Source organism: Promicromonospora kroppenstedtii (assembly GCF_044389675.1).
Lineage (GTDB): Bacteria > Actinomycetota > Actinomycetes > Actinomycetales > Cellulomonadaceae > Promicromonospora > Promicromonospora kroppenstedtii.
In genome coordinates this window covers 1-57,402 of record NZ_JBIRYI010000017.1, presented here as the reverse complement: position 1 = coordinate 57,402, position 57,402 = coordinate 1, and the positions used below count along the sequence as shown (strand labels likewise).

Annotated in this window: 47 protein-coding genes and 1 pseudogene (1 of these 48 only partly in view); 22 read left to right on the top strand and 26 right to left on the bottom strand. The window is 73.3% G+C overall.

Annotated elements, in window-relative coordinates; genetic code table 11:
- Together ACH47X_RS23030 and ACH47X_RS23025 are read right to left on the bottom strand one after the other, a co-directional pair.
- Positions 1-900: the 5' portion of a cation:proton antiporter domain-containing protein gene (locus tag ACH47X_RS23030; protein WP_397407279.1), read on the bottom strand. The gene continues 774 nt to the left of window position 1, outside the view; only the first 900 of its 1,674 coding nucleotides appear in the window; the start codon lies at positions 898-900; the stop codon falls past the left edge of the window.
- Positions 901-925: 25 nt separating this feature from the next.
- Positions 926-2,188 (bottom strand): winged helix-turn-helix domain-containing protein, encoded by a 1,263-nt coding sequence (locus ACH47X_RS23025; protein ID WP_397407277.1) that lies wholly within the window; start codon positions 2,186-2,188, stop codon positions 926-928.
- 86 nt (positions 2,189-2,274) lie between these two features.
- Here ACH47X_RS23025 and ACH47X_RS23020 point away from each other — a divergent pair, with 86 nt between their 5' ends.
- Together ACH47X_RS23020 and hpf are read left to right on the top strand one after the other, a co-directional pair.
- Entirely contained in the window at positions 2,275-3,012 is a 738-nt protein-coding gene (locus ACH47X_RS23020) for a ComF family protein (protein WP_397407274.1), read from the top strand.
- A 262-nt stretch (positions 3,013-3,274) separates the two neighbouring features.
- Complete coding sequence (hpf, locus tag ACH47X_RS23015; protein WP_036965982.1) at positions 3,275-3,943, top strand: ribosome hibernation-promoting factor, HPF/YfiA family; 669 nt, start codon at positions 3,275-3,277, stop codon at positions 3,941-3,943.
- Positions 3,944-4,053: 110 nt separating this feature from the next.
- Here the strand turns inward: hpf and ACH47X_RS23010 are convergent, their stop codons facing one another.
- The 3 genes from ACH47X_RS23010 to mtrA are packed head-to-tail and all read right to left on the bottom strand — an operon-like array spanning position 4,054 to position 8,287.
- The gene (locus ACH47X_RS23010; RefSeq protein ID WP_397407271.1) at positions 4,054-5,784 is read right to left on the bottom strand and encodes an LpqB family beta-propeller domain-containing protein; all 1,731 of its coding nucleotides are present in this window, start codon (positions 5,782-5,784) and stop codon (positions 4,054-4,056) included.
- Positions 5,784-7,607 carry an MtrAB system histidine kinase MtrB gene (gene mtrB, locus ACH47X_RS23005; RefSeq protein ID WP_397407269.1) on the bottom strand — a complete coding sequence of 608 codons (1,824 nt, stop codon included), beginning with the start codon at positions 7,605-7,607 and terminating at the stop codon, positions 5,784-5,786. Before mtrB ends, ACH47X_RS23010 begins: the two co-directional genes overlap by 1 nt.
- Positions 7,607-8,287 carry an MtrAB system response regulator MtrA gene (mtrA, locus tag ACH47X_RS23000; RefSeq protein WP_026366090.1) on the bottom strand — a complete coding sequence of 227 codons (681 nt, stop codon included), beginning with the start codon at positions 8,285-8,287 and terminating at the stop codon, positions 7,607-7,609. Before mtrA ends, mtrB begins: the two co-directional genes overlap by 1 nt.
- Before the next feature lie 195 nt (positions 8,288-8,482).
- Here mtrA and ACH47X_RS22995 point away from each other — a divergent pair, with 195 nt between their 5' ends.
- Together ACH47X_RS22995 and ACH47X_RS22990 are read left to right on the top strand one after the other, a co-directional pair.
- Positions 8,483-9,883: a sensor histidine kinase gene (locus ACH47X_RS22995; protein ID WP_397407267.1), complete on the top strand. Its 1,401-nt coding sequence runs from the start codon at positions 8,483-8,485 to the stop codon at positions 9,881-9,883.
- Positions 9,880-10,563, top strand: coding sequence for a response regulator (locus ACH47X_RS22990; RefSeq protein WP_397407266.1), 684 nt, complete (start codon positions 9,880-9,882; stop codon positions 10,561-10,563). Before ACH47X_RS22995 ends, ACH47X_RS22990 begins: the two co-directional genes overlap by 4 nt.
- Before the next feature lie 57 nt (positions 10,564-10,620).
- Here ACH47X_RS22990 and ACH47X_RS22985 read toward each other — a convergent pair whose 3' ends face one another.
- The 6 genes from ACH47X_RS22985 to ACH47X_RS22960 form a co-directional block, all read right to left on the bottom strand.
- Complete coding sequence (locus ACH47X_RS22985; protein WP_121387711.1) at positions 10,621-11,973, bottom strand: DUF58 domain-containing protein; 1,353 nt, start codon at positions 11,971-11,973, stop codon at positions 10,621-10,623.
- 7 nt (positions 11,974-11,980) lie between these two features.
- A complete protein-coding gene (locus ACH47X_RS22980) occupies positions 11,981-13,075 on the bottom strand; it encodes an AAA family ATPase (protein WP_449582199.1) in 1,095 nt (364 codons plus the stop codon).
- The gene (locus tag ACH47X_RS22975; RefSeq protein ID WP_397407263.1) at positions 13,072-14,352 is read right to left on the bottom strand and encodes a DUF4350 domain-containing protein; all 1,281 of its coding nucleotides are present in this window, start codon (positions 14,350-14,352) and stop codon (positions 13,072-13,074) included. Before ACH47X_RS22975 ends, ACH47X_RS22980 begins: the two co-directional genes overlap by 4 nt.
- Positions 14,349-15,062 (bottom strand): DUF4129 domain-containing protein, encoded by a 714-nt coding sequence (locus tag ACH47X_RS22970; RefSeq protein WP_397407261.1) that lies wholly within the window; start codon positions 15,060-15,062, stop codon positions 14,349-14,351. Before ACH47X_RS22970 ends, ACH47X_RS22975 begins: the two co-directional genes overlap by 4 nt.
- A gap of 1 nt (position 15,063) precedes the next feature.
- Entirely contained in the window at positions 15,064-16,269 is a 1,206-nt protein-coding gene (locus ACH47X_RS22965; RefSeq protein ID WP_397407259.1) for a DUF7544 domain-containing protein, read from the bottom strand.
- 112 nt (positions 16,270-16,381) lie between these two features.
- Positions 16,382-17,371, bottom strand: coding sequence for a stage II sporulation protein M (locus ACH47X_RS22960; RefSeq protein ID WP_397407257.1), 990 nt, complete (start codon positions 17,369-17,371; stop codon positions 16,382-16,384).
- An 89-nt stretch (positions 17,372-17,460) separates the two neighbouring features.
- Between ACH47X_RS22960 and ACH47X_RS22955 the strand changes: the two genes are divergently transcribed.
- Positions 17,461-18,288: an RDD family protein gene (locus ACH47X_RS22955; RefSeq protein ID WP_397407255.1), complete on the top strand. Its 828-nt coding sequence runs from the start codon at positions 17,461-17,463 to the stop codon at positions 18,286-18,288.
- 25 nt (positions 18,289-18,313) lie between these two features.
- On the opposite strand, the gene ACH47X_RS22950 is transcribed toward ACH47X_RS22955, so the two are convergent.
- Genes ACH47X_RS22950 through ACH47X_RS22940 form a run of 3 tightly spaced genes read right to left on the bottom strand, consistent with a single transcriptional unit; the run spans position 18,314 to position 21,624 of the window.
- The gene (locus ACH47X_RS22950) at positions 18,314-19,504 is read right to left on the bottom strand and encodes an acyltransferase family protein (protein ID WP_397407253.1); all 1,191 of its coding nucleotides are present in this window, start codon (positions 19,502-19,504) and stop codon (positions 18,314-18,316) included.
- Between the two features lie 39 nt (positions 19,505-19,543).
- Positions 19,544-20,602, bottom strand: coding sequence for a glycosyltransferase family 4 protein (locus ACH47X_RS22945; protein WP_397407251.1), 1,059 nt, complete (start codon positions 20,600-20,602; stop codon positions 19,544-19,546).
- Positions 20,599-21,624, bottom strand: a complete 1,026-nt coding sequence (locus tag ACH47X_RS22940; protein WP_397407249.1) for an alpha/beta fold hydrolase — start codon at positions 21,622-21,624, stop codon at positions 20,599-20,601. Before ACH47X_RS22940 ends, ACH47X_RS22945 begins: the two co-directional genes overlap by 4 nt.
- A 127-nt stretch (positions 21,625-21,751) precedes the next feature.
- On the opposite strand from ACH47X_RS22940, the gene ACH47X_RS22935 reads away from it, so the two are divergent.
- Together ACH47X_RS22935 and ACH47X_RS22930 are read left to right on the top strand one after the other, a co-directional pair.
- Entirely contained in the window at positions 21,752-22,684 is a 933-nt protein-coding gene (locus tag ACH47X_RS22935) for a hypothetical protein (RefSeq protein ID WP_397407247.1), read from the top strand.
- On the top strand, positions 22,681-23,865 hold the full coding sequence (locus ACH47X_RS22930; protein WP_397407245.1) for a glycosyltransferase: 1,185 nt from the start codon (positions 22,681-22,683) through the stop codon (positions 23,863-23,865). The genes ACH47X_RS22935 and ACH47X_RS22930 overlap by 4 nt, the downstream gene beginning before the upstream one ends.
- A gap of 75 nt (positions 23,866-23,940) precedes the next feature.
- Here the strand turns inward: ACH47X_RS22930 and ACH47X_RS22925 are convergent, their stop codons facing one another.
- Positions 23,941-25,287, bottom strand: coding sequence for an Nramp family divalent metal transporter (locus ACH47X_RS22925; RefSeq protein ID WP_397407243.1), 1,347 nt, complete (start codon positions 25,285-25,287; stop codon positions 23,941-23,943).
- Between the two features lie 163 nt (positions 25,288-25,450).
- Between ACH47X_RS22925 and ACH47X_RS22920 the strand changes: the two genes are divergently transcribed.
- From ACH47X_RS22920 to ACH47X_RS22880, 9 genes are read left to right on the top strand one after another with little or no spacing between them, the layout of a single operon-like run.
- Complete coding sequence (locus tag ACH47X_RS22920) at positions 25,451-27,103, top strand: ABC transporter substrate-binding protein (protein WP_397407241.1); 1,653 nt, start codon at positions 25,451-25,453, stop codon at positions 27,101-27,103.
- A gap of 11 nt (positions 27,104-27,114) precedes the next feature.
- Complete coding sequence (locus ACH47X_RS22915) at positions 27,115-28,068, top strand: ABC transporter permease (RefSeq protein WP_397407239.1); 954 nt, start codon at positions 27,115-27,117, stop codon at positions 28,066-28,068.
- Positions 28,065-28,952 carry an ABC transporter permease gene (locus tag ACH47X_RS22910; RefSeq protein ID WP_397407236.1) on the top strand — a complete coding sequence of 296 codons (888 nt, stop codon included), beginning with the start codon at positions 28,065-28,067 and terminating at the stop codon, positions 28,950-28,952. Before ACH47X_RS22915 ends, ACH47X_RS22910 begins: the two co-directional genes overlap by 4 nt.
- Before the next feature lie 5 nt (positions 28,953-28,957).
- Positions 28,958-30,868: a gamma-glutamyltransferase family protein gene (locus ACH47X_RS22905; protein WP_397407234.1), complete on the top strand. Its 1,911-nt coding sequence runs from the start codon at positions 28,958-28,960 to the stop codon at positions 30,866-30,868.
- The gene (locus ACH47X_RS22900) at positions 30,852-32,549 is read left to right on the top strand and encodes a dipeptide ABC transporter ATP-binding protein (RefSeq protein ID WP_397407232.1); all 1,698 of its coding nucleotides are present in this window, start codon (positions 30,852-30,854) and stop codon (positions 32,547-32,549) included. The genes ACH47X_RS22905 and ACH47X_RS22900 overlap by 17 nt, the downstream gene beginning before the upstream one ends.
- The gene (locus tag ACH47X_RS22895; RefSeq protein WP_397407231.1) at positions 32,530-33,324 is read left to right on the top strand and encodes a GntR family transcriptional regulator; all 795 of its coding nucleotides are present in this window, start codon (positions 32,530-32,532) and stop codon (positions 33,322-33,324) included. Before ACH47X_RS22900 ends, ACH47X_RS22895 begins: the two co-directional genes overlap by 20 nt.
- A complete protein-coding gene (locus tag ACH47X_RS22890) occupies positions 33,321-34,334 on the top strand; it encodes a formylglycine-generating enzyme family protein (RefSeq protein WP_397407229.1) in 1,014 nt (337 codons plus the stop codon). Before ACH47X_RS22895 ends, ACH47X_RS22890 begins: the two co-directional genes overlap by 4 nt.
- Positions 34,331-34,690, top strand: coding sequence for a YidH family protein (locus ACH47X_RS22885; RefSeq protein ID WP_397407227.1), 360 nt, complete (start codon positions 34,331-34,333; stop codon positions 34,688-34,690). The genes ACH47X_RS22890 and ACH47X_RS22885 overlap by 4 nt, the downstream gene beginning before the upstream one ends.
- Positions 34,687-35,031: a DUF202 domain-containing protein gene (locus ACH47X_RS22880; RefSeq protein WP_397407225.1), complete on the top strand. Its 345-nt coding sequence runs from the start codon at positions 34,687-34,689 to the stop codon at positions 35,029-35,031. Before ACH47X_RS22885 ends, ACH47X_RS22880 begins: the two co-directional genes overlap by 4 nt.
- 208 nt (positions 35,032-35,239) lie before the next feature.
- Here the strand turns inward: ACH47X_RS22880 and ACH47X_RS22875 are convergent, their stop codons facing one another.
- Positions 35,240-36,850 (bottom strand): amidohydrolase, encoded by a 1,611-nt coding sequence (locus tag ACH47X_RS22875; RefSeq protein WP_397407223.1) that lies wholly within the window; start codon positions 36,848-36,850, stop codon positions 35,240-35,242.
- Positions 36,847-37,491 carry an FMN-binding negative transcriptional regulator gene (locus tag ACH47X_RS22870; RefSeq protein ID WP_051432629.1) on the bottom strand — a complete coding sequence of 215 codons (645 nt, stop codon included), beginning with the start codon at positions 37,489-37,491 and terminating at the stop codon, positions 36,847-36,849. The genes ACH47X_RS22875 and ACH47X_RS22870 overlap by 4 nt, the downstream gene beginning before the upstream one ends.
- Positions 37,492-37,697: 206 nt before the next feature.
- Between ACH47X_RS22870 and ACH47X_RS22865 the strand changes: the two genes are divergently transcribed.
- The gene (locus ACH47X_RS22865; RefSeq protein WP_397407221.1) at positions 37,698-39,989 is read left to right on the top strand and encodes an acyltransferase family protein; all 2,292 of its coding nucleotides are present in this window, start codon (positions 37,698-37,700) and stop codon (positions 39,987-39,989) included.
- A 3-nt stretch (positions 39,990-39,992) separates the two neighbouring features.
- On the opposite strand, the gene ACH47X_RS22860 is transcribed toward ACH47X_RS22865, so the two are convergent.
- Positions 39,993-42,095, bottom strand: coding sequence for an acyltransferase family protein (locus ACH47X_RS22860; protein ID WP_397407219.1), 2,103 nt, complete (start codon positions 42,093-42,095; stop codon positions 39,993-39,995).
- 188 nt (positions 42,096-42,283) lie between these two features.
- Between ACH47X_RS22860 and ACH47X_RS22855 the strand changes: the two genes are divergently transcribed.
- Positions 42,284-43,789, top strand: coding sequence for a S8 family peptidase (locus tag ACH47X_RS22855; RefSeq protein WP_397407217.1), 1,506 nt, complete (start codon positions 42,284-42,286; stop codon positions 43,787-43,789).
- A 102-nt stretch (positions 43,790-43,891) separates the two neighbouring features.
- On the opposite strand, the gene cysN is transcribed toward ACH47X_RS22855, so the two are convergent.
- Genes cysN through ACH47X_RS22840 form a run of 3 tightly spaced genes read right to left on the bottom strand, consistent with a single transcriptional unit; the run spans position 43,892 to position 46,988 of the window.
- A complete protein-coding gene (gene cysN / locus ACH47X_RS22850) occupies positions 43,892-45,208 on the bottom strand; it encodes a sulfate adenylyltransferase subunit CysN (protein WP_397407215.1) in 1,317 nt (438 codons plus the stop codon).
- Entirely contained in the window at positions 45,208-46,110 is a 903-nt protein-coding gene (gene cysD / locus ACH47X_RS22845) for a sulfate adenylyltransferase subunit CysD (protein WP_397407213.1), read from the bottom strand. The genes cysN and cysD overlap by 1 nt, the downstream gene beginning before the upstream one ends.
- A complete protein-coding gene (locus tag ACH47X_RS22840) occupies positions 46,107-46,988 on the bottom strand; it encodes a 3'(2'),5'-bisphosphate nucleotidase CysQ (protein WP_397407211.1) in 882 nt (293 codons plus the stop codon). The genes cysD and ACH47X_RS22840 overlap by 4 nt, the downstream gene beginning before the upstream one ends.
- Positions 46,989-47,226: 238 nt before the next feature.
- On the opposite strand from ACH47X_RS22840, the gene cysC reads away from it, so the two are divergent.
- Positions 47,227-48,552, top strand: a complete 1,326-nt coding sequence (cysC, locus tag ACH47X_RS22835; RefSeq protein WP_397407210.1) for an adenylyl-sulfate kinase — start codon at positions 47,227-47,229, stop codon at positions 48,550-48,552.
- A gap of 130 nt (positions 48,553-48,682) precedes the next feature.
- Here cysC and ACH47X_RS22830 read toward each other — a convergent pair whose 3' ends face one another.
- Together ACH47X_RS22830 and ACH47X_RS22825 are read right to left on the bottom strand one after the other, a co-directional pair.
- Positions 48,683-49,687 carry an ABC transporter ATP-binding protein gene (locus tag ACH47X_RS22830; RefSeq protein ID WP_397407209.1) on the bottom strand — a complete coding sequence of 335 codons (1,005 nt, stop codon included), beginning with the start codon at positions 49,685-49,687 and terminating at the stop codon, positions 48,683-48,685.
- Positions 49,680-50,675 (bottom strand): ABC transporter permease, encoded by a 996-nt coding sequence (locus tag ACH47X_RS22825; protein WP_397407208.1) that lies wholly within the window; start codon positions 50,673-50,675, stop codon positions 49,680-49,682. The genes ACH47X_RS22830 and ACH47X_RS22825 overlap by 8 nt, the downstream gene beginning before the upstream one ends.
- Positions 50,676-50,838: 163 nt before the next feature.
- On the opposite strand from ACH47X_RS22825, the gene ACH47X_RS22820 reads away from it, so the two are divergent.
- Both ACH47X_RS22820 and ACH47X_RS22815 read left to right on the top strand, forming a co-directional pair.
- Positions 50,839-51,912 carry a hypothetical protein gene (locus ACH47X_RS22820; RefSeq protein ID WP_397407207.1) on the top strand — a complete coding sequence of 358 codons (1,074 nt, stop codon included), beginning with the start codon at positions 50,839-50,841 and terminating at the stop codon, positions 51,910-51,912.
- A complete protein-coding gene (locus ACH47X_RS22815) occupies positions 51,909-53,132 on the top strand; it encodes a DUF6716 putative glycosyltransferase (protein ID WP_397407205.1) in 1,224 nt (407 codons plus the stop codon). The genes ACH47X_RS22820 and ACH47X_RS22815 overlap by 4 nt, the downstream gene beginning before the upstream one ends.
- A 100-nt stretch (positions 53,133-53,232) precedes the next feature.
- On the opposite strand, the gene ACH47X_RS22810 is transcribed toward ACH47X_RS22815, so the two are convergent.
- The 3 genes from ACH47X_RS22810 to ACH47X_RS22800 all read right to left on the bottom strand — a co-directional run bounded on the left by ACH47X_RS22810 (position 53,233) and on the right by ACH47X_RS22800 (position 56,595).
- Positions 53,233-54,276, bottom strand: a complete 1,044-nt coding sequence (locus ACH47X_RS22810) for a glycosyltransferase family 2 protein (RefSeq protein ID WP_397407203.1) — start codon at positions 54,274-54,276, stop codon at positions 53,233-53,235.
- A 125-nt stretch (positions 54,277-54,401) separates the two neighbouring features.
- Complete coding sequence (locus ACH47X_RS22805; RefSeq protein WP_397407201.1) at positions 54,402-55,295, bottom strand: N-acetylneuraminate synthase family protein; 894 nt, start codon at positions 55,293-55,295, stop codon at positions 54,402-54,404.
- A gap of 58 nt (positions 55,296-55,353) precedes the next feature.
- Positions 55,354-56,595: a cytidylyltransferase domain-containing protein gene (locus ACH47X_RS22800; protein ID WP_397407199.1), complete on the bottom strand. Its 1,242-nt coding sequence runs from the start codon at positions 56,593-56,595 to the stop codon at positions 55,354-55,356.
- 190 nt (positions 56,596-56,785) lie between these two features.
- Here ACH47X_RS22800 and ACH47X_RS22795 point away from each other — a divergent pair.
- Positions 56,786-57,402: pseudogene (locus ACH47X_RS22795) on the top strand (UDP-glucose 6-dehydrogenase); the annotation flags it as partial.

Genomic DNA, 57,402 nt, shown 5'->3' with positions numbered 1-57,402 from the left:
GCGCAGCCGCATCAGGCGCAGCAGCACGGCCGTGACGATGGCCTGCAGCGGCAGCATCAGCAGCAGGAGCAGCCCGACGATCGCGGCCTGCCAGCTCAGCTCGCCGGAGAAGCCGATCGAGACGAAGAAGCCGACCAGCAGCAGCTCCTTGACGGTGAACAGGTTGCGGGACAGCTCGGTGGCGGCGGGGTGGCCGGCCAGCAGCATGCCCATCACGAGCGCGCCGAGGTCGCCCTTGAGCCCGACCGCGTCGAACAGCGCGTAGCCCGGGCCGAGCGCGACGGCCACGCCGAACAGGGCCTGGAGCTCGCCGTGGCCCACCCTCGACCAGACCTTGCGCAGCAGCCAGGCGCCGGGGACCAGCAGGACGAGGGCGAACGCCCAGGGGCTCGGCGGGTGGTCCGAGGAGACCGACAGGAAGACGACGGCGATCAGGTCCTGCATGACGAGCACGCCGATGGCGATCCGGCCGTAGAGGGCGGACTGGTCGGAGCGGCCGTCGAGCACCTTGACCACGAACACCGTGGACGAGAACGACAGGGCGAGCCCGAGCAGCGCGAGCACGCCCAGGCCCTCGCCCGCGAGCATCGAGAACCCGACCACGCCGAGCAGGCCGAGGAACCCGACGGCGATGGCGACGCTGACCAGCAGGTGCGCGACGGTCGTGAACCACACGTCCCTGCGCAGCAGGGTCTTGACGTCCAGCTTGAGGCCGATGCCGAACAGCAGCAGCGTCACGCCGAGGTCGGCGATGGTGCTCAGGTAGGGCGGCTCGGCGATGCCGGCCGCGTGGAGCGCGAACCCGGCCACCAGGAAGCCGACCAGGGGCGGCAGCCGGAGCAGCACCGCCCCGAGCCCGGCCGCGACCGTAGCCACCAGAAAGATCGCTGCCGTCGCCATGGACAGAGTTTAGTTGTCGCGTGTTTCAGGAAACCGCAGCCGCAGCCCGCAGTGCGGGTGAAAGGGTGCCCTTGTCCTCGACCGCCACGCCGTCCAGCCCGAGCCACCGGGCCATGGTGCGCAGCTCGTGCGCCAGGCGGGCGGGCGTGCTGTCCGTGAGGGTCGGTTCCGCGTGCGCAGACTGCACGCGCAGCACACCCGCGGCACGGTCGGCCTTGAGGTCCACCCGGGCCGTGAGCTGGGAGTCCTCCAGGAACGGCAGCACGTAGTAGCCGTCGGTGCGCTGGGCCGCCGGGGTGTAGATGCCGATCCGGTAGCGCATCCCGAACAGCCGCTCCAGGCGCGTGCGCTCCCACACCAGCGGGTCGAACGGAGCCAGCAGCGCCTGCCCCGCCGCGCGCCGCGGGCGGGCTGCGTCTCGGTGCAGGTACCACTTCTCGGTGCCCCCGGCCACGCGCGCGGGCAGCAGCACGCCCTCCTCGACCAGCTCGGCCAGGGCCCGGTCCGCGACCGGTCCCTTGAGTCGGTAGTAGTCCTTGATGCTGCGTGCGTCGCCGATGCCCTGCGCCCGCGCGCCGAGCTCCAGCAGGCTCCGCTTCGCCTCCGCCTCCGGCACCTCCACGAGGGCCGACGGCGGGAGCACCCGCTCCGGCAGGTCGTAGAGCCGCTCGAACTGCGAGTTGCGCCCGGCCGAGACCACCTCACCGGTGAAGAACAGATGCTCCACGACGCGCTTCTCGGTGCTCCAGTCCCACCAGGTGCCTCGCTTGCGCCGCACCGAGCGGCCCTCGGACACGAACCGGTCGTGGATCTGGGAGGCCGACAGCGGGCCCTCGGCCGCCACCAGGTCGTGCACCTCGCGGACCTGCGGTGCGTCGGGCAGCCGCACGCCGTCCAGCTCCTTCCAGTCGTACTCCTGGGCGAACCACCGCCGGCGGAATGCCAGCAGCGGCCAGGCGTGCGGCGGCACGTAGGCCGCGACGTGCGCCCAGCTCTCGACCAGGCGCCGGTCGGCGGCCGCGGCCCGGCCCGACCGCCGGGCGTGCCGGCCTGACGCCGTGGCCCGGTCCAGCAGGTCGGTGTCGTACGGGCCCAGCCGCGCGAACAACGGCAGCTGGTGCGCCCGGGCGAGCACGTTCACCGAGTCGATCTGGAACAGGCCGAGACGGTCGATCACACCTTGGACGTGCCGCATGGTGCGCGGCCCGTCGGTACGCGGGCGGTGCAGGCCCTGGGCTGCGACGGCCACACGGCGTGCCTGGTCGAGGGACAGCGAGATCGGTTGCACGGACCCATCCTGCCCCGCACCACTGACACTCCACCCGAGGCTGTGGACAAGCGGCGCGCGACCGCGCGCTGCGCCAGGGTCGTGGGATGCGCCCCGTCCGCGAGCTCGCCCGTCTGCTGCTGCCCGTCGCCTGCCCGTGCGGCGAGCTGGACGTGCCGTGGTGCGCCCGCTGCGCGGACCTGCTGGCGGGCTCGTTCGTGCGGGTCGAGCACGGCGCACCGCGCCTGGACCGGCTCGACGGCGTCCCGCCCGTGCCGGTGTGGGCGCTGACGCCGTACGCCGGCCCGGTGCGCGACGTCGTCGTGCACTGGAAGGACCGCGGACGCACCGACCTCGACCGGCTGCTCGCGCCGGCGCTGCGCCGGGCCGTCGCCCGCCTCGCCCCGGCGCTCCCCCGTGCCCGTCCCGTCGCCGTCGTGCCCGTGCCCTCCACGGGTGCCGCCCGCCGGGCGCGGGGGCGCGAGCCCGTGGCGGTCCTGGCCCGCGCCGTGGCGGCCGGCCTGCGCGACGGCGGCGCACCCGCCCGGGTGGTGCCGGCCCTCGTCCGCACCGGCCACGGACGGGACCAGGTGGGTCTCGGCGCCCGCGCCCGCGGACGCAACCTGACCGGTTCCGTCCGCATGACGAGACGTGGGGCGCGGGCCCTGGGACAAAGATCCATGTGCATCCTTGTGGACGACGTCCTGACGACCGGCGCCACGCTCGCCGCCGTCGAACGGGCCCTCGAGCGCCGCGGTCACGACGTCCTGGGGGCAACCGTGCTGGCAGCGACGCCGGCCCCGGGACACACGGCGCGGATTGCCCGGCACGTGCCCACCGGGTGAAAGCGACGTATCGATCCGAACCTCAAAGTGTGACAGATCTGTGTCGTCTTGTTCACCGTTAGTTGGGACTGTCGTTACTCAGGTGACGGAGTTAGCCTGAACGTCCCACGCAGGATCCGAGGGCCGACGGAGTCGTCGGCCGCACGCGACGGGAGGTGGTTCGTGCCCGGCACCAGCAGGGGGTGCCAGACCCAGTAGAGACGGGCGCGCGCCGCCGGCAAGGGACGGCGTGGCCCAGTGTTCCCGGAGCGGAGATACGCACATGGAAATTGTCGTTGTCGGCAGGCACACGGACGTGGCAGACCGTTTTCGCCAGCACGTGGAGGACAAGCTCGCCAAGGTAGAGCTCCTGTCCCCGTACGTACGCCGGGTGGATGTGGAAGTCACGCACGAGAACAACCCGCGGCTCTCCGAGAACCGCGAGCGCGTCGAGCTCACGCTGCGTGCGAAGGGACCGGTGATCCGCGCCGAGGCAGCGGCTGACGACCGATTCGGCGCCCTGGACCTCGCCATCGACAAGCTGAACGAGCGACTGCGCCGAGCCCGGGACCGCCGCAAGGACCACCGGAACAACAAGGTGCTCGCACCCGTGGACGTCCGGACCCTCGACGAGATCCTGACCGACGCCGAATCCGAGGACGGACCCGAGCCCCAGATCTCGACCCCGGCAGCGCTGGCCGCGCCGGGTGACTCCGTGGAGACCACGATCGGCGACTCGCCGGTGGTGATCCGGCAGAAGCTGCACCACGCCGACCCGATGACCCTCGACGACGCCGTGTACGAGATGGAGATGGTGGGCCACGACTTCTACCTCTTCATCGACAAGGAGACGTCGCGCCCGTCCGTGCTCTACAAGCGCAAGGGCTGGTCGTTCGGTGTGATCCAGCTCGACAACCCGTGCGGTGGCGCCCCGGTCACCGACCTGGCGTAGCCGAGGCCGGGCCGCGCCGAGGGCCCGGGGAACGCAAGGGGCGAGGCGGAACCGCACAGCGGTTCCGCCTCGCCCTTGCCGTACGCCCGGCCTACCGGCGCACCGGTGGGTCAGCCCGGGTAGGACGCGAGGTCCACGTCCTCGGCGATCGGCTGCCAGACGCCGGTCTCCTCGTGCTCCAGGTCGCCGTCCTTCGTGACCACGAGGATCCCGTGGTCGTTCACGCCCGCCGCGATCTGCTCGACGTCGGTGAGCCCCGGCAGCTGGCGCGACTGGCCGCCGGTGCTGGCCTGGCCACCCACACCCGAGGTCCAGACCGTGGACGTGTCCTCGCTGTCCCGGGTCAGGAGCGCGAGCGTGGTGAGCCCGCCCCAGCGGGCCTCGACGGTGTCGGCCACCGGTGCCGCCACCGTGAGCGCGGGCGCGAGGCTGACCGGGGTGTGCTGGGCGTCGCGCACCACGCCCGCCACCTGCACCTGCCGGCCGGACGGCGTCTCGCTGACGACCGCGATGCGCGCGCCCTCCGGCGACACGGACACGCTGACCACGCGGCGGCCGCTGAGCCACTCGGGCTCGATCTTGACCACGTCGAGCGTGTCCGTCGAGACCTGCAGCTCGCCCTGCCCACCGCTGGTCCAGGTGTTGCCGAACTTGTCCACCGACGGCGCCGCCAGGTCCGTGCCCTCCAGGATCGGCACGGGACCCTCGCCCTCGTCGAGGGACAGGTTCACGATCTGGTCGGTGCCGTCGCGCACCACGGTCGGCGTGGTCGAGGGGCTGACCGCGAGCGCGGTCGGGTCGATCCCCGACAGGTCGACGGTCATGTCGTGCTCCGCGAGGCGGCCGTCGTCCACCCGGTACAGGTCGCCGTCCTTCAGCACGATCGCCTGGGCGATCGTCGCCGGCAGGTCGACCTCGGCGGCGTCGACGGACAGCCTGCTCTGGTCGCTGTACAGCTCGACCGGGATCACGCGGCCCGCACCCTCGGACAGGGTGGCGGAGAACTGGGCGGCGATCACCGCGCGCTGGGCGGCCTGCACGGAGCTGATCTGCTCGCTGAGCCGAATCGCGACGCTGTCGGCGTCGTTCCGGCCCGGCACCGACGGCGACTGGAGCCGGGTGCCCTCCGGCACCAGGGTCTGCGTGGCGCCCTGGAGCCATTCGGGCGGCCCGGCCAGGATCTCCTTCACGGCGACCGTCTGCCACGCGCGGCGCGGGAACCAGCGCAGGTCGGGCACCAGGGTCTTGATGTCGCTCGCGCTCGGGAAGTAGAGGCGTGTCGCCCGGTACGAGCTCGAGAACAGGTTCGCGGGCACGAGCACGCCGTTGTCGAGGGCCGAGATCCGCCATTCGCCGCCGACCTTCACGACGGTGAACTTGTACGGGGCCTCTCGCGGGCTGACGGCCTCGGTGTACGCGCCCACGCTGTCGACGGTGGCGATGGTCGTCGCCCGGACGACGATCTCGACCGTGTCGGTGCTCCCGAGCTCGATCTCGTCCTCGAAGGGTTCCGGCATCGGCTCCTCGCGCACGACGCGCACCGCCTCCTCCGGCTCCCAGGTCTGCGCGACGTCGGTGGTCAGGAACTCCTTGGCCGTCTGGAACTCCTTGGGCGACGTCGCGGCCGCGGACGTGGCCTGCAGGAAGCCCGACACGAGCGTCTGCGGGTCGGTGCCGGGCACGGGGCCCTGCGGCAGCAACGCGATGTCGACCTGCGTCTCGACGGGTGCGTTGCCCACCCGGACCGGCCCCGACGTCGGGATCTGCGCGCAGGCGCCCAGCCCGAGGACACCGACCAGCGCGACGACGGCGGCGGCCGCCGCGTTTCCGGGCCTGCGCATCAGTGCACCTCCAGGTCGTTCGGCACCGGTCTCGGTCCGGCCTCCGGACCGTGCTCGTCCGGCTCCGCGTGCTCGTCCGGCTCCGCGTGCTCGTCCGGCTCCGCTTGCTCGTCCGGCTCGCTGTACAGGTCGGGGATCTGCGTCGGCGTCGGGCCCGCGGACGGGTGCACCACCGGGATCTGGCCGGTGCGGACGCCGGGCTCGTGGGACGCGGGCGCCATCGTCACCGGCGGCTCCCCCACCTGGACGCCGGCGCTGCGCGGCAGCGTGAGGCGGAAGCTCGCGCCCTGCCCGGGCCGGCCCCACGCGTCGAGGCGGCCCGCGTGCAGGTGCGCGTCCTCGAGCGCGATCGCCAGGCCCAGCCCGGAGCCGCCCGTCGTGCGGGCGCGCGCCGGGTCGGCCCGCCAGAAGCGGTCGAAGACGTGCTCGACCTCCTGCTTGGTCATGCCGACGCCGTAGTCCCGCACGACGACCGCGACCGCGCGGTCGTCCTGCGCGACGGTCACCTCGACCGGGCGTTCCTCGGCGTGCTCGATGGCGTTGACCACGAGGTTGCGCAGGATGCGCTCGATCCGGCGCGGGTCGAAGTCGGCCGAGGCGTCGGCGTCGGGCAGGCGCACCGAGACCCGGACGTCCTTGGTCTCCGCGAGCGGGGCGGCCTGCTCCACCACGGACATGACCAGGTCGCGCAGGTCGCGACGCTCGGCGTCGAGCACGGCGGCACCGGCATCGAAGCGGCTGATCTCCAGCAGGTCCGCCAGGAGCGACTCGAACCGGTCGATCTGGCCCAGGAGCAGCTCGGCGGAGCGGCTGGTGTCCGGGTCCATCTGGTCGCGTGACTCGTGGATGATCTCACTCGCCATCCGGATGGTCGTCAGCGGCGTGCGCAGCTCGTGCGAGACGTCGGAGACGAACCGGCGCTGCATGGCGGAGAGCTCCTCCATGCGCCGGATCTGGTCCTGCAGGCTCTCGGCCATCTCGTTGAACGACCGCGCCAGGCTCGCCATCTCGTCGGCGCCGCGCGCGCCCGGCATCCGCTCCGAGAGGTGCCCCTCGGCGAGCCGCTCGGCCACGGTGGCGGCCCGGGTCACCGGGGTCACCGTCTGCCGGGCCATGGTCCAGGTCACGACGCCGAGCAGCGCCAGCATGCCGAACCCGCCCGCGAGCAGCACGCGGTGCACGAACGACAGGGTCTCCTGCTCCGGCTCCAGCGAGTAGAGGTAGTAGATCTCGAAGCGCGAGTCCGGCGCGGCCTGCACGGTCGAGCCCACGATCACGCCGGGCCGGACCACGGCGGGGTCGACGGCCGACGGGATGCCGACGGCCTGCAGCACCTGGTCGTCCTCCGAGGCGACGTTCGCCTGGCGCAGCTCGTCGGTGATGACGACGTCCGTCAGGTCGCCCCGGGACACGACGTCGGACACCTGCGCGGTGCCGCCCGGCTCCTGCAGCAGGAAGTAGGCCTGCGCGGTGGAGCCGCTGGTGGCGGTGAGCGTCGAGACCGTGTCGTTCAGCAGGCTCTGCAGGTCGCCGTCCGACGTCGTCGCGGCGTTCGAGAAGTTCTCCGAGACCTTCGTCGTCAGCGCCGCGGCCTCGCGGTCGATCGCCGCGAGCCGCTGCTCGTAGATCCCGTCCCGCACCGACGTCGACAGGTACAGCCCCAGCACCGCGATGGCCGCCAGGCCGATCGCCAGCGCCGTCGTGACGACCCGCAGCTGCAGCGAGGAGCGCCACTGCGCGACCCCGCGCCGGGTGGCCCGGACCGTGACCACCCGGGCCCGTGAGACCACCCGGCGGAGCCGTGTGACCAGGCCGGACGGCATCAGCGGGTCGCGCCCGCCTTGTAACCGACGCCGCGCACCGTCAGGACGATCTCCGGGTTCTCCGGGTCCCGCTCGATCTTGGAGCGCAGGCGCTGGACGTGGACGTTGACCAGGCGCGTATCGGCGCTGTGCCGGTAGCCCCACACGCGCTCCAGCAGCACCTCACGCGTGAACACCTGCCACGGCTTGCGGGCCAGCGCCACGAGCAGGTCGAACTCGAGCGGGGTGAGCGCGATGCGCTCGCCGTCGCGCATGACGGTGTGGCCGGTGACGTCGATCTCGACGTCGCCCACCACGAGCCGCTCCGGGCCCGGGTCCTCGCTGCGGCGCAGGCGGGCCTTGATCCGGGCCACGAGCTCCTTGGGCTTGAACGGCTTGGACACGTAGTCGTCGGCACCGGACTCGAGGCCCACCACGACGTCGAGCGTGTCGGACTTGGCCGTGAGCATGATGATCGGCACGCCCGACTCGGCGCGGATCTCACGGCAGACCTGGACGCCGTCCTTGCCCGGGAGCATGAGGTCGAGCAGCACGAGGTCGGGTTGGTGGGTCCGGAACATGCCCAGCGCGGAGTCCCCGTCGGCGCAGAAGATCGCCTCGATGCCCTCACCCTTGAGGACGATGCCGATCATCTCCGCCAGTGCTGTGTCGTCGTCGACGACAAGAACTCGTACCTTCATGCCCTCCAGTGTGCCAGCCTGGTCCAGTAAACCCGTCCTCGCGGGCCGCTACCTGGCGTGTTCGGCACAGGTTCACCCGGTTCGGTACGAATGGCCACGTTGCGGGAGCCCGCGCCGGGTACGGGGGACAACCCCCGCGAGATCGGGCGGTCGACCCCATGTCGCGGGCGCGCCCGCAGGGGCGAACCTGGCACCATGACAACCATGACCGTCGACCGGCTCACGGCCGGCGCCGTCCAGGGCGGCGCCGCCCGGCCAGGTCCCCACTTCCTGACCGCACCGTTCTCCGGCCGCACCTGGCGGGAGCAGGGCTACCTCACGCTCACGCTCCTGCTTGCCCCGTTCGCTCTGACGTACACCATCTTCGCCGTGAGCTTCACCGTCGGCATCGCCGTGACCGTGGTCGGCCTCTTCGTCGCCGGTGCCGTGGTGCTCGGTGGTCGCGGCTGGGGCGCCGTGTACCGCGGGCTGGCCCGCGAGCTGCTCGACCTCGACGTCGCCGTGCCCGCGCCGTACGTGCGGCCCCGCGGCTTCTGGCGCACGGTCGGCTCCCTGATCGGCGATGCCACCGGGTGGCGCGCGCTGCTGTTCATGCTGGTCACGTTCCCGCTGGCGATCATCGCGTTCGTGACGAGCGTGACCGTCCTGTTCACCGGCCTGGGCGCGCTGACCTACGGCGTCTGGTACCGGTACCTGCCCGCGCAGGCCGACAGCGAGGGCACGCTCCACCGGGGCGCCTCGTTCGGCATCGACTACTTCATCGACACACCGCCGCGCATCCTCGTCGCCGCGCTGGTGGGACTGGCGCTGTTCTTCTGCTGGCCGTGGATCACGCGGATGTTCGCGCTGCTGTTCCGGGTGCTGACCGCCGGCCTGCTGAGCCCGACCCGGGCGAGCCTGCGCGTCGCCGAGCTGGAGCGGTCCCGCACCGGCACCGTGGAGGACGCCGATGCCCGCCTGCGCAGCATCGAGCGCGACCTGCACGATGGCACGCAGGCACGCCTCGTGGCCGTCGCCATGCAGCTCGGCGAGGCCCGGGAGCACCTGGCCGAGGGCGGCGACGTCACCCAGGCCGCCGAGCTGGTCGACACCGCTCACGCGTCGACCAAGGAGGCGCTCACGGAGCTGCGCGAGCTGGCGCGGGGCATCCACCCGCCGGCGCTCGACAGCGGCCTCGCGGTCGCCCTCGAGACGCTCGCCGCGCGGTCGGCCCTGCCGGTCACCGTGGACGTGGACCCGAGCGTCGAGGCGGACGGCCGCCTGGTCCCGGCCCTGGAGTCGATCGCCTACTTCAGCGTCGCCGAGCTGGTCACCAACGCGGCCAAGCACGCCCGCGCCTCCGGGGTGTACGTGCTGGTCGAGTCCGTGGACCGGACCGGTGGCCCCGACGCCGCGCTCCGCATCCGGGTGCGCGACGACGGCCGCGGCGGCGCCGAGGTCGTCGCGCCCGACGGCTCGGGGCAGCGGTCGGGCCTGGCGGGCCTGGCCGAGCGGGTGCGGTCGGTCGACGGCACCTTCGACCTGTCCAGCCCGGTGGGCGGGCCTACGGTGGTCACCGTGACCCTGCCCACCGCCCGCCCCGCCGGCCCGGCATGACCGGCACGACGCCGGACGCGGGCCTGCGCGTGCTGCTCGCCGAGGACTCGGCGATCCTGCGCGACGGCCTCGCCGCGCTCCTGACGCGCCGCGGCCACGCCGTGCGCACCGTCGCCGACGGCGCCGCGCTGGAGCGCGAGGTGGCCCGCGCCGCGCGCGAGGAGTCGCTGCCCGAGGTCGTCGTCGCGGACATCCGCATGCCGCCCACCTTCACCGACGAGGGCCTGCGGGCCGTGCTGAACCTGCGGTCCCGGCATCCCGCCCTGCCGGTGCTCCTGTTCTCGCAGTACGTCGAGACCCGGTACGCGAGCCTGCTCCTGGCCGGGGACGCCCGGGGCGTCGGCTACCTGCTCAAGGACCGCGTGGCCGACGTGCGCGACTTCGTCGAGGCGCTCGGCCGCGTGGCGCGCGGTGAGACGGTGCTGGACCCCGAGGTGGTCACGCAGCTCATGGGCACCGCCCGCCAGGACGTCGCCCTGGAGCGCCTGTCGGCGCGCGAGCGCGAGGTGCTGGGCCTGATGGCCCAGGGCAGGTCCAACGGGGCGATCGCCGACACGCTGCACCTGTCCTACGGCGCGGTCGAGAAGAACGTCGCGGCCATCTTCACCAAACTCGACCTGCCGCAGGACGCCGCCGACCACCGCCGGGTCCTGGCCGTGCTCCGGCACCTCGGGGTCTGACCCGCCGGGTCCGGAGCAGCGGCCCCGGACCCGGCGTCCGGCATCCGGAGGCAGGCGTCAGAGCCGGCCTGCCGCCTTGAGCGCCAGGTACTCGTCGGCCAGGCGCGGCGCCAGGTCGTCCGGCAGCGCCTCGACCACGTCGGCGCCGTAGCGGCGCAGCATCGTGGTCACGGCGGTGCGCTCCAGGTCGCCGCGGGCGGCCGCCGCGGCGTCGTACACCTCGGCCACCGTCTCGCGGCCGGCGCGCAGGCCCGCCACCTCCTCGTCCGCGACGGACGCGACGACCACGGTGTGGTCGCGGGCGAGCTGGTCCACCACGGGCAGCAGGCCGTTCTCCACGGCCGCCGGGTCGAGGGTGGTCAGCAGCACCACGAGCGCGCGCTGGGTCATGCGCGTGCGCACCTGCGTCACGACGCCCGGCCAGTCCGTCTCCAGCAGCACGGGCTCGACGGTCGCCAGGGACTCCGCCAGCGCGGGCATGAGGCGCGGCCCGGCCGCGCCCGCCACCCGCGCCCGCACGGTGCGGTCGAACGCCACGAGCTCCACGCGGTCGCCCGCGTGGCCGGCCAGCGCCGAGAGCAGCAGGGCCGCCTCGATGCTGGCGTCCAGGCGCGGGGCGCCCGTCGAGTCGGCGGCACCCACCCGGGCGGCGGCCGTACGGCCCGTGTCGAGCACGATCAGCACACGCCGGTCCCGCTCGGGACGCCACGTACGCACCACCACCTCGCGCCGCCGGGCGGTCGCGCGCCAGTCGATCGAGCGCACGTCGTCGCCCACCACGTACTCCCGCAGCGAGTCGAACTCCGTGCCCTCGCCGCGGATCTGCACGGCCGCGCGACCGTCCATCTCGCGCAGCCGCGCCAGGCGCGACGGCAGGTGCTTGCGGCTGGCGAACTCGGGCAGGACCCGGAGGCGCCCCGGCACGGGCAGCGTCACCTGCCGGCCGGCCAGGCCCAGCGGCCCCAGGCTGCGGACGGTCACGCCGCCGGCCGCCCGGTCCCCGCGCCGTGTGGGCACGAGGGTGGTGGGCAGCCGCGCGGCCTCGCCGTCGGGCAGGTCCACGTGGTGCCGACCCGGGCCGCCCGCGGCCGGGCGCACCCGCTCGGACCGGCCACGGCCCGGGCCCGCGCCGGCGGAAGGCCCCCACGCGTCCCGGACCACGGCCCGCAGGCGCCGGCCCGAGGCGTTGCGGACCACCAGCTCGCTGGTGGCCTCGGACCGCAGCCGGACGGAGCCCGGAACGCGCCGCTGCACCGCCACCCGGCGCGGCGATGCCGCCAGGGCGACGTCGGCCACGCACGCCAGGACCACGACCGTGGCCCAGATGAGCACCGTCCCGTTGGCCGGCCAGATCAGCACGGGTACCACGCCGAGCCCCATCAGGGCGGCGGCCCGCCACGTCACGACCATGCGGCCCTCAGCGCGGCACGGGCACGGAGGCCAGCACCGTGTCCAGCACGCCCTCGGCGGTGACGCCCTCCAGCTCGGCCTCGGCGCGCAGCTGCACGCGGTGCCGCAGTGTCGGGTGGGCCAGCGCCTTGATGTCGTCGGGCGTCACGAACGAGCGCCCCGACAGCCACGCCCAGGCCCGCGCCGTGCGCAGCAGCGCGGTGGCGCCACGCGGCGAGACGCCGAGCGAGAGGGACGGCGAGAACCGGGTCGCGCGGCACACGTCGACCGCGTAGCCGAGCACCTCGCGCGACACCTGGACGAGGGCGACCTCGGCGCGAGCGCGCTCCAGCACGCTCGCGTCGGCGACGGGCGTGACCCCGGCGGCGGCCAGGTCGCGGGGGTCGAAACCGGCGGCGTGCCGGGCCAGGACCTCGACCTCCTGGTCGCGCTCGGGCAGCGGCAGCACCAGCTTGAGCAGGAACCGGTCGAGCTGGGCCTCGGGCAGCGGGTAGGTGCCCTCGTACTCGACGGGGTTCTGGGTGGCGATGACCAGGAACGGGTCGGGCAGCAGCCGGGGCGTGCCGTCCACCGAGACCTGCCGCTCCTCCATCGCCTCGAGCAGGGACGCCTGGGTCTTCGGGGGCGTGCGGTTGATCTCGTCCGCCAGCACCAGGTTGGTGAACACGGGGCCCTCGCGGAACGAGAACTCGGCCGTGCGCGCGTCGTAGACGAGCGAGCCCGTCACGTCACCGGGCATGAGGTCGGGCGTGAACTGGACGCGCTTGGTGTCCAGCTTCAGCGCCGCCGCCAGGGTGCGGACCAGGAGCGTCTTGGCGACGCCCGGCACACCCTCCAGGAGCACGTGGCCCTGGCACAGCAGCGCGATGAGCAGGCTGGTCACGGCTGCGTCCTGTCCGACGACGGCCTTGCCCACCTCCGTGCGGACGGCCGCCAGGGCGGAACGCAGCTCCTGCGACGGGGCAGGCGGAGCGCTCGGGGCGGCCGCCGGCGCGGGCGCGGCGTCGGCCTGGTCGTCGACCGGCACGGTCTGCACGGTCCGGTCGGACGTCGGCTCCGCAGGCTGCGCGGCGGGCTGTTCGGGGAAGGCTGGTTCGGTCACGGTCGGTGGACCTCGCTCTCCAGGGTGTCGAGTCGGCGCACGAGCTCGGCGAGCGCGGCGTCGTCAGCGGGCGGTGGGCCGTAGAGCAGGTCTGCCACCTGCTGCGACGGGCGGTTCGTGGCGGCCACGACGGCGTCGACCACGGTGTTGGCATCGGAGGAGCGGGCCAGGCCCAGCCGCGTGGCGACCCGGTCGGCGGACGCGGCGCGCAGGCCCGCCGCGGCGTGCCCGCGGGCGCGGGCCGCCCGGTACAGGCGGGCTCGGCCGCGGGTGGCCTCGGCGGAGCGGACGAGCACCGGCAGGTCCTCGACCACGAGCGGGCCCATACGGCGCACCCGCCAGAACGCGAGCAGCACGGCGGCGAGCACCACCACGAGAGCGACGGGCGCCGAGCCGGGCGGCATCAGCGCGTTGACCTGGCCGCGCTCGGCGGGCGTCGGCGTGTCCCCGCCGGTGCTGATGTCCATCGGGTTCGGCACCAGCCAGACGAGATCCTCGTTCTGCCCGAGCATCCACAGCGCGAGCGCCGCGTTGCCCTGGTCCAGGACCGAGCCGTTACGGATCACAGCCGGGTCGTTGACCACGGTGACCGAGCGGTCCGGGAAGTCCAGCCGCGCGTAGGCGTAGGCGCCGGTGTCGTCCGGCCAGCACAGGACCGGGCGGACCTGGTCGGAGCCGTCCGACGCGTCGTACAGGCCGGGCGTCAGCGTCACCGCGCCAGCCGCCTCGGCGGCCGGGTCGGCGCACTGCGGCTGCGTGGGTTCGGCCTGGTCGCCGTAGGTGATGTCGAGCATGTCCCGGCTCACGCCCGCGACCATGCTGTAGTCGGGCTGGAGCACGACCAGATCCGCGCCCGTGCGGTTCAGCGCCGAGATCTGGTCGTCGGCGAAGAACGACGGGTTGGGCGTGACCAGCAGCGTGCTGTCCTTGCCCGCGGCGGCGACGGCGTCGGCCACCGAGGTGACGTGGGTGATCCGCACGCCCTGGTCCTTCAGCACCTCCGCCACGGCCATGGCCCCGCCCGGCTCCGGGTTGTCCGGGGCGTACGGATCGGCGGACGTCGGTGGGCGGACCACCGCGAGGAACAGCACGAACAGCGCGACGATGGCGAGGACCGTGAGCGGCCAGCGCGCCCGGCGCCACCGGCTCGCGGCGCGCGACCGCCCGGTGGTGTCGTCGCCGATGACCACCGGCGGCTCGTCGACCGGCCCCGTGGGGGCGGCCGCCACCGCGGACGGCGGTGTCGGGGCGGGCGGGGCCGGGAGCTGCGCGGTCATGCGGACACCTCGCGCTGCTCGTCGGCGTGGCCGGCGCCGCCCGGCTCCGCGCCGGTGCCCGTCCCGCTGCCGGATCCCGGACCGCGCCCGGACACGGCCACGGGGCGGGCGGCGGCGACCTGGGCGTCGAGCTCGCGCAGGGCGGCGTCGTCCGCGGCAGAGGCGACCCCGTCGCCGTACTCGACGCCGTCGAACAGATCGGCGCCGGAGCGCAGGCCGGCGGCCTGGCCGGGGAGGCGCTCACCTGCGTCGCCCGCGGCCTCCTGCGCCGTGCGGCCGGGGCGCGGCTCGATGATCACGCGTTCCTCCAGGGACCGGACCACGGCCCGGAAACGTTCGGCGACGGCCTTGTTCCAGTCGCCCGACGCCGCGGCGGCGTCGGCCGCGGTGCGCATCTGGGCGGCCGTGCGGGCGTCGTCGGTGTCGAGCACCTCGGCGGAGCCCGCACGGTTGCGGCCCAGGCGCACCGGCCCGGCCACCAGCCAGGCGATCCCCAGGACGATCGCGGCGACGACCGCGATGACGATCCCGAGCTGCGGCCCGGACATGGCCGTGTCGGGCCAGTCGATACCGCTCAGCCAGTCCAGGACCCAGCGGATCAGGCGCGACAGCAGCGACTCACGCTCCGCGTACTCGGGTCGCTGCAGCTCGCTGGTGAGCCACTCGCGAGCGGTGTCCCGGTCCGGGACGACGGGCAGATCGGCCCTCATGTCACTTGTCCGCCGCGGCTGCGGCCGCGGCCTGCAGCTGCACGTCCAGTCCCTCGCGACGCATCCGGGTGTCGATGTAGAGCAGGGCGACGACGCCCCCCAGGAACAGCACGCTCATGCCGCCCGTGATCACGTAGGTGAGCCCGTAGCCGGCGGCCATGGCGGCGTCGCTGGCCGTCATCATCGCCACCCCCATCAGCGCGCCGATCGGGAACGCGACGATCTGACCGATCACGCTCAGGATGATCGAGGTCAGCAGGTAGATGCCGAGCACCCGCCAGAACGTCCCGCGGGTGAGCTTCCAGGCTCGCGTGAACGTGGCCCAGAACCCGCCGCCCTCGACCGCGAGCGCCGGCGGGACGAGGATCACGCGGGTGAACGCCCAGACGCCCGCCACCAGGAGCGCGGCGAGCACGAGGAACACGCCGATCACGCCGACCGTGGGGTCCACGGCGAAGAGCGCGACGACGATGCCGACCGCCAGCGTGTAGGCCACGATCATGACGAGGGCCGACAGGAGCGAGAAGCCGATCAGGAACCAGGCCCGCTTGGCGACGCGCCGCCAGGCGTCGGACACCGAGATCTTGCGCCCGATGACGGAGTCGCTGACGGAGATGGCCATGACGCCCATGGCGAGCGGCGTGGCGAGCGTGAGCAGCAGCCCGGTGCCGAGCAGCGACCCGTAGGTGACGCCCAGCATGTCCTGCGTGAGGCCCATCTCGTCCAGCATCGGGTCGTTCCCGGCCGCGGCGAAGAGGCCGCCGAACAGGTCGGTGAACCAGGTGGTCAGCGGGATGCTGATCAGGGTGCCGATCGCGACGGCCACGACCACGATGATCGCCGTGAGCCCGAGCGTGACGGCGGGGTTGTGCCGGACGGCGCCGAACGCGCCGTCGTACAGCTCACCGAGGGTGAGGGGGCGCAGCGGGACGATGCCGGGCTTGTCCGCGGCGGGCCGGTAGCCGGGGACGGCTCCCCCGGGCGCCTGCTGCCCGTACTGGCTCTGGCCGTACTGGGTCTGCCCGTACTGCCCGGCGGGCGGCGTGCCGTACTGGGGCTGCCCCGGCGCCTGCGGCGCCGACGGGTCGTACCCGGGCGCGTACTGCCCGTACCGCGGCGGCTCGCCCCAGCCGGCGGGCTGGGACCCTCCGGACTGCGGGGGCGTCGGCTGCGCCGGCTGGTCGGGTGCGCTCTCGGGCGTCGTCATGGGGCGTGCTCCGGATGTCGTCTGGGGTCGTGCCTGTGCGCCGCAACCCTAGTACGGGGCACCGACACGGCGTGGCGTAATTCGGGCCGCCGGGCGGGTCGTCGCCCAACCGTCACCCGGCTGTCACCACCGTAGCGCCGGCCTCGTGCTCGGCGAGGTCGCCGGACGCGCCGGCCCGGACGGCCCGGCCGCCCAGCACGTACACGTAGGTCCAGAACGCGGCGAGCACGATCGCGCCGATCACGATCTTGAGCCACCAGTACAGCTCGGAGCCGGTCACGAAGCCCTCGACGAGGCCCGAGACGGCCAGGGCCACGGCGAGCCCGATGACCGTGGTGATCAGGGCGCGGCCCTCGGCGGCCAGGGCGACCGACCGCTTGCGGTGTCCCGGGTCGATCATCGTCCAGAAGAGCCGCAGACCCGCGGCGCCCGCCACGAAGATGCAGGTCAGCTCAAGGAGGCCGTGGGGCGCGATGAGCGTGAGGAAGAGGTCGAGCTCGTCGTGGGCGGCCATCATGCCGCCGGTGGCACCGATCTGGACCGCGTTCTGCCAGAGCACGTTCAGGGTGAAGAAGCCGGTGATGCCGCCGGCGACGGCCTGCGCCGCGATCCAGGCGTTGTTGGTCCACACCACGGCGGCGAACCCGATGCCGGGGTCGTAGTAGGAGGCGAAGGCCTCGTTGACGTAGTTCTCCTGCGCCGACGGCGGCATCATCGCGTTCATCGCGTCGGTGTCCGAGGCGATGTAGACGCCCGCGACGATCGCGACGAGCAGGCAGGCCGCCGTCACCGCGTGCGACCACCACCGGATCCGGTAGAACGCGGCGGGCAGCGACACGACGGCGAAGCGGACCACCTCGCGCCAGGCGGGCTCGTGCGACCCGGCGATGCGGGTGCGCGCCCGGTTCAGCACGTCGGACAGCCGGGTCACGAGCGCCGGGTCCGGCGCCGCCGAGCGCACGGTCGACAGGTGGGTGGCCACGGACTGGTACAGGCGCACCAGCTCGTCCGACTCGGCGCCGTCCAGGCGGCGCCGGGACGAGAGCTCCTTGAGGCGGTCCCACTCTGCGGCGTGCACGGCGGTGAAGGCGTCGATGTCCACGACGGTAGTCTGCCGCACAGGGACCGCGGCCCGTCCCGGGGCCCGCGCCGGCAGACTCATCCGACCAGACCCACCCGACCGGAGGAACCGTGCAGGACGGCATCGTCATCGGCGAGGGCGTGGTGCTGGACGCGCGCCCGGCCTCGTTCATCACGCGCGCCATGGGCGCCATGCTCGACTTCCTCGTGATCGGCGTGGTCGTCACGGCCGTCCTGGTCGTGGGCGCGGTCTGGTTCCTGGAGAACGCCGTGCTGGGCGAGGACATCGCGCTGGTGGTCTACGTCCTGGCGAACGTCGTGGTCATGGTGGCCGTCCCGGTCACGGTCGAGACGCTGTCGCGCGGCCGCTCCGTCGGCAAGCTCGCGTGCGGCATCCGCGTGGTGCGCGACGACGGCGGCCCGGTCCGGTTCCGGCACGCCCTGGTGCGCGCGCTCATCGGCGTGATCGAGCTGTGGCTGACGTTCGGCGCCATCGCCGCGATCGCCTCGCTGTCCAACGCGAAGGGCAAGCGCCTCGGCGACCTGGCGGCCGGCACCTACGCGGTGCGGGTGCGCGGGGGCAAGCCGGTCTCGGCCCCGATCGTGATGCCGCAGTCCCTGGCGGCGTGGGCCCGCACCGCGGACATGCGCCGCCTGCCGGACGGCCTGGCCCTGGCCGCCCGACAGATGCTGGGCCGCGCCGGGCGCCTGGCCCCGGAGTCCCGGGCGCGGCTCGCCGACGACCTGGCCGGCCGCATCGAGCCGTACGTCGCCCCCGGCCCGCCCCCGGGCACGCACCCCGAGGCGTTCCTGCACGCCGTCCTGGCCGAGCGCCGCGAGCGGGAGCTCGGCGCGGGCCAGCGGGAGCGCAAGCGGGCGCAGGAGCAGGCGGAGCTGCTGCACCGGCTCCCGTTCGCGGTCGCCGACCCGCCCCGCTGACACCCGCCGTCAGGCGCGGGCACCGTCAGGTGCGGACGTCGTCCCAGGCCCGCATCAGGCCCTTCGAGCGCAGCGCGCCGGAGCAACGCAGCAGCCCGGCCTGCACCGCGCGGCGCAGCCGGGTCGACGTCGGCCGCTCGACGCCGTAGTGGATGGCCACCGCCAGGATCAGGCTCAGCGCCCCGGCTGCGACGAGGGCGACCGTGCGCGTGGTCTCGTGGGCCAGCACGTCGATGACGGCGTACCCGAACTGCGTGTGCACCAGGTAGACGGGGTACGTCAGGGCGCCGACCGTGCCCAGCACGGCCGCGACCCGGCGAGGTGGGGCGTTTCTGCCGCGCAGCGTGGTGGCCCACACGGCCACGACGCTGGCCAGCATGATCATCACGGCGATCACGGGGTCCACGGCCACGCCCTGGAGGTCGGACGCGCGACCGGCGGCCTCCTGCACCCGCATGACGCACAGCACGAGACCGCCGACGAGCAGCGTGCTGGTGACCAGGTCGAACCCGTCGCGGTAGGCGAGGAACAGCAGCATGCCGACGGCGAAGTACGGGGCGTAGACGGGCACGAGCCAGTCGGCCAGCCAGTGGGCGCCGAACTCCTGCGCGGCCCAGCCCGCGAGCGGCCAGATCGTGGCGAAGGCCAGCACGCGGTTGCGCGTGAGCGGCCCGAGCGCCAGCACCACGAAGACCAGCAGGTAGAACTTCAGCTCCACCAGCAGGGTCCAGAACACGACCTGCACGCCCGTGACGTCGAAGAGGTCCTGCACCATCGTGAGGTTGACCAGGGTCTCGGTCAGGTTGGTCTGCCGCCCTCCGGACCAGAACCGCTGCAGGCCCACGGTCAGCACGATGCACGCCCAGTACGCGGGGAAGAGCCGGCCTACCCGGGAGGCGACGAAGCCCGCGATCCCCCGGCCGTCGGCACTGAGCAGGATCACGAACCCGGAGATCACGAAGAACAGCTCAACGCCCAGCCACCCGTACCGCGTGACCTCGTTGAGCAGCGGGAAGGCCCGCTCCGGGTCGGCGCCCCAGTAGCTGGTCACCGTCGAGGTGGCCGTGAAGTGGTAGAGCAGCACGGCCGCCGCGGCGCCGAAGCGCAGGCCGTCCATGGCCACGAGCCGGCCGGTCGCCTTGCGACGCGGGGCCTCGGTGGTGGCAGGGCTCGCCTCGGGAACGGTTGCGGTCAGGCTCTCGTCAGGACGGGTCATCGCCGCCGACCTTAGATCACGGAAAGATAACGGTCAAAATCACCCTACCAGAAGAGACAGGAGCGTTTTGGCCGAAGTGTCCCAGTCGTAGCCGGCGGCACGGAGCCGTGCGGCGGCCGACCGCTCCGCCCAGGTCTCCGGGTCGTCGAGCGCGCGGACGGCGGCGACGTACCCGTCGACGTCGTCCGGGTCGACGTACGCGCCCGCCGCCCCGCCGACCTCGCGGAACACCGGGATGTCGCTGACCACCAGGGGCGTGCCGAGCGCCATCGCCTCCACGAGCGGCAGGCCGAAGCCCTCGTCGCGGGAGCCGGACACCAGCGCCGTCGCTCCGCGCAGGACGTCGCGGTAGACCTCGTCGGAGGCGCCGTCGTGGAAGACGAGCGTGCCCGGCCCCGCCAGCTCCGTCAGCGCCGCGCGCCGCTCGGCCGTGACCGGGCTCATCAGGTGCAGCTCCCACCCGGGCAGGTGCGCCATGGCCCGCGCCGGCAGCTCGACGTTCTTGTACGGCATGAACGAGCCCATGTAGACCAGTGCACGGGTGCGCTCCGGGCGGGGCAGGTCCGGCACCGGGTCGGGCGCGTTCGGCACCACCGTGACCGGGCGCCTCGTCAGCCGGTGGGCGGCGATCAGGTCGCGCGTGGTCTCCGAGACGGTCACCACGGCGTCGGCCCGGTTCAGCAGCACGCGCTGCGGCCACCACGCGAGGTGGAACGCCCGCCACAGCAGGCGCACGGGGGCGGGCAGGTTCCGCGGGGGCGTGGGGTGCCGGTAGTAGATGAGGTCGTGCAGGGTCAGGACCACCCGGTAGTCCCGGCCCCAGGTGCCCATGGTCTGCATGGGGCTGAACACGACGTCGGCACCCGTGCGGCGCACCTGCCGGGCCACGAACGGCTCGCGCCAGCTCGTCGGGGCGCTCACCCGGTGCCACGGCAGCCCGGCCGGCAGGTGGTCGAGCTGGCGCTCGTCGTTGATCAGCACCTCGATCGGGTGCAGCCGGGCCAGCGCCGTCACGATGCCGGCGGTGTAGCGGCTGATCCCGTCGTGCCGGCCGACCCGCAGGTACCGGCAGTCGACGACGACCCTGGGCCCCGTCACGACGCGGCCTCGTCGAGACCCGCGAGGAACGCCTCGACCTGCCCGGCGACGGCGTCGGGCGCCTCGTAGTGCGCCAGGTGCCCCACCCGCGGCACGACGGCGAGCCGCGCGTCGGCGAACAGGCCCTCCAGCACGTGCTGGGACGGCAGCGGGGCCACGTCGTCGTTCTCGGACGCGACCAGCAGCACCGGCAGGCCGATCTGCGGCGCGTACCCGGCCACGTCCGTGCCCACCGAGGCGTGGAACGCCTCGAGCAGCGTGCGCCGGTCGGCGAACCCGGAGAAGTACCGGTCGTGCTCGGCGTGGATCCAGCGCCGCAGGTCCCGGTCGTCCGTAGTGACCATCGCCACACTCGCGACGCGCGTGAACACCGGGTGCCGCAGCAGCCCCGTGCCCACCCGCTCCGGGAGCGCGGCGGCGAGCCGGTGCACCCCGACCGTCACCGCGCTCAGCACCCGGCGCGGTCCCGCGAGCGCCGCGGTCGCGATCGGGTTGACCAGGACGAGCCCCCGCAGGGCCGGCGCGCCCGGCGCGGGGGCGGCCACGGTGGCCGCCGCGACGATCGAGCCGAAGGAGTGGCCCGCCAGCACGGCACCCCCGTCGGGCACGAGCGCGGTCAGCAGGTCGGCCGTCCAGGCGGCGTAGCCGGGGATGTCGTGCACCGCGTCCCGAAGCGGCGCGGATCCCCCGAACCCGGGCAGGTCGGGAACATATACCTGCACGTCAGGGCGTCGGCGCACGAGGTGCGCGACGATCGGCTCCAGGCCGTGGTGGTCGCCCCGGAGCCCGTGCAGGAACACGATCCGGTGCGGCGCGGCGGGGTCGCCGTAGACCCGGACGTGGGCGCGGACGCCCCGGATCTCGAGGTCCGCGTCGCGTGCGGGTGTGGCCGCGACCAGTCCCGCATACGGTGCCTTCTGCGGGGAGGTGCCCGGCGTCAGGTGGCCCGGATCCTGCCCCGCCCCGGGTGCTGTCCCGGGCGGCGACGCGGCGCTGTCGCGCGGGTGCGTGTCGGTGTTCATCGCGCTGACCCTAAGCACTCGAGGGACGGTCACGGGAGGGGTCCGAGAAAGATGGGGGAAAACCCCCATGTCATTACGGGGGGAAACCTGGTGGCGGAGAAGGGCATCCTTACGTCACCGTTGTCCCATGCAAGCCACAGCGGTCGCCCTCGCCGTGCTCGGCGCCGCCCTGTTCGCCGGGGCAGCAGTCCTGCAGCACCGCGAGGTGGCCGACCTCTACGGAGCACCCGACCCCCGCGAACGCGTCATGTCGCTGCGCCGGCTCGGCCGGATAGCGCGACGGCCCGGCTGGCTGGCCGGGTTCGGGCTCGCGGCGGGCGGCACGATCGTGCACGCCCTGGCCCTGGCCCTGGCCCCGCTCCGGCTGGTCCAGCCGATCGGCGTGCTCGCGGTACCCGTGGCCGTGCTGCTCTCCTCGCTCCGCCTGCGGCGCGCGCCCGGCCGCAGCGTGCTGCTGGGCGTGGCCCTGACCATGGCGGGCGTCGCGGTCTTCGTGGGCGCTTCGGTCAGCGCCACCTCGGGCAACCCGCCGCCCCCCGGCTCCACCCTGCCGACGATCCTGGTCGTCGGCAGCGTCGTTCTCGCCCTCGGCACGGCCGGCCTCGCGATCGGCGGGTGGCTGCGCTGCGTCGCCTGCGCGACCGCCGGAGCCACCGCGTTCGGCCTGCTCTCCGCGCTGATGCGCGTGGTGTTCCAGGAGCTCGCCCGCGGCACGCAGTGGTACGACCCGCAGGTGCTCGGCACGGCGGCGTGCGCTGTCGCGGCGCTGGTCCTGGGCGGCTGGCTCGTCCAGCAGGCCTACCCCGCCGGACCGCCCGAGGTCGTGGTCGCCTGCCTGACCGTCGTCGACCCGATCGTCGCCGTGCTGCTCGGCGCGGTGCTCCTCGGCGAAGGGGCCGACACCTCCGTCGGCACCTGGTTCCTCCTCGGCGCGGCGGCGCTCGCCGCGGCCGCCGGGGTCCTCGTCCTTGCCCGGCTCCACCCTGACGCCGTCGCGGCCCGCGCGGCGCGCAGCAACCCTTCGAGACTTCCCGAACCATCGAGAGGTACAGCACAGTGAACCTGCCTGGTACTCCCCGCACGATCTTGATCGGCGCCGATACCTACCCGCCCGCCGTGAACGGCGCCGCCCGGTTCGCCGGCAGCCTGGCCACGGGACTGGCCGGCCGTGGGTACGACGTGCACGTGGTGGCCCCGTCGCCGACGGGCAAGCCGGTGCGCGAGGTGCGTGACGGCGTCGTCCTGCACGGGCTGCGGTCCAGCCGGTACCCGACGCACCACAACCTGCAGATCTCCCTGCCCTGGGAGACGCGCCGGGCGGTCACGGAGATCCTGGACGAGGTACGGCCCGACGTCGTGCACACCAACGGAAGCTTCATCGTGGGCCGCGCCCTGGTCGACACCGCGCACCGCGCGGGACTGCCGATCGTGGCGACCAACCACCTGATGCCCGAGAACCTCGTGGGCTACCTGCTGGTGCCGGGCTCGATGCACCGCACGGTCGGCCGCTGGCTCTGGCAGGACATCGGCCGTGTCTACGCCAAGGCCGACGTCGTCACCGCGCCCACCCCCCGCGCCGTCGACCTCCTGGCGCAGCACGCCGGCCTGAGCCACGCGATCCCCGTGTCCAACGGCATCGACACCGACCGGTACACGACCACCGTCCGCGAGGGCCGCGCCGAGCCCACCGTGCTGTTCGTGGGGCGCCTGGACCAGGAGAAGCGGGTCGACGAGATCATCCGCGCCTTCGCCCTGCTGCCCGAGGACCTCCCCGGCCGGCTGGAGATCGTCGGCACCGGCGGGAAGGCCGACGAGTGGGCCGCGCTCGCCGCCGAGTCCGGCGTCGCGGGCCGCGTCCGGTTCCGTGGCTACGTGCCCGACGACGAGCTGCTGGCCGCCTACTCCACCGCCGACGTGTTCTGCATGCCCGGCGTGGCCGAGCTGCAGAGCCTGGTGACCCTGGAGGCCATGGCCTCGGGGCTGCCCGTGGTGGCCGCCGACGCGATGGCGCTGCCGCACCTGGTGCGCCCCGGCGTCAACGGCTGGCTCTACACGCCGGGCGACGTCCGCGAGCTCGCGAACCGCCTCGGCGACCTGCTGGCCGACGCCGGCCTGCGCCACCGTATGGGCGCCGCGAGCCGCGAGCTCGTCGCGGCGCACGCCGTGGACGGCACGCTCGACGCGTTCGCGGAGATCTACGAGAAGGTCCACGCCATGCGCGCCACCGCGGCGGCCGCCTGACCCGCCCCCTTTCGCACGTGTCAGACCCTCGGGCCGCCCGAGGAACCCGAGGGTCTGACACGTCGCCCGTGCGGGTCAGGCCCCGAAGAGCGGGGCCACCGCCTTGACCAGCTCGTTGCCGCCGAGCACCAGGAACATCGCGGCGACCAGCACCAGCACCACGTTGACCCACCAGCGGTTGCGCCACTGCTGCGGCACCGCCTTGGAGTTCATCAGGAACAGCAGCGTGAGTGCCAGGAACGGCATGAACAGCGAGCCCAGCGCGCCGTAGACCACGACGAGCAGGATGGGCTTGTCGAGGAACAGCAGCGCCATCGGCGGGAACGTCAGCCACAGGATGTACGAGCGGTAGTAGGTGCCGCCGGCGCCCCGGCGGCGGTCGTCGGCGGGTAGGTTGCGCATGGTCGCCACGAAGTCGGCGAACATGAGCGACACCCCGTGCCAGACACCGATCACCGACGAGAACGTCGCGGCGAAGAATCCGACCAGGAACAACGGCGCCATGAACGCCCCGTACCGCTGGGCGAGCACGTCGGCGACGTCGACCAGCCCCTGCTCACCGTCCGCCACCGCCAGGCCGGCCGAGTACAGCAGCTCGGAGCCGACGATCAGCATGGCGATCACGAACACGCCCGACATGAAGTACGCCCAGCCGTTGTCGAGCCGCATGACCCGCATCCAGCGCGGCGTGTCCCAGCCCTTCTCGGTGAGCCAGTACCCGTAGGCGGCCAGCGTGATGGTGCCGCCGACGCCGCCCGCCAGGCCGAGCGTGTTCAGCACCGCGCCCTCGGGGATGATCGGCACGAGGCCGGCCATGATCTCGCCGAGGTTGGGCGTCGTCAGCGCCGCCGAGCCCACGACGGTCACGAACATGACGCCGATGAGCACGGCCATCACGTTCTCGAACGGCTTGTACTTGCCGAACCAGACCAGCAGCAGGCCCGCGACGCCCGCGGCCATCGCCCAGTACCGCACCTCGAGCACCGGGAACAGCCCGTTCAGCGCGAGGCCGACGCCGGACATCGCCGCCGCGCCGTAGCTGAAGCCCCACACCACCACGTAGACGCCGAAGTAGACGACCGCCCACAGGCCGAGCGACTTCCAGCCGTCGAAGATGGTGCGACCGGTCGCCAGCGTCCAGCGTCCCGCGCCCTCGACCAGCGCGATCTTGACGACGACACCGAGGATCACCGCCCACAGCAGCGCGTACCCGTAGTTGCTGCCCGCGACCATCGTGGCGACGAGGTCGCCGGCGCCGATGCCGGTGGCCGCCACGACCAGGCCCGGGCCGATGATCCGCCAGCGCGGCTTCTCCAGGGGTTCGCCCTGCCCGGCACCGGCCTCGTTGCCGGGCGTCCGCTGGTCCTCGGTCAGCCGACTTCCTGGAAACCCCTGTGAAGTGACCTCATTGTCCTTTTCCATGGCGTGACTGTACCCAGGCGTTTCACCCGCCCAAAAGGGACGCGCGCCCGCTCCTGGCCGTGTCACAGAGGTTTAACAGGACTGCAATCCATTGCATACACACGCGCCCCCTCCTGAGTGATTGTATGCAATCGTCCTTCTCAGACCCGGATTGGATTCTCCAGTGCGCACACCACTGCCGCGGCCGCGCGGCCCACTCGCCCCCGCCGCCGGGCTCCTGGCCACGGCGCTCGTCCTGTCCGGCTGTCAGGAGGTGCAGACCTCCGCCCCCGCCGAGGAGACCGCCGACGTCACCACCGTCACCCTGGACGGCCGCACGATCACCGAGGGCGGCGACCTCGTCATGGCCCTGTCGGCCGAGCCCGACGTGCTCGACCCGACCACCTCGTCGTCGCTCTACACGCGCTACGTCATGGAGACGATGTGCGAGAAGCTCTACGACATCGACGAGTCGGGCGAGATCGTCCCGATGCTCGCCACCGAGCTGCCGGAGGTCTCGGACGACGGCCGCACCGTCACCTTCCCGATCAAGGAGGGCGTGCGGTTCGCGGACGGCACGCCGTTCGACGCCGAAGCCGTCAAGACCTCGATCGAGCGCCACCTCACCAAGGAGGACTCGTCCCGGCGCAGCGAGCTGGGGCCGGTCGCAGAGGTCACCGCCCTCGACGACAGCACGGTCGAGATCACCTACGAGACGCCGTTCGCGCCGCTCGCGGCGGTCCTGGCCGACCGCGCGGGCATGATCATGTCGCCCACGGAGCTGGAGAGGGCGGGCGACGACTTCGGCGAGCACCCCGTGTGCGTGGGAGCCTTCAAGTTCGTCGAGCGCGTGCCGCAGACCTCGATCACGGTCGAGCGCGACCCGCTGTACTACGACGCCGACAACGTGCACCTGGACACGATCACCTACCGCATCATCACCGACGCCAGCATCCGCTCGGCCAACCTGCGCTCGGGCGACGTCCAGGTCGCCGACAGCCTCTCGACCCAGGACCTGGCCGAGCTGGAGTCCGCGGACGGCGTCGGCCTGCTGGAGGTCGGCTCGCTCGGCTACCAGGCCATGACGGTCAACGTGGGCAACACCGACGGCGTGGGCGCACCGCCCGGGAAGATCGACACCCCCATCGCGAAGGACCCGCGCGTGCGTCAGGCCCTGTCGATGGCCGTGGACCGCGAGCAGCTCGTGAAGTCCGTGTTCAACGACCGGTACGACCCGGCCTGCTCCCCCGTCTCCCCTGCTTCCCCGTTCAGCAGCGACGCGAGCGAGGCCTGCCCGGAGTACGACCCGGAGGGTGCCAAGGCGCTCCTGGAGGAGGCCGGCGCGGACGTGCCGTACGAGATCGAGATCAAGGTGACCAACACGCCCGACACCCTGCGCCTGGCGCAGGCCGTCCAGGCCTCCGTGGCCGACGGCGGGTTCGAGCTCACCATCGTGCCGGTCGAGTACTCCTCGCTGCTCGAGGTGCAGGAACAGGGCGACTTCGACCTGCTGCAGCTCGGCTGGTCGGGCCGCGTGGACCCGCACGGCAACATGTTCAACTTCCTGTCCACGGGCGCCGGCAACAACTACTCCGGGTACAGCGACCCCGAGGTGGACGAGCTGCTCACGCAGGCCGCCACGGTCATCGACCCGGCCGAGCGGGCCGCGCTGTACGGCCAGGTCGTGACCAAGGTCCAGGCGGACAACCCGATCATCTACCTCTACCGGACGCGCAGCATGACCGGCTACGCCGACGAGGTGGCGGGCATCTCCACGTACGCCGACGGCGTGGTGCGGCTGAGCAACGCCGCGTTCGTCGAGCCGGCCGAGGGCTGAGAGCACCCACGATGCGTCGTTACCTCCTCGTCCGCCTCGGCCAGTCGGCCGTGACGCTCCTGCTGGCGTCGATGGTCATCTTCCTGGGCGTGCGCATGCTGCCCGGCGACCCCGCGCTCGCGATGGCGGGCGAGGAGGCCACGCCGGAGCGGCTCGCCATGATCCGCGCCGACCTCGGCCTGGACCAGCCGGTCTGGGTGCAGTACGGGCGGTTCCTCGCCGAGGTCGCCTCGGGCGACCTCGGCGAGTCCACCCGCACCGGCGCCTCCGTCGTGAGCATGATCGGCGCCACCCTGCCGGTCACGCTCTGGCTGTCGCTCTACGCGATCGTCGTCGCCGTCGTGACCGGGGTGGCGCTCGGCCTGCTCGCCGAGCGCTACCGCGGGCGCTGGCCCGAGTGGGTCGCGAACGCCGCTGCCCTGACCAGCCTGTCGGTGCCCAACTTCTGGCTCGGCATGCTCGCGATCGTGTACCTGTGCATCGGCCTGGGCCTGTTCCCGGCGTCGGGCTACGTGCCGCTCACCGACGACCCGGTGGGCTGGGTGGTGCACCTGACCCTCCCGGCCCTGATCCTGGGTACGGGCCTGGCCGCCGTCATCATGCGGCAGACCCGGGCCTCCATGATCGAGGCCATGCGCACCGACTACGTGCGCACGGCCCGCGCCAAGGGCCTCGGCCGCACCCGGGTGCTGCTGCGGTACGGGCTGCGCAACTCCCTGATCGTCGTGGTCACCATCGCCGGGCTCCAGCTCGGCGGCCTCATCTCGGGGGCCGTGGTGACCGAGCAGATCTTCGCCCTGCCGGGGTTCGGCAAGCTCACGCTCGACGCCGTCTTCCAGCGCGACTACCCCGTGATCCAGGCCGTCGTGGTGCTCACCACCGTCGGGTACGTGCTGGTCAACCTGGCCGTGGACGTCCTGTACTCCGTCATCGACCCGCGCATCCGAGTGGGAGGCCGCTCATGACCGTCATCGAGCACAGCGATCTCTCGCCCGAGCCCGCGCCGGCCGTCGTCGGGCCGCGGCGGCTGCTGTCCCGGCTGCGCACGCCGCAGGCGATCACCGGCGCCGCGATGCTCGCCGTCGTGGTGCTCGCCGGGCTGCTCGCACCCCTGCTGGCCCCGCACGGGCCCGCGGAGGTGCACTTCGACGCCCCCTTCCAGCTGCCCGGCACCGTCGGGTTCGCGCTCGGCACCGACGACCTGGGCCGCGACGTCCTGTCCCGGATGATGTACGGCATCCGCGCCTCGCTCATGGTGGGCGTCGTGGCGGTGGGCCTCGCCGTCGTCGTCGGCACACCGCTCGGGCTCGCCGCCGGGTACTGGCGGTGGCTGGACGCACCCGTCTCGCGCCTGACCGACGTCACCCTCGCGTTCCCGTTCCTCATCCTCGCGGTGGGGCTGGCCGCCATCAACGGGCCGAGCCTGTCCGGCGCCGCGATCTCGCTCGGCATCGCGCAGGTACCGACCATGGTGCGCGTGGTGCGCGCCGAGACGATGCGCCTCAAGGAGAGCCCGTTCGTGCTCGCCGCCACGGCGATGGACGCGTCGGGCCCGCGGATCCTCGCCCAGCACATCCTGCCGAACTGCCTGTCGGCGATCATCGTGCAGGCTACGGTCATCATGCCGGCGGCGGTCCTGGGCGAGGCAGTGCTCTCGTTCCTGGGGCTCGGCATCCAGCCGCCGACGCCGAGCCTGGGCATCATGCTCTCGGACGCGCAGCAGTACCTGGGCCGCGCGCCCACGGCCGCGCTGTTCCCCGGCCTGGCCATCGTGGCGATCTGCCTCGGCTTCAACCTTCTCGGGGACGCCCTGCGCGACGCCCTCGACCCGTCCACCGACCGTAAGTGAGTGCCATGACCTCGACGCCGTTCGTCCGGCCGACCACCCCGCTGACCCGCCCCGACCTGAAGGGCACGTTCGGGATGGTGGGCTCCACCCACTGGATCGCCACCGCGAGCGCCCAGGCCGTGCTCGAGCGGGGCGGCAACGCGTTCGACGCCGCGGTCGCGGGCGCGTTCGTGCTGCACGTCGTGGAGCCGCACCTGAACGGGCCGGGCGGCGACATGACCGGCGTCTTCGTGACGGCGGACGAGCCGGCGCACCCGCGCGTGCTGATGGGCCAGGGGCCCGCGCCCGCGGGCGCGACCATCGAGCACTACCGGTCCGAGGGACTGGACCTGGTGCCGGGCTCGGGTGCGCTGGCGGCGGCGGTGCCGGGCAGCGTCGACGCGTGGCTGCTGCTCCTGCGCGACCACGGCACCTGGGACCTCGCGGAGGTGCTGGCCTACGCGATCGCGTACGCCCGCGACGGGCACCCGCTGCTCGACCGGGTGGCCGGGACCCTGGCGAACGTGGCCGGCCTGTTCCGCGACCACTGGCCCACGTCGGCGGCCCGCTGGCTGCCCGACGGCGAGGTGCCCGCCCCGGGCACGGTCGTCACCAACCCGGAGTACGCCGACCTGCTGGACGCCGTGGTCGCCGCGGGCTCCGGCGCCGCGGACCGCGCGGCGGCCATCGACCTCGCCCGTGCCGCCTGGCGCGAGCGGGTGGGCGCGGCCGTCGAGGCGTTCGTCGCCACGCCGCACCGGCACGCCGACGGCGCCGACCACGCCGGCGTCATCACGGCCGCCGACGTCGCGGCCTTCGCGGCCTCGTACGAGGACGCGACCACGGTGACGTTCCGCGGGTACACGATCGCCAAGACCGGCGCGTGGGGCCAGGGCCCGGCCCTGCTGGCCACCCTCAAGATCCTGGAGGGGCTGGACGACGCCGCGCTGGACCCGTCCACCGAGCTGGGTGCCCACACGATCCTGGAGGCGCAGAAGCTCGCGCTGGCCGACCGCGACGTCTGGTACGGCGACCCGGAGACCGCCGACGTGCCGCTGACGTACCTGCTGAGCGAGGAGTACGCCGCGCTGCGCCGGGGACTGATCGCGGACACCGCGAGCCACGCGGTGCGTCCGGGCGACGTGCCGGGCCGCCCGACCCCGCCCGTCCCGGTGCTGCGCACCGAGTACGCCACGAGCGCGCCGGCCGGGTCGCTGCCGGGCGCGCCCGGGGGCGGGGCGGCGTCGGGCGTGGGCGAGCCGACGGTCGAGGTCCCGACGGGCTCGACCCGGGGTTCGCTGGTCGAGCCCGTCGAGACCCCCGACTCCCCCGAGCACACCGGCGCCACCCGCGGCGACACGTGCCACATCGACGTCGTGGACCGCTGGGGCAACATGGTCTCGGCTACGCCGTCGGGCGGCTGGCTGCAGTCCTCCCCCACGGTGCCGGGCCTGGGCTTCTGCCTCGGCACGCGGCTGCAGATGACGTGGCTGGACGAGGCGTCGCCGTCGGCCCTGACCCCGGGACGGCGACCGCGGACCACGCTCACGCCCACGCTCGTGCTGCGCGACGGCGAGCCGGTGATCGCGCTGGGGTCGCCGGGTGGCGACCAGCAGGACCAGTGGCAGCTCCTGTTCCTGCTGCGCGTGCTGGTGGGCGGATACACCCCGCAGCAGGCGATCGACGCGCCCGCCCTGCACACGACGTCGTTCCCCGGCTCCTTCTGGCCGCGCACCTGGACGCCGGGCGGCGCCGTCGTGGAGGACCGGCTCGGCGAGGACGTCATCACCGCCCTGGAGGGCCGCGGCCACGTGGTGACCCGGGCCGGCGACTGGGCGCTGGGGCGCCTGTCCGCCGTGACCCGCGACCCGGCCACGGGCCTGCTGGGGGCGGCCGCCAACCCGAGAGGAGCGCAGGGCTATGCCGCAGGACGCTGACACCACGCGCGGGTCGAGCCCGGACCCCGGGTCGAGCCTGTCGGGACCACCTCTCCTGCGTGTACGCGGCCTGGAGGTCGCCTACGGCGACACTCCCGTCGTGCGCGGCGTCGACCTCGACGTCGCGCGCGGGGAGCGGGTGGCGATCGTGGGCCAGTCCGGCTCGGGCAAGTCGACCGTCGTGGCCGCGCTCCTGCGGCTGCTGCCCGGAGCGGGCCGCATCACCGGCGGCACCGTCGAGCTCGACGGCGAGGACCTGACCGCCGCGGGCGAGGCGCGGATGCGCGCCGTCCGGGGCGGTCGCATCGGGCTGGTGCCGCAGGACCCGGGCACCAACCTGAACCCGGCCATGCGGCTGGGCGACCAGGTCGCCGACGCGCTGCGGGCCCACGGCCTGCGCGGCCCGGCGGTGCGGCGGCGCGTGCACGAGCTGCTGGAGGAGGCCGGCGTGCCCGAGCCGGAGCGGCGGGCCAAGCAGTTCCCGCACGAGTTCTCCGGCGGGATGCGCCAGCGCGTGCTCATCGCCGTGGCGCTGGCCCGCGAGCCGGAGCTGCTGCTGGCCGACGAGCCGACGTCGGCCCTGGACGTGACCGTGCAGCGGCGCATCCTGGACCACCTCGGGGCGCTCGCCGAGGCCCGCGGCACCGCGATGCTCCTGGTGACGCACGACCTGGGCCTGGCCGCCGACCGCGCGGACCGGGTGATCGTCATGCTCGACGGACGGATCGTGGAGCAGGGCACGCCGGAGCAGGTGCTGCGCGCGCCGCGGCACGAGTACACCCGGCGGCTGGTCGCGGCGGCGCCCGCGGCCGTCGTCGCGCAGGCGGGGCCGGGAGCGTCCGGACCGGACGGGCCCGGGCGGGACGGGAGCGCGCCGGACGCACCGGACGCGCCGCCGTCCGCCGACGTCGTCACCGTCCGCGACCTCGTCAAGGAGTACCGGGTGCGCGGGCGCGGCGGCGTGCTGCGCGCCGTCGACGACGTGTCCTTCTCCGTGCCGCGCGGCGGCACCACCGCTCTGGTGGGCGAGTCCGGCTCGGGCAAGACGACGGTCTCGCGCATCCTGCTCGGGCTGGAGGCCCCGACGTCGGGCGAGGCGCTCGTGGACGGCCGCAGCATCTCGGGGGCGGGTCGCGCCGAGCGGCGCGCCCTGCGTCGCCGGGTGCAGCCGGTGTTCCAGGACCCGTACGCGTCGCTCGACCCGACCCACACCGTGGAGCGGGTGGTCGACGAGCCGCTGCGGATCTTCGGCATCGGCGACCGCGAGTCGCGCCGGGCGCGCGTGGCCGAGCTGCTGGACCAGGTGGCGCTCCCCCGGGACGTCGCCCACCGGCACCCGGGCACGCTCTCCGGCGGGCAGCGCCAGCGCGTGGCGATCGCGCGGGCACTGGCCCCGGGGCCGGAGCTGCTCGTGCTCGACGAGGCGGTCTCCGCGCTCGACGTACTGGTCCAGGAGCAGATCCTGGAACTGCTGGCTGACCTGCAGGAACGCCTCGGCGTGTCGTACCTGTTCATCAGTCACGACCTCGCGGTGGTGCGCGGCATAGCGGATAATGTGGTGGTGCTGCGGCAAGGCCGCGTCGAGGAGCAGGGGTGCGTCGACGACGTGTTCCACTCCCCGCGGGCCGCCTACACCCGAGACCTGCTAGGAGCCATCCCCGGTGCCGCTTTCGCCCGATGAGCCCGCGCTCCCTGCCGTGGTGCGGCCCTCCGTGCAGGACGCGATCCGGCGCGACATCATCGCCGGGGTGCTCACCCCCGGCGCCCGCGTGACCGAGGCCTCGCTGGCCCAGCGGTACGACGTCTCGCGGGTGCCGGTCCGGGAGGCCCTGCGCGGCCTGGCGAGCGAGGGGTTCATCGACTCCCGCCCGCACGTGGGCTCGCGGGTTGCCCCCATCCCGGTGCACGACGCCGACGACCTGTTCGCGGTGCGGGAGGCGCTGGAGGTGGCCACCGCGCGGAGCGCCGCCCGCCGGGCGGCAGCGCTCTACTCGGGCGACGAGAGCCCCGAGGACTGGTGGCGCATCCGCCGGCAGATCGCCGCCCTGCTCGACGCCGGGGACGCGCACGTGGCCGAGGGCGACCTGGACCCCCTGGTCGGGATCAACGACCAGATCCACATCGCGGTCGCCGAGCTCAGCGGCAGCGCCACCCTGACGCAGCTGCTGCGGCAGCTCTCGTGGAAGATCGAGTGGCTCTACGCCACCGACATGCAGTCGCGCGGCAAGCGCCTCTGGCCGGACCACCGAGTGATCGTGGGCGCCATCGACGCCGGTGACGGTGAGCGGGCCGCCGCCCTCATGGCCGCGCACGTGCGGGAGTCGCGGATCGGCTACCTGCGGCGCTACGGCGTCACGAGGCCGAGCTCGGACCCCGAGGTCGCGGCGGCGGTGCGGCGGCGGGCGGGCGGTGCACCGGACGCCGTCCTGCCCGGCGCCGATACCGTGGGACCGTGACGAGCGACGAGCAGGCCAGGGACGAGCGGACCGGGGACGCGCAGGCCGGGGCGGAGCACGAAGGTTGCGGGTGCGGGTGCGGGACCCCGGGGCGGGACGCGTTCGTCCAGCTCGGCCCCCGTCCGGCCGACGCCGCCGCGGCACCGGCCCCGGGCCGGCACGGCGTCGAGCAGGCGAGCGTGCCCGCGGGCCGGTTCACAATGGGCGACTCGTCGGGCGACCAGAACCCCGGCGACGGCGAGGCACCGCTGCACGAGGTGACCCTCGACACCTTCGAGATCGACGCGACCACGGTCACGAACGCCGACTTCGCGCGGTTCGTCGATGCGACCGGCTACCGCACCGAGGCGGAGACGTTCGGCTTCTCCGCCGTCTTCCACCTCGCGGTGGCGGCGGACCGCGGCGACATCATGGGCCAGGCCGACGGCACCCCGTGGTGGTTCGGCGTGCAGGGTGCCGACTGGGCGCACCCGGGCGGCCCGCGCTCCGACGTCGACGGCCTCGACGACCACCCCGTGACCCATGTGAGCTGGAACGACGCCGTCGCCTACTGCGGGTGGGCCGGCCGGCGGCTGCCCACGGAGGCCGAGTGGGAGTACGCGGCGCGCGGCGGCATCGACGGCGCCAAGTACCCCTGGGGCGACGCCGAGGTGAACGACGGCGGCTGGCGCGCCAACATCTGGCAGGGCGCGTTCCCGCGCGAGAACACCCTGGACGACGGCTGGCTCACCACCGCGCCGGTGCGGACGTTCGAGCCCAACGGCTACGGCCTGTGGCAGCCGGTCGGCAACGTCTGGGAGTGGTGCCAGGACTGGTTCGACCCCGGCTGGTACGGGCGCTCGCCCGCCGCGAGCCCGGCGGGCCCCGAGGCCGGCGCCATGCGGATCCTGCGCGGCGGCAGCTACCTGTGCCACATCTCGTACTGCAACCGCTACCGCAACTCCGCGCGCTCGTCGAACACGCCCGACTCCTCGATGGGCAACGCCGGGTTCCGCACGGTCGCCGCATGACCGCCCGGAGATTCCCCCAGCGCGTCTACCGGGACGGCGAGGAGCCCGACCCCCGGTTCAGCCTCGCCAACGAGCGCACGTTCCTGGCGTGGCTGCGCACGGCGCTCGGGATGTACGCGGGCGCGTTCGCGCTGGAGGCGCTGTCGCTGCCGGCCGCGACGAGCTGGCGGCTGGCCGCGGCCGGCGTCTTCCTGGTGCTCGGCACGCTGGCCGCCGTGCAGGCCTGGCTGGGCTGGGCCGCCACCGAGACGGCGCTGCGCCTGGGCCGCCCGCTCCCGGGGCTCGCGGTGGGCGGGCTGATCGTGGTCGGCATCGTGGTGGCCGTCGCCCTGGTCACGATCGGGCTGTTCGTATGACCGAGGAGCACGGCGTCTACGACCCGGGCCTGCAGACCGAGCGCACGCTGCTCGCCTGGCGCCGCACCTGCCTCGCCTTCGGCGTGGCCAGCCTGGTGGGAATGCGGTTCACCGTGGAGGCGGCGGGCGTGATCGCCGTCTTCGCGGGCGTCATCGGCGCCGGACTCGCGGTCGCCGCGTACGTCGCCGCCGCACTCGGCTACCGCCGGGCGAACCGCGCGCTGCACGAGACGGGCTCCCTCGACCACGGGGCGGCGCCCATCGCCCTGGCCACGGCGGCGGCCCTGGTCCTCGGCATCGCGTGCGCGGGCTACCTCCTGCTGGGCGCCCTGCGCGGCTGACCCGGGGCGCTGCGCGCCGGGGCCCTCCGGGCCGAGGCCGCCGAACGTAGGCTGCGTCGCTGCAAGAGCCGCCATGCGCCGATGTCCCCTACGTTCGCCCGCCGATCAGTCGAACGTAGGTTCCGTCGGCGCATGAGCGCTCATGCGCCGACGGAAACTACGTTCGACGATCAGGCTGCGCTGCGATCTGCCGCCGAGCGGGCGCGCGTCAGAACGTGCGGTGGGTCCAGCGGCCCGACAGAAGGGTGCCCGCTACCGGCATCGCGCGCAGGGCGTCGGCGCTGCCGTCGGCCCCGGCAGTACCGTGTGCACCGCCGGCTCCGGCGTCACCGGCGGCCCCCGCCCCCGACGCCAGCGGGTCCGCGTCCAGGACCACCAGGTCGGCCGGTGCGCCCGCCGTCGGGACCAGGCCGCGCCCGTCCGTCGAGGCCTCCAGGGCCGTGCGCAGACCGATCCGCTGCTCCGGGTGCCAGGGCGCACGTCCGTCGCGCGACCGGCTGACGGCCGCCGCGATCGCGAACCAGGGGTCGAGCGGCGCGACCGGCGCGTCGGAGCCCAGGGCGAGCACCGCACCGGCGTCGTCCAGGGCGCCGAACGCGAAGGCGTGCTCCGTGCGGCCGGCCCAGTGCCGGTCGGCGACGTCGCGGTCGTCCATCGCGTGCTCGGGCTGGACGGACGCCACCACGCCGAGCTGCGCGAACCGCGCGAGGTCGGCGGGGTCGAGGAGCTGGGCGTGCTCCACGGAGCCGCGCGCACCCGTCGCGGCGAAGGCGTCCAGCGCGAGCGTGTTGGCGTGGTCGCCGATCGCGTGGATCGCGCACCGCAGCCCGCCGGTGTGCGCGCGGGCCATGAGCGGGACCAGCTCGGCCGGGGGCACGGACAGGATCCCGTGCGCCTCGGGCCCGGTCAGGCCGGGGTACGGGTCATGGCAGTAGGCGGTGCGCGTGTTGAGCGAACCGTCGGTGACCACCTTGAACGGCCCCTGCTCCAGCAGGCCGTCGGTGTCCGGCAGGACGACGCCGCTGCTCAGCCCTTCCGCCAGCACGTCGTCCAGCCAGGGGGTCCACACGCCGGCGCGCACCCGCAGCGCGGCGAAGCCCGCGGCGAACCGGCGACGCCAGGCCGTGAGGTTGTCCGTGATCTCCAGGTCGACCACGCCCACCACGCCCCGCGCCGCGGCGGCCGCGGCGGCGTCGGCCACCCAGGCGTCGGCGAGACGGTCCGGCGCCCGGTCGACGACGGCGGCCAGCGGCAGCCACTCGGCCTCGCGCAGCACGCCCGTGGGGTGCGCCGCCACGCCCGCGAACCGCAGGCCGGCGGTGTTCAGCCAGGCACAGTGCAGGTCGCCGGACACGAGCACGACCGGCACCTCACCCGCGGCGGCGTCGAGCAGGTCCGCCGTCGGGACGTCGGGCCACAGGGCATCCCGGAACCCGTAACCCACCAGCGCCGTCCCTGGCTCGGGCGGCCCTGCGGCGAGCCGGTCGCGCACCAGGGCGACCGCCTCGGCGGCCGAGCGCGCGCCCGACAGGTCGAGCCGACGCCGCACCAGCGCCCACTGCGTGAGGTGCACGTGCGCGTCCCAGAGCCCGGGCATGAGGGTGCGACCGTCCAGGTCGACCCGCTCGGCGCCGTCCGCGCCGACCCTGCCGGCCGCACCCACCGCGGCAACGACCCCGTCCCGCACCAGCACGTCGACGAGCCCGGCGAACGTAGGCTCCGTCGGCGCAACACCCCCCGATCCGCCGACGGACCCTACGCTCGCCGGCCCGCCACCGCCCACCAGGCGGGCGTTCGCAAGGAGCAGGGCGGCGGTCACGGGGCGTCCGCCGGGCGGCGGGCGAGCTCGGTGCGGACCTCGGCCGCGAGCGCCGGCTGCGCGTAGTGCGGGTCCGACTCCAGCGCCGTGACCACGCGTTCCACCACCTCGCGCGGCTTGTCCTGGCTCAGCTTGGCCTTGCCCTGCCACCGGACGACGCGCAGGCGGAACCCGGCGGCGCCCTTGGCGATGCGGTGCGCGTACTCCTCGACGCTCGGCAGGCGCACCGGCCGGGGCATGACCGACTCGTACCGGTCCACGGTGTCGGACAGGACGCCGTACGACTCCTCTGGCCCGAGCAGCTCGACGGTGCACCACAGGTGCACGGCGAGGTAGTCCCAGGTGGGCACGGCCGGCGTCATCTCGTACCAGCCGGGCGAGACGTAGCCGTGCGGGCCCTGCACGATCAGCAGCGACTCCCGCCCGCTGTCCAGCGAGTGCAGCACCTCGTCGGGCCGGCCGACGTGGGTGAGCAGGCTCATCGGCTCCCCCGGCGGCGTGTCCTCCAGCAGGACCGGCAGGTGGGAGGCGACCGGGGCGCCGTCGTCGGCCACCGAGACAAGGGTGGCCCAGCCGTGGGTGCGGACCAGGTCGCGCACGCGGGCCTCGTCCTGGATCTCGTAGTCGCTCGTGTGGATCACAGGGTCATCGAACCATCAGGGAGGCCCAGGAGACCCACCGCAGGCTGACCCGGATTCGGCAGGCGGCCCGCGACCGTCGACAGCGGGGTCACGGCCGCCGGTTGCCTGCTGAACCGCAGCCAGTACCGGCAGCCGGTACCCGGGCCGAGATCCTGCCGTGACCCTGGGTCAACCTCGCCGTAAGGCGGCGTCCCTACGGTACCGACGTGTCTCACCTTCACCCCCGCGGCACCGCCGCTCCGACCGTGCGGGTCGGCGCGGTCGACGGCCTCCGCGGGCTCGCCCTGCTCCTCGTGGTCGCGTTCCACCTCTTCGGCCAGGGCCGGGTGTCGGGCGGCGTGGACGTGTTCCTGGTGCTGTCCGGGTACTTCGCGACCGGGGCGCTGCTGCGCCGGGCCGAGGGCGGCACGCTCCGGCTCGCGGCGCACTACGCCCGCACTCTCGCGCGGCTGCTGCCCGCGGCGCTCGTGGTGCTGGCCGCCGTCACGGTCGCGCTGCTCGCGCTCGCACCCCGGCTGCGCTGGTCGGCAGGGCTGCGGGAGGTCGGCGCGTCCGCGACGTCCTGGCAGAACTGGGAGCTCGTGAGCTCCTCGCTGGCCTACGGCGCCGCCGGGCCCGATGCCAGCCCGCTGCAGCACTTCTGGTCGCTCTCGGTGCAGGGCCAGTTCTTCGCCGCCTGGCCGCTGGTGGTGCTCGGCCTGGTCGCCGTCGCCCGACGCCGCGCGCGGGCCGGGCGCACCCGCCTGACCCCACGCGGCCTGGTGACGGCGGTGACCGCCGCGGCCACGGCAACGTCGTTCGCGTACGCCCTGTGGCTCGTCGACGTCGACCAGCCGGTCGCGTACTTCAGCACGTTCACGCGGTTCTGGGAGATCGGCGTGGGCGCGCTGCTCGCGCTGACCCTGCCGCGGGCGGTCGGGGCCGCGACGCAGCGGGGCTCGCTCGCCACGGGCCCGGCCCGGACGTGGGCCGGGTGGGCGGGACTCACCCTGGTCGTCGGGTCCGGCTTCCTGGTCGACGGCGCCGGCGTGTTCCCCGGCGTCTGGGCCGTCGTCCCCGTGGGCGGGGCGGCCCTGGTCCTGGCAGCGACCGTCCCGGGGCCGGCCGCGACCATCCTGGGCCCGGCGGCGACTGCCCCTGGCCCGGCCGGCGCCCTGGACCCGGCGTCGTCCCCGGAGCGCGCGCGGCCCCGGGGCGTCGAGCTCCTGCTGGACAGCGCCCCGCTGCGCCTGGGCGCCCGCGTCTCCTACGCGCTGTACCTCTGGCACTGGCCCGTGCTGGTGTTCTGGCTGCTGACCACGGGCTACCGGCAGGCCGGCCCGCTCGCCGCCGTCGCCGTCCTGGCGATCTCGGTCGTCCTCGCCTGGCTCACCACGCGCTACGTGGCCGAGCCGCTGCTCACGCACGTCACGACCCGGCTGGCCGCACGCCGGTCCGCGCGCTCCGGTCCGGCCCGGGCCGATCCCCCGAGCGACTCGGCCGGCCGGGCCACCGCCCTGCCGTCGGGCCGGCGCACGCTCGCGGTGCTGACGGGCGCCGCCGTGCTGGTGCTCGGCGGCGCCCAGGCCGCGGCCACCGCGCACGACGAGACGGTGCGGCAGAACGTCACCGACCTGCTCGCGCCGTCGCCCGACCATCCGGGCGCCGCGGCGCTCGTCCCGGACCGGTCCGCCGCGCAGGTGCCGGACCCGGCGGCCTCGCCGCCCCCGTTCCGGCCCGCCACCTGGGTGGCCTACGGCGACCACCCCGACCGCCCCGACTGCGCGCAGGGCGGCGACCGGTCGGAGCTGCTGGAGTGCGTGGTGGTGGACCAGGCCGACCCGGCCGCCGTCGTCTACCTCGCCGGGGCCTCGCACGAGCAGCAGTACGAGGAGGCGTTCGCCGCGCTCGCCCGCGAGCACGGCTGGGAGCTGCGGGAGATGCTGAAGCACGGCTGCCGTCTGGCCACCCCGGACGGCGGTAACGACACGGCCGGGCCGGTGCCTCCGGCGTGCGTCGCGTGGAACGAGCGGGCGCTGGCCGCGCTCGTGGCGGCCCGCCCGGACGTCGTCGTCGTGGTGGGCAGCCGCACCCACGAGGACGGCGCCCCCGAGGAGGTGCTGCCCGGCCAGGTCGGGGCGTGGCGCGTCCTGGCGGACGCCGGGATCCGCGTGGTGACCGTCCGCGACAACCCGCGGTTCGAGTGGTTCGTGCCCGAGTGCCTCGACCGTGCCGACGTCCCGGAGGACTGCGCGCGGCCCCGGGCCGAGCAGCTCGCCCCGGTCTCGCCCGTGCCGACGGCGCCCGGCGTGCCGCCCACCGCGGTCCACCTGGACCTCAGCGACGCCCTCTGCGGGCCCGAGGTGTGCGATCCGGTGGTCGGGAACGTGCTGGTCTACCGCGACGACGACCACCTGACCAACACGTACGTGCGCACCCTGGCGACCGTCGTGGGACGACAACTCCGGTCCGGCGCACCCTGGCTCTTCGAGAGCGGGCGGGGCGCCGGACCGGAGTGAGCGTCACAGCGCCTGGGGCAGCACCTTGCGCAGCCGGTCGGTGAGCTGGTTCACGTAGGTGGCGCTCACGTGGTCGGCGTCGCGGTAGACGAGCACGTTGCCGATCACCGCGTGGCAGGTCTTCTCGTCGCAGAAGGAGTCGGTGAAGTCCCCGACCCTGACCCGCGGCGCGGCCTCCAGCGCCGCCGGGACGACGTCCCGGCCGGCCAGGGCACGGTCCCGCGACAGGTCACACTCCGACGGGTCCGAGTAGTTCTTGTTGACGCACGCGACGGCGTCGCCCCGCGCGCCAGGCGTGTCCCGCAGCACGACGACCTGCGAGCCCTGGTCGGCGAGCTCGTTCCAGACCTCGGCGAGACCCGCCGCTCCCGCGTACTCCTCCGAGCCGCGCGCCACGAGCTTGTTCGACTCGTGGTAGGTGGTGACCACCAGGTCGGGCGCGCTCTCGCGCAGCTCGGCGCGGGTCTTTGCGTTGGCCTCGTTGCAGGCGTCGACGTAGGACTCGTCGCCGGCCTGGCTGTCGGCGGAGTACGGGCACGCGGAGTGCAGGTAGGTGACCACGCGCCAGCCCCGCTCCTCGGCGACCGTGATGATCGGCTCGGTGAGCACGGCGGCGTGCGAGTCGCCCACCACGGCCACGGTCGCCGTCGGGTTGTCGGTCACGGCGAACTCGCACCTGGTCGTCTCGGTGGCCGACTGCCCCGACTGGCACTCCCTGACCGCGGGGTCCAGGTCGTCGGCAGCCTTGACCGGGTTCGGCGCGATCCCGGTGAGCCCGTCGACGAACGGCGCGAAGCCCTGCTCGATCCCCTTCGGGACCGTCACGGCCGCGTCGACCGCCTGGGCGTTGGCGTCCCACCGCTCGGTGATGCCCTGTAGCTTCCACGGCATCGTCAGGGTGAGCGCGGCCACCAGCAGCATCGCGACGAGGGAGGCGACGAGCAGGCGCCCGTCGGCCCGGAACCAGCGGATCGACCGGACGGGCTGCTCGACGAGGACGTAGCTGGCGATCGCCATGGCGAACGAGGCCAGGAGGATCACCATGACGTCGGTGAACTTGGGGCTACGTCCGGTGTAGACGCCGAAGAACACGATCACCGGGAAGTGCCACAGGTACAGCGAGTACGAGATGTCGCCGATGCGCTGCACGCCCCACGACTCGGTGACCGTGCGCAGCGAGCCCGGGCCTGAGGTACGACCCGCCAGGATCACCGCGCACGCGCCCAGCACGGGGGCGAGGGCGGCGAAGCCGGGGAACGGGGTGCCGTCGTTGAGCACACAGGCCGCCGCGACGATGGTCGCGGCGCCGAACACGGCCATGGTGTTGCGCAGCGGGCCGAAACGCTGCGTGTCCTTGATGAGCAGCGCCAGGATGCCGCCGGCGGCGAGCTCCCAGACGCGGGTCAGCGTCGAGTAGTAGGCCACCGGGTCGCCGGCGAGCGACTGCCACACGCCCCAGACGAAGGAAGCCATCAGCACCGCGCCGAAGACGACGAGCAGGATGCGGCGCAGCGTCTCGGGGTTCTTCACCATCCGGCCGCCGCGCGCGCCACCCCAGATCCCGACCGCGAGCAGCACGAGCAGCGGCCAGACCAGGTAGAACTGCTCCTCCACGCCCAGCGACCAGAAGTGCTGGAAGGCGGTGGGGTCGTTGCTGGCAGCCTGGTAGTCGACGGCGTCGGCCGCGAGCGCCCAGTTCTCGACGTAGAGCACGGAGGCGAGCGCCTGCCGCCACCAGATCGCCACGAGGTTGGGCGGCAGCACGACGAGCGCGATCAGGATCGTGGCCACGGTGGCGACCAGGGAGGCCGGCAGGATGCGCCGGGCGCGGGCCGCCCAGAACTTCTTGAGGCTCACCGAGCCCGTGGTCGAGACCTCGCGCCACAGATGGCCCGTGATGAGGAAGCCGGAGATCACGAAGAAGACGTCTACGCCGATGTAGCCGCCCGGGAGCACCTCGGGGTCGATGTGGTAGATCACCACGAGCAGCACTGCGAGGGCTCGCAGTGCCTGGACCTCGGGACGGAACTTACGGGGGCGGACGGGAGCCTCAGCGGCCCGGTCGTCCGGCGTGGCGGCAGCAGGTGCCGTCGTCATAGCCGTCATAGGGAGTCAGGCTCCTCGTCTCGGGGCCAAGAACGGGGCAACTGTGCCACACATTTCTTGGGTGAAAAAGCGATGGTTGGTACTAGTCCTCTTCTTTGTGCAGAAGCGGTGGCAATCCTGGTCAGGGCGCGTAAGTTGCCCTACGGGCCCCGCTCGGGGACCCGCCTTTACCCACAGGAGCGTGAACCATGCACTTGCACTCCCGTAGAGCAGTCGCCGTCGCCGCGGCGGCGTCGCTCGCCCTCACCGCGCTCGGCGGCGTCGCCGCGGCGGCGGCCGACGAGCCGGAGTCGACCCCGGTCCCGATCGTCACGCCGGACGGCGCCCTGTTCTCCTACGTCGTGAACACGGAGCGGGCCGGTGCGGCCCAGGCAGCGCTGGCCACCAGGGCGGTCAAGCGCGCCGACGGCGTCGTCGTGCAGAGCTGGCCGCAGATCGGCGTCCTGGTGGTGCACTCGGCGAACGGATCGTTCCGCCAGGACGTGGTGCGCGCGGACCGCCTCGGGGCCATCGAGTCGGTGGGGGCCACCCGCACCGTGTCGCCGACCGAGGGCACGCCGGGCGTGGACGCCCCGGAGGGCGCGAAGGAGAGCCGGTCGGTGGTGGGCAAGGGGCAGAAGGACTCCGTGGGCGGCACGGTCGACGGGCCGTCCCGCTCCGCGGCGGACGACCCCGACCCGGGCGAGGTGACGCAGTGGGACATGGAGATGATCAAGGCTGACCAGGCCGTCGAGATCAACCCCGGCTCGTCCCGCGTCACGGTGGGCGTGCTGGACTCCGGCATCGACGCCGCGCACCCCGACCTGGCCTCCCAGGTCGACGTCGACCAGTCCGTGAACTGCACCGACGGCGGCCGGCCCGACCGGTCGGCGGGCGGCTGGCTGCCCACGACGTCGGACCACGGCACGCACGTGGCGGGCACCATCGCCGCTGCCCAGAACGGCACCGGCATCGTGGGCGTGGCGCCGGGGGTCAAGCTGGCCTCGGTGAAGGTCGTGAACGACGACGGCTACATCTACCCCGAGTACGCGATCTGCGGCTTCGTGTGGGCCGGCCTGGAGCGCATGGACGTCACGAACAACTCGTACTACGTGGACCCGTTCATGTACTGGTGCTCGGACCAGCCCGACCAGGCCGCCGCCAAGGAGGCCGTGCGCCGCGCGGTGGAGTTCTCGACCGACCGTGGCGTGGTGCACGCCGCCGCCGCGGGCAACGCGTCGACCGACCTGGCGAACAACACCACCGACAACTCGAGCCCGAACGACTCGGCGGCGGTCCAGCGGACCATCAACTCCGGCTGCGAGGACATCCCGACCGAGTTCGACGGCGTCGTCTCCGTCTCGTCGCTGACCCAGGCGGGCAACCTGAGCTCGTTCTCGAACCGAGGCCTCGGCAAGATCGACGTCTCCGCCCCGGGCAGCTCGATCCTGTCGACCGAGCTCGACGGCACGTGGGGCCTCAAGAGCGGCACCTCGATGGCGTCCCCGCACGTCGCGGGGGTGCTGGCGCTCCTGAAGTCGGCGCACCCGCGCTGGACGCCGGCCAAGCTGGAGGCCGCCGTGCGCGCCCAGGCCGACGACCACGAGTGCACCACCACGACGGCCGGCCCGGCCTGCGTGGGCACGCCGGCGGAGAACAGCTTCTACGGTGACGGCATCGCCGACGCCCTGGACGCCGTGACCGCCCGCAAGTAGGGATCCGGCCGATGTCCACCGGTGGTCGAGCTGGTCGAGACCTGGGCAGGTCCCGACACGCTCGACCACCGGTGCCCGCGCCTCGCGCGAGCGGGCCGAGGGTCAGTACTGCCGGCCGGCGGTGCCGATCATCCCCGCCGCGACCGTCTTGTTGGTCGCCTCGTCCACGAGGATGAAGGCGCCGGTCTGCCGGTTCTGCGTGTAGGGGTCCACGAACAGCGGCTGGGTCACGCGCAGGCGGACGCGCGCGATCTCGTTCAGCTTGATCTCGGTCGCGTCCTCGTCGCGGTGCAGGGTGTTCACGTCGACGCGGTAGTTGATGTTCTTCACCATCGCGCGTGCCCACCGGGTGGTGTGCTTGATCGCGTACTTCTTGCCCTGCACCAGCGCGGCCGACTCGTCCATCCAGCAGATCTGCGCGTCGACGTCCTGCGTGACCGTCGGGGCGTTGTTCGGGCGGCAGATCATGTCGCCGCGCGAGATGTCGATCTCGTCGGCCAGCCGCACCGTCACCGACATGGGCGGGTACGCCTCCTCGACGGGCCCGTCGGCCGTCTCGATGGACGCGATGGTGGTCTCCAGCCCGGCCGGCAGGGCCAGCACCCGGTCGCCCGGCTTCATGACGCCGGACGCGACCGTGCCCGCGTAGCCGCGATAGTCGCGCGCGTCGTTCTGCTGGGGCCGGATCACGTACTGCACCGGGAACCGGACGTCGACCAGGTTGCGGTCTGAGGCGACGTGCAGCCGCTCGAGGTGGCTGAGCAGCGGCGAGCCGTCGAACCACGACATGTTCTCCGACCGCGTCACCACGTTGTCGCCCGCGAGGGCGGACACCGGGATGAAGGTCAGGTCGGGCACCCGCAGCCGGGCCGCGAACTCGGTGAACTCCGCGCGGATCTGCTCGAAGACCTGCTCGTCGTAGTCGACCAGGTCCATCTTGTTCACGCAGACCACGATGTGCGGCACGCCCAGCAGCGTGGCGAGGAACGTGTGCCGGCGGGACTGCTCGACGACGCCCTTGCGCGCGTCCACGAGGATCAGCGCCACGTCGGCCGTCGACGCGCCGGTGACCATGTTCCGCGTGTACTGGATGTGGCCGGGGGTGTCCGCGATGATGAACTTGCGCTTGGGCGTCGCGAAGTAGCGGTACGCCACGTCGATGGTGATGCCCTGCTCGCGCTCGGCGCGCAGGCCGTCCGTCAGGAGCGACAGGTCCGCGTAGTCGTTGCCGCGGTCCCGGCTGACCTGCTCCACCGACTCGAGCTGGTCGGCGAAGATCGACTTGCTGTCGAACAGCAGCCGGCCGATCAGGGTGGACTTGCCGTCGTCGACCGAGCCGGCCGTGGCGAACCGCAGGAGGTCGCCGGTGACGAGCTCGTTGCGCCCCTCCGAGGCGGCCTCGGGCAGAGTCGTCGTCATCAGAAGTAGCCTTCCTTCTTGCGGTCTTCCATGGCGGCCTCGCTCACCTTGTCGTCGCCGCGCGTGGCGCCGCGCTCGGTCAGGCGCACGGCCGCGACCTCCTCGACGACGTCGCGCAGCGTGGCCGCGCCCGACTCGACGCACGCCGTGAGGTTCGCGTCGCCGACGGTCCGGTAGCGCGTGGACAGGACCTGGGCGGTCTCGCCCTCCTTGAGCGGCGTGAAGCCGTTGACCTCGTAGAGCATGCCGCTGCGCTCCACGACCTCGCGCTCCTTGGCGAGGTAGAGGTCGGGCAGGTCGATGTCCTCGGCCTCGATGTAGGACCAGATGTCCAGCTCGGTCCAGTTGGACAGCGGGAACACCCGGATGGACTCGCCCTGGTGGACGCGGCCGTTGTACAGGTTCCAGATCTCCGGGCGCTGGTTCTTGGGGTCCCACTGGCCGAAGTCGTCGCGGAAGGAGAACACGCGCTCCTTGGCGCGGGCCTTCTCCTCGTCGCGGCGGCCGCCGCCGAACAGGGCGTCGAAGCCGTGCTTCTCGGCGGCCTCCAGCAGCACCGGCGTCTGGATCCGGTTGCGCGAGCCGTTGGGCTCCTCCTGCACCAGGCCCCGGTCGATCCCCTCCTGCACGGAGGCGACGACGAGCTGCACGCCCGTGCGCTCCACCCAGCGATCCCGGCAGTCGAGCACGGTCTGGAAGTTCAGGCCCGTGTCCACGTGCATGATCGGGAACGGGACGCGCGCCGGGGCGAACGCCTTGACCGCGAGGTGCAGCATGACGATGGAGTCCTTGCCGCCGGAGAACAGCAGACAGGGGCGCTGCATCTCGGCGACGACCTCGCGCATGATGTGGATGCTCTCGGCCTCCAGGCTGCGCAGCTGGCTCAGAACGTGACTCTTCACGACCGGGCACCTTCCTTGCGATCTGCCCCGGCCACGGACACGACACCCACGGTGTCGAGCAGCTCGCGCAGGCGCGGAGCCAGTGCCGGGGGACATACGAACAGGTCGGGGAGCCAGGGATTCTCCCTGTTGTACTCGAGCTCGGATCCGTCCAGCCGGGTGCAGACGAGACCGCGAGACCGGGCCACGGCCACCGGGGCCGCGGAGTCCCACTCGTACTGCCCGCCCCCGTGGACGTAGGCGTCGACCGTGGCGTCGGCCACCGCCATCATCTTGACCCCGGCGGAGCCCATCGGCACGAGCTCGACGTCGTCGCGCTCGGCCAGCGCGGCGACGAAGGCGGGCGGGCGGCTCCGGCTCGCGGCGATCCGCAGCGGCCGGTCCCCGGACAGGACGGCGGCAGACTCCTCGTCGCGCACCACACCGTCCGCGGTGGTCAGGACCTGCCCGCGGGCGGGCAGTGCGACGGCGCCGGAGGTGAGGCCGGGGCCGCGCTCCCAGAGCGCCACGTGGACGGCGAAGTCGTCCCGCCACTGCCCGGCCTGCGGCCCGTCGGCGTGCCGCTCGGCGAACTCCCGGGTGCCGTCGAGCGGGTCGATGATCCAGACGCGGTCCGCGCCCGTGCGGGCGGCGTCGTCCTTGGCCTCCTCCGAGAGGACGGCGTCGCCCGGCCGGGCCACGGACAGCGCGGCGGCGAGCCATGCCTGGGCGGCGGCGTCGCCCGCGTCCTTCAGCTCTCCGGCGACGAAGGAGCCGCCGGCGGCGTCGACCTCGGCGCGGAGCGCGAGCAGCACCTCGGCCGCTCCTGCGGCGAGCGCGCGGGCTAGGGAGTCGTCGTCGAGCGACGCCGGCGGAAGCGTGGGGGACGGCGCGTTCATCGGTCTCCAGGGTGGACGACTTCTGGCTGATCAGGCCGTCCCGATGCGGCGCTCGACGGGGGCCAGGCTGCCCAAGGTACAGCCCGGCGGAGGCCCTCACGACTAGCATTCCGCCATGCGATCAGGCTTCGATGGGCCAGACGGCATCAATACCGCCCATAGGCAGGGTTGATACCTTCCGATCCGACGAATGTGGTCGGACGACCGCCGACGACCCGACAGAGACGAGCCCGCACAGATGACCGACTCCCCCGCCCGCGTCCTGTCCGACGACGAGCTGGACGTCCTCGAGCTCACCCTCGGCGGGGCGCTCCCGCCGTCGGCCCTGGTAGCGGTCCTGCGGGCCCGCCCGGCGGACGGCGCGCCCGCTGGGCCGGCCGACGTCGGGCCGGCCCGCGTCGTGCTGACCGATGCCGAGAACACTCCGCTGGCCCGCATCACCGACCCACCCGGCGGGACGCCCGCGGTCGAGCCGCTGCAGCCCCTCGCGACGGCGATCGGGCCGCAGTGGGACGCCGCCGTCCGCCGTCCGGCGCGTGACGTGCGGGCAGGCCTCGGTGCCGGCGGCGCCGCCGGCCTCGGCCTGCTCGTCACCGAGGTCCCGACCCGCGAGGAGACCGACGCCGCGGCCGCGCTCGCCGCCGGCGCCGGGCCGGGCACGGGACCGGACGAAGGCGCCCGACCGGGCGACCTGCTGCTGCTCGTGCCGGTCGCGCGCCGCGCCCCTGAGCCGGGCACCGTCGGCGCACCCGGTCTCGTCCGCGCGGCCCAGGGACTGGCCGGCACCCTCGCCGAGCGCACCGGCGCGCGGGTGGCCACCGTCGCCGTGCCCTGGTCCGGGCTGGGCGACATCTCTCTCGACGACGTGGCGGCCGCCTACGGCACGGCCCGCGTCGAGCGGCTCGCCACGCACCGCTCGCCGGCCACGGCCGAGCGCGTGGCGGCGCTGCCCGGCGTGCGGGACGAAGCGTTCCGTGCGCTGTACCCGCCTGCCTCTGCGGCCGAGCTGACCCGCGCCGCGAGCGGCGCCCACCGCCGGGGCGCCGTCGTGTTCTTCACGGGCCTGTCCGGTTCGGGCAAGTCGACCGTGGCGCGTGCCCTGGCGGCCGAGCTGGAGGACGACGGCCTGGGCACCACACTGCTCGACGGCGACGAGGTGCGCCAGCACCTGTCGAAGGGGCTCGGGTTCGACCGCGCGTCCCGGGAGACCAACGTGGAGCGCATCGGGTACGTGGCGGCGCTGGTGGCCCGGCACGGCGGCATCGCCGTGGCCGCGCCGATCGCGCCGTTCGCCGCCGGGCGGGCACGCGTGCGGGCCCTCGCCGAGGAGGCCGGAGCGCTCTTCGTGCTGGTGCATGTCAGCACGCCGCTGGCGGTGTGCGAGGCCCGCGACCGCAAGGGCTTCTACGCGCGGGCCCGGGCCGGCGAGATCGCCGAGTTCACGGGCATCTCGTCGCCCTACGAGGAGCCCGACGACGCCGACCTCGTCATCGACACCACCGACGTCCCGGTCCCGGAGGCGGTGGACCGGGTCCGCCACCACCTGGCAAACCTGCTGGGCTGAGGGGCACTCGATCCGGGCGGTCGGCAAAAGGTCAGGTGGTCGGCAGCTCGGGCTGCCGACCACCTGACCTTCTACCGATCACTCACATGGGCACCGAGGCCCACCGGGCGCCCGCCGGGCGCCGGCAGCATCAGGCCCGCGCCTCCGCCGCCTTCTTCTGCTCGGCCTCGGCCTTCTTCGCCTCAGCCTCCGCGGCCTTCGCCTCGGCCGCGCGCTTGCGCTGGATCGCGCGCCGGCGCGCCGGGGTCATGCCGCCGGGCCGCTGTGCGCGCACGAACTTCTTGTACGCGTCGGCGACCTCGTGCACGGGACCGTCCATGACGAGCTGCCCCTGGTGCATCCACAGCACCCGGGTGCACATGGCCTCGATCGTCGAGATCGAGTGGCTCACCAGGAACACCGTGCCCGCGTTCGCCCGGACCTCCTCGATGCGCGACTTGCTGCGCTCCTTGAAGGCGGCGTCACCCGTGGCGAGCGCCTCGTCGATCATCAGGATGTCCGGCGACGCCGCCGACGAGATCGCGAACCGCAGGCGCGCGCCCATGCCGGACGAGTACGTCTTCATCGGCAGGTAGACGAAGTCGCCGATGCCGGCGAACTCCACCACCTCGTCGAACTTCTCGTCGACCTCCTTGGGCGTGAGCCCGAGCGCGAGGCCGCCGATCATGATGTTCCGCTCGCCCGAGAGCTGCGGCATGAGGGCCGCGTTCACGCCGAGCAGCGACGGCTCGCCGGAGACGTGCACGCTGCCGTGCTTGGGCGGCATGAGGCCGGCGATCGCCCGGAGCATGGTGCTCTTGCCCGAGCCGTTGACGCCGACGATCCCGACGGACTCGCCGTGCCGCACCGTGAAGGAGACGCCGCGCACGGCGTGCACCTCGCTCACCGCGCCCACGTGCTGGCGGCCCGACTGGAGCAGCCGCTTGAAGAACGGCTCCTTGACCTTGATCTCGCGGACCTCGGAGCCCTTCTTCTCGGCCTCCTTGCGCGCGCGGCCGCCGATGACGCGGTAGACCACGTGCAGGTCGTCCACCACGAGGCAGGGGTCGCCGAGATCGGTCTCGAGCGCCTCCTCGCCCTCGTCCTCGGGCTCGATCTCGAGGTCGAAGTCCATGTGCTCGTCGGCCTCAGTCACGTCCGTACCTCTCCTCGCCGCGCCAGAACACGATGAAACCGACCACGAAGAACACCACGGCCCACACGCCGCCGAGCGCCCACATCAGGCCGCTGGGCGGGAACTGCTCCTCCTGCATCAGCACGGAGCGCACCAGGTACAGGTACACCGCGACCGGCTGGTACTCCAGGATGCCGCCGACGACCGCCTTGAACGTCTCGGGGATGTGCAGCTTCTCGAGGTGGCCGACGATCGGGAAGATGACGCCGGACGCGTACATCACGACACGCATGACGAACGGCAGCACGTTCTCGACGTCGGGCGTCGTGGCCACGTACCGGGCCATGATGAAGGCCAGCCCGGTGTTGAAGATCCACATCAGTGCCACGGCGGCGGGCAGCAGGAGCCACCACCAGGTGATGTGGATCATCGCGTAGCCGGGCAGCAGCCCGCTGAGCAGCGTCACGATGCACATGACCACGATCGCGGGCAGCAGCGTGGTCAGCAGCGACAGCACCGTCGACATCGGCAGCACGGCACGCGGGAAGTGCAGGGAACGCAGCAGCTGGGTCTTGCCGCTGATGGACTTGGCACCGCCGGTCACCGAGGACTCGATGAAGCGGTACATGAAGACGCCGATCACGATGAACGCGATCGAGTTGTTCACACCTCGGTTGAGGCCGAGCAGGATGCCGAAGATCAGCACGTACACAGCCGCGTTGAGGATGGGGTTGAGCACGGCCCAGAGCTGGCCCAGATAGTTGTTCTGGTTCTTGGCGTACGCGGTCGACGTGGCCAGGACGCGGATGAAGGCCCAGCGGCCTGCCAGGTCACGGATGTACTCGCCCAGCGGCGGGCGGACGTTCAGGGGGCGCAGCCCGTACTTCTTCGCGAGAGCGAGCCGCTCGGCAGACGTCGTGCCGGGGACGAGCGGCGGCGGTGGCGTTTTAGCATCACCGCTGGCGGCAGGCTTTGCTGGCGCTGCCGCGTCGGTAGTAGGTGTGCTCACGGTTTGGGAAATACCTGTCTGGTCGGGGGCACTGCCGGGGACGATCCGGCCGTTCGATCCTAGCGGGTCACGGACCCTAGCAGTTCGGTCGGGATGCCTGTAGCAGGGCCGGGGACCACGCCCGCCGGACCTCGGCGGACGTCTCCCGTGAGAGACTCCACGCGTGCAGCACCCCCGTCCCGCTCCTCGAACGACCGACCCGGGCACCGCGCCCCCGCGTGCGGCCGGCGCCCTGGTCGAGTCGCCGCTGCAGCTGCTCTGCACGATCGAAGCGCACGCCGCCGGATACGGCGGAACCGAGACGCACGTGCACGTGCGCGACGACGTCCCCGCGCTGGGCGACGCCCTGTCCGGGGTGCGCGAGCTCACGCTCCCCGACGGACTGAGCTTCGACCTGGCGGGCCGCCGCAGCGCCCTGACCGCGCACGAGCCCGTCTGGCTCGTGGGCGACGCCTTCTCCGGCCTGTTCCAGGCCACCGCGCCCCTGCGCCGCCCGGAACGCATGGTGCTGGTCGACGACGGCCTGGCCACCCTCGAGCTGTGCCGCCTCCTGGTGCGCCGCGCGCCCCTGGTCCGGATCGGCCGCCCCGCGCGCGCCCCCCGGCGACGGCTCGGCGCCGTCGCCGCCGGCCGCCTGCGGTCCCTCGCCGCCGACGGCCGCGTCACGATCTTCACCGCCATGCCGCTCACCGCCGACCTGTCCGCCGGCCTGCGGGCCCAGGGCTTCGACGTGCGGCACAACCAGTTCGGCTGGCTCACCGCGCAGCCCGCCGACGAGGCGATGCCCGAGCCCACGATCGTCGTCGGCTCGGCGATGGCCGCGGACAAGCTGATCGACCCGCACCGGTACGTCGACTGGATCCGGTCGCTCGCGAAGGAGAGCGCGCTGCGCTACCTGCCGCACCGCCGCCAGACGCCGGAGCTGCTCGCGACCCTGGCCGAGATCGACGGCGTGACCGTCGACGCCCCCGGGGCCCCCGTCGAGATCCGGCTGCGGGGCCTGCGTGCGGGCCAGCGCGTGCTGAGCCTGCCGTCGACGTCGACAATCCTGTTGACCACTATCATTTCCCCGCTCGGTGTCCCCGTCACCGCGCTCGACGTGCCCGCCGACTGGTGGACCCCGCGCGCGACGGCCGAACAGCGAGCACACCTGACCAGCGTCGTCGAGCTCGCCCGGCAGGCCCGGGCAGCAGCCGACGACGCTTCGGAAACCGACTCCCCGGAGGCGAACGAATGACCATCCGCGTGCTCGCGGTCGCGGACAGCGACTCCTACCTGAAGTGGGCATGCGCGTCGCTGGACAGGCTCGGCCCGGCCGACGACAGCGGCCTGGACCGCTCGGCCGTGATCGTCAAGACGCCGATCGCGCCGACCACCAGTCAGATCGCCGCCGCCGTCGCCGGATCCTCGGTGGTCCGGCCCGCCGTCCTGCTCCTCCGGGACCTCGCCGCGCAGGTCCGGGACACCAGCCCCGACGTCGTGCTCATCGCCGCCACCGGGCCTGTCGCCGAGGTCGTGGCGCGCGCTGTCGTCGCCGCGGCGGGCAAGCGCCGTCCCGCCCTGATCACCGGGCTGCCGGGCATGGCGCTGCCGGCCACCCCGAAGGGCACGGGGTGGCGCCGCTGGTGCGACGCGTTCGTGGTGCACAGCCGGCTCGAGGTCGACGCGTACCGCGAGGCCTTCGCCGCCCACGGGGTCACGCCCGAGGTGCCGCTGGCCCACCTGCCGTTCCTGGAGCACACGGCGGGAAGCCTGGGCGCCGAGCCCGTCAAGCGCGTCGTGTTCGCGGCGCAGGCCAAGGTGCCGGACAACCGGCCCGACCGTGTCACCCTGCTGGACCGCCTCGCGAAGCTGGCCGAGGACGACTTCGAGGTCATCGTGAAGCTGCGTGCCCGCAAGGGCGAGCGGCAGACGCACAACGAGGCCTTCCCGTACGACGAGCTGTGGGACGCCGAGCACGAGAAGCTCGGGCACCGCAGCGACGCGCTGCGGTTCGTGGACGGCCCGATGGCCGAGTGGCTGCAGGCCGGCTCCGCGCTCATGACGGTCAGCTCGACCGCCGCGATGGAATCGCTGTCCCTGGGCCTGTCGACCGTCATCATCGACGACTTCGGCGTGACCCCCGATCTGCTCAACGCGCCATTCGCGGGCAGCGGGTGCGTACTTCCCGTGGCCGACGCCGCCGAGGCGTTCCGCGCGGGCGGGCCGGAGCCCGACACCGCCTGGCTCGAGGACAACTACCTGCACGCCGCGGAGTCCGAGCTGCCGGCGACCGTCCGGGAGCTGGCGGCACGCCGCGCCGCCGGGACCCTCACCGAGCTGGCCGAGGTCAAGCCGTGGCTGCGCCTCCGCTACCTGCGGATGTACTCGCAGATGTACCTGCCCCGGTTCGTCTACGACGCGATCCGGCTGGTGACGCGTCCGGTGCGGCTCCTGTTGCTGGACAAGAAGGCCTGACCCCCTCCTCGCCGACGGAGAACCGCGGCGAGGTAGAACAAGGGCGAGACCGAACCGCAGCGCACCCGCGGTTCGGTCTCGCCCTTGTTCTACCTCGGGGTCAGACGCCGTCGTCGACCCGCACGCGCTCCGTGAGCCCGCGCAGGAACCCCGCGCCCCACGCCATGTGCATGGTCATGAGGGTTGCCGGCAGGGCCAGCGCCGAACGCAGGTCGAGCCGCGGGCGGCGGGTCGCGGCGTGCGCCGACGCCGCCAGCACGCCCAGGAGATAGGTGGCGGGCGGCACGAGGCCCACCACGGTCACGGGCAGCGAGCCCGCGACGGCGCCGGCGATCGCCACCAGCACCGACACGGCGAGCACCACGACGGCGGTCGGCGGGGCGAGGTAGCGCAGGTTCGCCGTGCCGGGGTTGCGGCGCACCACCTCGCGGCGCCACATGCCGGTGCGCCAGAACTGCGTGGCGATGGCACCCAGCGTGCGGCGCGGCTTGTACTCGACCACGAGCGACGGGTCGAACCAGAGCAGGCTGCCGCTGTTGCGCAGGCGCAGGCACAGCTCCCAGTCCTGGGCCCGCACGTAGACGGGCGAGTACCCGCCCACGCGCTCCAACGCCTCGCGGCGGAACGTGCCCAGGTAGACGGTCTCGGCCGGGCCGGCGACACCACCCGTGTGGAACGACGCGGCACCCAGCCCCGCCGGGTGGCTCATGGCACGCGCCACGGCCTTCTGGACGGGGGTGTCGCCGACCGGCAGCATCTGCCCGCCGACGCCGTCCGCGCCCGCGGCCTGGAGGGCCTCCACCGCGCGGCGCACGTACGTGGGCTCGGCCACCGTGTGGCCGTCCACGCGGACGAAGATCGAGTGCCCGTCGGGCATGCGCTCCAGGCCTGCGTTGAGGCCGAGCGGCTTGGAGCCCGTCGGGTTGTCCACCACGGTGACGCGGCCGGTCTCGACCGCGAGCTTGTCGGCGATCTCGCGGGTCCGGTCCTTGGACGGCCCCACCGACAGCACCACGTGCAGCGGGTGGGGATAGTCCTGGCCCAGGACCGAGCGCACCATCGCCTCGAGGTAGGGCTCCTCGTCACGTACGACGGCGACCACCGTCACCAACGGCATGCTCGCCGCCTCTACCCGCTCGGGCACGAGGCCTCCTCTCGTTGACGCGCTGGCAGGACCCACAGGTCCACGATCTCGTGTTCTGGCAGTTCCGGAAACATCGGAGGCGGACGCCGCACACACGCGGCGTCCGCCCCCGACAGGTCGAGCTACTACGCGTCGACGCGGCGCAGGCGCGACATCGGCGAGAACTCGCCGGGCATGACACGCTTCTGGCCGTCGCCGAGAGCCTTCTCGAGGATGCGGATGTCGCGCACCAGGTTCTCGAGGCCCTTGGGCTCGAGCGAGGAGGCGTGGTCCGAGCCCCACATGGCACGGTCGAGCGTGATGTGCCGCTCGACGGCGACGGCGCCCAGAGCGACGGCCGCGATCGAGATCTGCAGGCCGGTCTCGTGGCCCGAGTAGCCGACGGGCACGCCGTAGCGCTCCTGCAGCGTCGTGATGGTGCGCAGGTTCGCCTCCTCGGGGGGAAGCGGGTAGGTCGAGGTGGAGTGCAGGATCACGAGCTTGGTCGAGTCCAGGATCTCCACGGCGGCGTCGATCTGCTCCAGCGTCGACATGCCGGTCGACAGGATGATCGGCTTACCGGTCGCGGCCAGCGCGCGCAGCATCTCGTGGTCCGTCACCGAGGCGGAGGCGACCTTGTGGGTCGGCACGTTCATCTTCTCGAGGAACTCGACCGACGGGGCGTCCCACGGAGAGGCGAACCACTGGATGCCCTTCTCCTTGGCGTACGCGTCGATCTCCGTGTACTCGGGCTCCTCGAACTCGACCTTGTACTTGTACTCGAGGTACGTCATCTCGCCCCAGGGCGTCTGACGGATCTTGTCGCGCTGGTCCTTCGGCGTGCTGATCTCCGGCGTGCGCTTCTGGAACTTCACGGCCTGGCATCCGGCCTCGACCGCGACGTCGATCAGCTTCTTGGCGATCTCGACGTCACCGTTGTGGTTGATGCCGATCTCACCGATCACGTAGACCGGCTGGTCAGCGCCCACCTGGTGCTCGCCGATGGCGACCGGCGTGGGCTGCGCGTTCGTCGCGCTCATAACGAGGTCCTTCCGAAGATGTCTTGCACAGGGTAGTGCTCGTACGGCTTGTCGATGACTACACGGTGGCGGCGGGAGCCTGGGCGGTGCCGGCACCGGGAGCGACTTCACCCGGACGCGAGGCGAGTATACGGTCACAGACCTCACGAACCGCACCGTCTCCGCCGTCCCGGGACAGCACGATCCTGGCCTGTGCCTTCACCTCCGGACGCGCGTCGGCGACAGCGATCGGCCAGCCGACGACCGCCATCGCGGGCAGGTCGTTGACGTCGTTCCCGACGTACGCGACCCGTGCCGGGTCGAGACCGTGCTCCGTGAGCCAGCCGCGCAGCGCGGCGGCCTTGTCCTCGACGCCGTGCAGCACCTCGACACGCAGCTTGCTCGCACGGGAGGCGACGACCTTGTTCGTCTCGGTGGACAGGATCAGGATCGGGATGCCCGTGCGCCGCAGACGGGAGATGCCCATCCCGTCGCCCCGGCTCACCCGGACCTGCTCGGTCCCGTCCTGGTCCACGTAGGCGTGGTCGTCGGTGTGCACGCCGTCGAAGTCGGTCACCAGGGCGTCGACGTCCAGCGGCTCGGGCGAGGCGTCGACGTCCTGGTCGACGAGCTGGCGGGCGAGCCACAGGTCGCGCGGCTCGTCGATCTCGATCGACCACTCCGGGGCGACCGGCTGGATGCCCACGTCACCGAAGAACCGCGTCCCGCTCTCCCGGAACCCGTCCGTGCGCATCACGTAGAAGGCACCGGTCTCCCGGTAGTGCGGGGCCCGCTCCTGACGACGCGGCCGGTACTCGGTGGTGTGACCCACGGGGCTGGCCACGCCGTCGTCGATCCGCCACTGGAAGTCGTGCGTCTCGGAGACGGCGACGACCACGTCCTTCTTCCCCTCGGCGACGGTGCGCACGGCGGCGTCCAGGTCCGCGGGATCGATGAACGGAGAGGTGCACTGCACCAGCACGGTGACCGGCGGGATCTCCTGCGGGGGCAGACCCCCGTCACCGGCCTCGACCCGCTCCAGGACGTGCAGCAGGGCGGACTCCGACGACGCCGTCCCCCCGGCGATCTCCGCGGGGCGGACGACCACGCGGGCACCGTGCGACAGCGCCTCGGCCGCGATCTCGTCATGGTCCGTGGAGACGATGACGGTGCCTACCGACGGGGCCGCCGACGCGGCCTGGACCGCCCGGCCGACGAGCGTGATGCCGTCGACCCGCGCCAGGTTCTTCAGCGGGACCCCCTGCGAACCGCCGCGGGCCGGGATGATCACGATGGCCGACGGGCCGGCTGTCTCTGGCATGCTTTCCTTTGACGGGCTGACTCGGGCGGTGCTCTGGTGGCCAGGCCCCGTCCCGCCTGCGCGTCGCGCGCAGGGCGCGGTCCACTCTAGCGCTCCCCGACTCGCCCCCTGGCACCCCGGCTTCACGCGGTCATCGGGCCGTTCGCGCCCGTCGTACGGGCCCGAACTCCATCTCTGAGAGGATTAACCCATGAAGATCGCTGTTGCCGGAACAGGCTATGTCGGCCTGTCCAACGCCGTCCTGCTCGCACAGCACCACGAGGTGTGGGCGGTGGACGTGGACGCTTCGAAGGTCGCGCTGGTGAACGACCGCAAGTCCCCGATCGTGGACGCGGAGCTGGAGCAGTACCTGGCCGAGGTCGAGCTGAACCTGACCGCGACCCTGGACGCCCCGGCCGCCTACACCGGCGCGCAGGTCGTGATCGTGGCGACCCCGACGAACTACGACGAGGTGACCAACTTCTTCGACACCTCCTCGGTGGAGTCGGTGATCGACCAGGTACTGCAGGAAGCACCCGACGCGACGATCGTGATCAAGTCGACGATCCCGGTCGGGTTCACCGCCCGGATGCGCGAAGAGCACCCCGGTACCGCGATCGTGTTCTCCCCGGAGTTCCTGCGCGAGGGCCGCGCCCTGTACGACAACCTGCACCCCTCCCGGATCGTGGTCGGTGACCGCGGCCCGCGGGGCAAGCAGTTCGCCGACCTGCTGCTGGAAGGCGCCCTGACCAAGGACGTCCCGATCCTGCTGACGGACGCGACCGAGGCCGAGGCGATCAAGCTGTTCGCCAACACCTACCTCGCGCT

Excerpts from the sequence above, each read along its gene's own strand:
- ACH47X_RS23020 (WP_397407274.1), top strand. The coding sequence starts at position 2,275 with ATGCGCCCCGTCCGCGAGCTCGCCCGTCTGCTGCTGCCCGTCGCCTGC.
- hpf (WP_036965982.1), top strand. The coding sequence starts at position 3,275 with ATGGAAATTGTCGTTGTCGGCAGGCACACGGACGTGGCAGACCGTTTT.
- ACH47X_RS23010 (WP_397407271.1), bottom strand. The coding sequence starts at position 5,784 with ATGCGCAGGCCCGGAAACGCGGCGGCCGCCGCCGTCGTCGCGCTGGTC.
- mtrB (WP_397407269.1), bottom strand. The coding sequence starts at position 7,607 with ATGCCGTCCGGCCTGGTCACACGGCTCCGCCGGGTGGTCTCACGGGCC.
- mtrA (WP_026366090.1), bottom strand. The coding sequence starts at position 8,287 with ATGAAGGTACGAGTTCTTGTCGTCGACGACGACACAGCACTGGCGGAG.
- ACH47X_RS22995 (WP_397407267.1), top strand. The coding sequence starts at position 8,483 with ATGACAACCATGACCGTCGACCGGCTCACGGCCGGCGCCGTCCAGGGC.
- ACH47X_RS22990 (WP_397407266.1), top strand. The coding sequence starts at position 9,880 with ATGACCGGCACGACGCCGGACGCGGGCCTGCGCGTGCTGCTCGCCGAG.
- ACH47X_RS22985 (WP_121387711.1), bottom strand. The coding sequence starts at position 11,973 with ATGGTCGTGACGTGGCGGGCCGCCGCCCTGATGGGGCTCGGCGTGGTA.
- ACH47X_RS22975 (WP_397407263.1), bottom strand. The coding sequence starts at position 14,352 with ATGACCGCGCAGCTCCCGGCCCCGCCCGCCCCGACACCGCCGTCCGCG.
- ACH47X_RS22970 (WP_397407261.1), bottom strand. The coding sequence starts at position 15,062 with ATGAGGGCCGATCTGCCCGTCGTCCCGGACCGGGACACCGCTCGCGAG.
- ACH47X_RS22965 (WP_397407259.1), bottom strand. The coding sequence starts at position 16,269 with ATGACGACGCCCGAGAGCGCACCCGACCAGCCGGCGCAGCCGACGCCC.
- ACH47X_RS22950 (WP_397407253.1), bottom strand. The coding sequence starts at position 19,504 with ATGACCCGTCCTGACGAGAGCCTGACCGCAACCGTTCCCGAGGCGAGC.
- ACH47X_RS22940 (WP_397407249.1), bottom strand. The coding sequence starts at position 21,624 with ATGAACACCGACACGCACCCGCGCGACAGCGCCGCGTCGCCGCCCGGG.
- ACH47X_RS22935 (WP_397407247.1), top strand. The coding sequence starts at position 21,752 with ATGCAAGCCACAGCGGTCGCCCTCGCCGTGCTCGGCGCCGCCCTGTTC.
- ACH47X_RS22925 (WP_397407243.1), bottom strand. The coding sequence starts at position 25,287 with ATGGAAAAGGACAATGAGGTCACTTCACAGGGGTTTCCAGGAAGTCGG.
- ACH47X_RS22915 (WP_397407239.1), top strand. The coding sequence starts at position 27,115 with ATGCGTCGTTACCTCCTCGTCCGCCTCGGCCAGTCGGCCGTGACGCTC.
- ACH47X_RS22910 (WP_397407236.1), top strand. The coding sequence starts at position 28,065 with ATGACCGTCATCGAGCACAGCGATCTCTCGCCCGAGCCCGCGCCGGCC.
- ACH47X_RS22905 (WP_397407234.1), top strand. The coding sequence starts at position 28,958 with ATGACCTCGACGCCGTTCGTCCGGCCGACCACCCCGCTGACCCGCCCC.
- ACH47X_RS22900 (WP_397407232.1), top strand. The coding sequence starts at position 30,852 with ATGCCGCAGGACGCTGACACCACGCGCGGGTCGAGCCCGGACCCCGGG.
- ACH47X_RS22885 (WP_397407227.1), top strand. The coding sequence starts at position 34,331 with ATGACCGCCCGGAGATTCCCCCAGCGCGTCTACCGGGACGGCGAGGAG.
- ACH47X_RS22880 (WP_397407225.1), top strand. The coding sequence starts at position 34,687 with ATGACCGAGGAGCACGGCGTCTACGACCCGGGCCTGCAGACCGAGCGC.
- ACH47X_RS22860 (WP_397407219.1), bottom strand. The coding sequence starts at position 42,095 with ATGACGGCTATGACGACGGCACCTGCTGCCGCCACGCCGGACGACCGG.
- ACH47X_RS22855 (WP_397407217.1), top strand. The coding sequence starts at position 42,284 with ATGCACTTGCACTCCCGTAGAGCAGTCGCCGTCGCCGCGGCGGCGTCG.
- cysN (WP_397407215.1), bottom strand. The coding sequence starts at position 45,208 with ATGACGACGACTCTGCCCGAGGCCGCCTCGGAGGGGCGCAACGAGCTC.
- ACH47X_RS22840 (WP_397407211.1), bottom strand. The coding sequence starts at position 46,988 with ATGAACGCGCCGTCCCCCACGCTTCCGCCGGCGTCGCTCGACGACGAC.
- cysC (WP_397407210.1), top strand. The coding sequence starts at position 47,227 with ATGACCGACTCCCCCGCCCGCGTCCTGTCCGACGACGAGCTGGACGTC.
- ACH47X_RS22815 (WP_397407205.1), top strand. The coding sequence starts at position 51,909 with ATGACCATCCGCGTGCTCGCGGTCGCGGACAGCGACTCCTACCTGAAG.
- ACH47X_RS22805 (WP_397407201.1), bottom strand. The coding sequence starts at position 55,295 with ATGAGCGCGACGAACGCGCAGCCCACGCCGGTCGCCATCGGCGAGCAC.
- ACH47X_RS22800 (WP_397407199.1), bottom strand. The coding sequence starts at position 56,595 with ATGCCAGAGACAGCCGGCCCGTCGGCCATCGTGATCATCCCGGCCCGC.